We start from the raw sequence: 51755 nt of genomic DNA on the forward strand, positions 1-51755 counted from the left end.
AAGTTGGTCACGTTGGTCACCACGCCTTCGAGGATCATGCCCGGTTGCAGGTCCTTGAGGTCCTCGACGCCGTCCTGGAACTCGGCGGTCTTGAACTCGGGACGCGGGTCTCGTCCGGGTTTTTCCAGCTCTTGCAGGATGTCGGTGATGGTCGGCACGCCGAAGGTTTCGTCGGTGTATTTCTTCGGGTCCAGGCGCTTGAGGAACGCGGCGTCGCCAATCAGCGAGCGAATATCGCGATCGGTTTCGGCGGCGATGCGTTGCACCAGTGGGTAGGCTTCCGGGTGGACGGCGGACGAATCCAGCGGGTTGTCGCCATTCATCACGCGCAGGAAACCGGCGGCCTGTTCGAAGGTTTTTTCACCCAGGCGTGCGACTTTTTTCAGCGCGGCGCGGGTCTTGAACGCGCCGTTTTCGTCGCGGTGAGTCACGATATTTTGTGCCAGGGTGGTGTTCAGGCCGGAGATACGCGCCAACAGCGCGACCGAGGCAGTGTTCACATCCACGCCGACCTTGTTCACACAGTCTTCCACCACCGCATCCAGGCCACGCGCCAGTTTCAGCTGCGACACGTCGTGCTGGTACTGGCCGACACCGATGGATTTGGGGTCGATCTTCACCAGTTCGGCCAGCGGATCCTGCAGGCGACGGGCGATGGACACTGCGCCTCGGATCGACACGTCGAGGTCCGGGAATTCCCTGGACGCCAGTTCCGACGCCGAGTACACCGAAGCGCCGGCCTCGGAGACCATGACCTTGGTCATCTTCATCGCTGGGTATTTTTTGATCAGTTCGGCGGCCAGCTTGTCGGTCTCACGGCTGGCGGTACCGTTGCCGATGGCGATCAGGTCCACCGAGTGCTTGGCGCACAGGGCGGCCAGGATTGCGAGGGTCTGGTCCCACTTGTTATGCGGAACGTGGGGGTACACGGTGGCGTGGTCCAGCAGCTTGCCGGTGGCGTCGACGACCGCGACCTTGCAACCGGTGCGCAGGCCGGGGTCCAGGCCCAGGGTGGCGCGCGGGCCGGCGGGGGCGGCCAGCAGCAGGTCGTGCAGGTTGTGGGCGAACACGTTGATCGCTTCGGTTTCGGCGCCGTCACGCAGTTCGCCCAGCAGGTCGGTTTCCAGGTGGGTGTAGAGCTTGACCTTCCAGGTCCAGCGCACGACTTCACCGAGCCACTTGTCCGCAGGACGGTTCTGATTCTGGATGCCGAATTGTTGCCCGATCATGCCTTCGCACGGGTGCATGGTGCCCGGCAGTTCGTCGCCGACTTTGAGCGCCGAGCTGAGAATGCCTTCGTTGCGCCCGCGGAAAATCGCCAGCGCACGGTGGGACGGCATGCTCTTGAGCGGTTCGTCGTGCTCGAAGTAATCGCGGAACTTGGCGCCTTCTTCCTCTTTGCCGGCGATGACGCGCGCGCTGAGCACGGCTTCCTGCTTGAGGTAATTGCGCAGTTTTTCCAGCAGGTTGGCGTTTTCGGCGAAGCGCTCCATGAGGATGTATTTGGCGCCTTCGAGGGCGGCCTTGACGTCGGCGACGCCCTTGTCGGCATCGATGAAGCGTGCGGCTTCGGTTTCCGGGCTTAGCGACGGGTCGTTGAACAGACCATCGGCCAGCTCGCCAAGGCCGGCTTCCAGGGCGATCTGGCCCTTGGTGCGGCGCTTTTGCTTGTAGGGCAGGTAGAGGTCTTCGAGGCGGGTCTTGGTGTCGGCGAGCTTGATGTCGCGTTCGAGTTGCGGGGTGAGCTTGCCCTGTTCCTCGATGCTGGCGAGGATGCTGATGCGCCGTTCGTCGAGTTCTCGCAGGTAGCGCAGGCGTTCTTCCAGGTGCCGAAGCTGGATATCGTCGAGGCTGCCGGTCACTTCCTTACGGTAGCGGGCGATGAAAGGCACCGTGGAGCCTTCATCCAGTAGAGCGACGGCCGCTTCGACCTGTTGGGGGCGTACGCCGAGTTCTTCGGCGATGCGGCTGTTGATGCTGTCCATAAAACCACCTGAAATTCTGAAAAGCAGCTCGCGGGCCCGCAGAACAAGGCCCGGAAAGACTGGTTGAGCGGCCCGACCGGCACCGCTGCCTGGGTCAAGAGGCAGCCAATTGACCCTCGAAATCGAAAAAGTCGCGTCAAGCGGGTAAAAAAAGCCGGCAGTAAACGGAAACGATCTGACGTTGCCCTGCAAGACGGCGCCGCATTATAACCAGCGTTCTGTCCTTGAGGGGTACTGCGCCAGTGGTTGTAGGACGCAGGTCTGCTGGTGGTCGAGGAAAAATCTGCTAACAATGCACACGGTGCGTATAACGGCAGCTAGGCCATAATGCGCGCCGAGATAAGAGGAGCATCCAATGAGCAGCACTGCACAAACTGCTGAAGGCGAAAAAATTCTCATCGTTGACGACGATCCGGGGCTGAGCAGCCTGCTGGAGCGCTTCTTCAACTCCAAGGGCTACCGTGCCCGCGCGGTGCCGAACACCGAGCAGATGGACCGTCTGCTGGGGCGCGAAGTATTCAACCTGGTCGTACTTGACCTGATGCTGCCCGGCGAAGACGGCCTCACCGCCTGCAAACGCCTGCGTGGCGCGAACAACCAGATTCCGATCATCATGCTTACCGCCAAGGGCGATGAGCTGAGTCGCATCAAGGGCCTTGAACTGGGCGCTGATGATTACCTGGCCAAGCCGTTCAACCCTGACGAACTGATGGCCCGGGTCAAGGCCGTATTGCGTCGCCAGGCAGCCCCGGTACCGGGCGCGCCAGGCAGCGAAGACGAAAGCGTTACCTTTGGCGACTACGAGCTGTCGCTGGCGACCCGTGAACTCAAGCGTGGCGACGAAGTACACATGCTCACCACCGGCGAGTTCGCGGTACTCAAGGCCCTGGTGATGAACGCACGCCAGCCGCTGACCCGCGACAAGCTGATGAACCTGGCCCGTGGTCGGGAATGGGACGCGCTGGAGCGCTCCATCGACGTGCAGATATCCCGTCTGCGCCGGATGATCGAGCCGGACCCGTCCAAGCCTCGCTATATCCAGACAGTCTGGGGTGTGGGTTACGTGTTTGTGCCGGATGGCACAGCGACCAAGTGACCGATGACTTGCAGGTACGGGTATCCCGGCGTTTGACCCCTTGAGGGTCGACGGGATGCTCGGCGTCTGCAATTCTGCGAGCGCTGCTTTTTCCTGCCAGGTGTCCAGCTGTCTTTTATGAAAACCCCATTGTGGTTCCCACAAAGTTTCTTCTCGCGCACCCTTTGGCTGGTGTTGATCGTCGTTCTGTTTTCCAAGGCACTCACACTGGTTTATCTGCTGATGAACGAGGACGTGCTGGTGGACCGGCAATACAGCCACGGCGTCGCGCTGACGCTGCGTGCCTATTGGGCGGCCGACCCCGAAAACCGCGAGAAGATCGCCAAGGCCGCCACGCTGGTGCGTGTTGCCGGTGCAGGCGTGCCGGAGGGTGAGCAGCATTGGCCCTACAGCGAAATCTATCAGCGCCAGATGCAGGCCGAGCTCGGTGAAGACACCGAGGTGCGCTTGCGCATGCATGTGTCGCCTGCCTTGTGGGTGCGTGCGCCGAGTCTGGGTGAAGACTGGCTGAAAGTGCCGCTGTATCCGCACCCGTTGCGCGGCCAGAAGATCTGGAACGTGCTTGGCTGGTTTCTGGCGATCGGTTTGCTCTCCACCGCCTCCGCGTGGATTTTTGTGCGTCAGCTCAACCAGCCGCTTAAGCGCCTGGTATTCGCCGCCCGCCAACTCGGCCAGGGACGCAGTGTGCGGCTACCGGTGAGTGACACACCCAGCGAAATGACCGAGGTGTACGGTGCGTTCAACCAGATGGCGGAAGACGTCGAACAGGCCGGGCGCGAGCGGGAGCTGATGCTGGCGGGGGTGTCCCATGACCTGCGAACGCCGCTGACGCGCTTGCGGCTGTCGCTGGAATTGATGGGCAATCACAGCGACCTGACGGACGACATGGTTCGCGACATCGAGGACATGGATGCGATTCTGGATCAGTTTCTGGCGTTTATCCGCGACGGCCGTGATGAACTGGTTGAAGAAGTCGACCTGACGGACCTGGTACGTGAAGTCGTGGCGCCCTACAACCAGAACGGCGAACAGGTGCGCACGCGCCTGGAGCCGATCCAGCCGTTTGCTTTGCGCAGGGTTTCGATGAAGCGCCTGCTGAACAATCTGATCGGCAACGCCTTGCACCATGCCGGTTCCGATGTGGAGGTGGCAGCCTATGTGTCCGGGGAAAGTACGGCACCCTATGTGGTGCTGAGCGTGATGGACCGCGGCGCCGGTATCGATCCCGCCGAACTGGAAGGCATTTTCAACCCGTTCACCCGTGGTGACCGTGCCCGTGGCGGCAAAGGCACGGGGCTGGGACTGGCGATTGTGCGGCGGATTGCGTCGATGCATGGCGGCAATGTTGAACTGCGCAACCGTGAGGACGGTGGGTTGGAGGCGCGGGTGCGCTTGCCGTTGGGGCTAATGTTGCCAAGAGACGCTGTTTGACGAGCAGCACAGGGTAATAAATGTGGGAGGGGGCTTGCTCCCGATAGCGATGTCTCAGTCAAAAATGTTTGACTGACACTCTGCTGTCGGGAGCAAGCCCCCTCCCACATTTGGTTTTATGGTGTGTCAGAGGAGGAAGGGTTTCAGCCCTTGCCCTTGGTCCTGGTCATGTTCGGGCCACCATTCTTTTCCAGGTGCTGAATGATGATCCCCGCCACGTCCTTGCCTGTGGTGGTCTCGATCCCCTCCAGCCCTGGCGATGAGTTCACCTCCATCACCAGCGGGCCATGGTTGGAGCGCAGGATATCCACACCCGCCACGGCCAGCCCCATCACCTTGGCTGCGCGTAATGCGGTCATGCGTTCTTCCGGGGTGATCTTGATCAGGCTGGCGCTGCCACCACGGTGCAGATTGGAGCGGAATTCGCCCGGTTTGGCCTGGCGCTTCATTGCGGCAATCACCTTGTCACCCACCACGAAGCAGCGAATATCCGCGCCGCCGGCCTCCTTGATGTATTCCTGCACCATGATGTTTTGCTTGAGGCCCATAAACGCCTCGATCACCGACTCGGCGGCAGTCGCCGTTTCACACAGCACCACGCCGATGCCCTGGGTCCCCTCCAGCACCTTGATCACCAGCGGTGCGCCGTTGACCATTTCGATCAGGTCCGGGATGTCGTCGGGTGAGTGGGCAAAACCGGTGACCGGCAGGCCGATGCCACGGCGCGACAGCAGTTGCAGCGAGCGTAACTTGTCCCGCGAGCGGGCAATGGCCACGGACTCATTGAGGGGGAACACCCCCATCATTTCAAACTGGCGCAGCACCGCGCAGCCGTAGAAGGTCACCGATGCGCCGATGCGCGGGATCACTGCATCAAACCCTTCCAGCGGCTTGCCCCGGTAGTGGATCTGCGGCTTGTGGCTGGCAATGTTCATATAGGCACGCAACGTGTCGATCACCACCATTTCGTGGCCACGTTCGGTGCCGGCCTCAACCAGGCGGCGGGTGGAATACAGACGCGGGTTTCGCGACAGCACAGCAATCTTCATGCAGCACCTGGGGCAGAAATAGTAGAGACCGGGAACACCGGCTTGTCTTGAACGTACTTGACGCCGGGACTGACCACCAATTGGCCGTCAATCAGCGCCTTGGAGCCTAGCAACAGGCGGTAACGCATGGCTTTGCGGCAAGCCAGGGTGAACTCCACGCGCCACACCCGATCACCCAACGCCAGCGTGGTGCTGATCACATAGCGCACCTGCGCGTGACCGTTGGAGCTCTTGATGGTCTTCATGGTCACCAGCGGCGCCTCGCAGCGGCGATGACGCAGTTGCACGACGGTGCCCAGGTGTGCGGTAAAGCGTACCCACTGCGCACCATCGCGCTCAAACGGCTCGATATCGGTGGCGTGCAGGCTCGAGGTACTGGCCCCGGTGTCGATCTTCGCGCGCAGGCCCGCCACCCCCAGATCGGGAAGGGCCACCCATTCACGCAGACCCACAACGGTCAAATGGTCAAATGTCTTCAATATAGATAACCGGTCAATTCGCCCAGGCTTGAGGAGCAACCTTGGCCAGGGCGTTGAATGCGGGCCTGGCGAACCAGTAGCCCTGCATCAGAAATATTCCACAGTCGGACAGGAAATCGCGCTCGCCGGCACTCTCGATGCCCTCGGCGATGACAGTAACCCCCAACTGCTCACAGATTGTGACAATCCCCCGGACGATCACCTGACGGACACGGTCCTTGTCGATATCGCGGATCAGCGCCATGTCGAGTTTGATCAGGTCAGGTTGGAAATCGGCCAGCAGATTCAGCCCCGAATAGCCCGCGCCGAAATCGTCGATGGCGGTCTTGAAGCCGAATTCGCGGTATTCACGCAGAATATTGGTCAAATGGCGATAGTTATCGACGTACTCGCTTTCCAGCGTCTCGAAAATCAGCCGGTTCAGCGGAAAATTGTGTGCCCGCGCCGCCTCCAGGGTACTGCGGATACACAGCTCCGGCCGATACACCGCGTTGGGCATGAAGTTGATTGAAAGATGGCTCTGCATGTCCAGCGCCGCCGCGCGGGCGATGGCCTGGGTGCGGCAGCGCTGGTCGAAGCGGTAGCGGTTGCCGTCATTGACCTGGTTCAGCACCGAGAGCGCGCCTTCACCGTGAGGGCCTCGCACCAGCGCCTCGTGGGCAAAAATGGAATGATCGCGCAGGTCTACGATAGGCTGGTAGGCGAAGGCAAAGTCGAAGCTCAGCGGCTCGCTTTGCTGGCAACCCACGCAACGCTGATTGGGCGAGGTGAGTGAAGTGGGGAAGTCGGTCACAGCGTATCCTCGCGAAAACAGGGTGCTACCCGGCGTATCTTAGGTGAGCCTTGGGGTTTATGCGTCGAAGGGTTTCGACGGTAAGGTTGCGACATTTTTCAGAGCGAGGAATTCAAGTGGCTCAGAAGCAGGAAGAGGAAGAAAAGGTCCGTTTGGACAAGTGGCTGTGGGCGGCGCGGTTCTATAAAACCCGTGCCCTGGCCAAGGCTGCCATCGAGAGCGGCAAGGTGCACCATCGCGGCGAACGCTGCAAGCCGGGCAAGGAACCGCGTGTCGGTGACGAGTTTCAGATTCGTACAGGGTTTGATGAAAAAACCATCGTGGTGCAGGCGCTTTCTATCGTGCGCCGTGGCGCTCCCGAGGCGCAGGCACTGTACGCCGAGACCGAGGCGAGCATCGCCAAACGTGAAAACGCTGCGGCCATGCGCAAGGCCGGGGCGTCAGGCCTGACCACGGATGGCAAGCCGAGCAAGAAGCAGCGTCGCGATCTGTTCAAGTTTCGCGGCAGCGGCAATGACGACTGATCTCGCGGTTCAAATGTGGGAGGGGGCTTGCTCCCGACTGCGGTGTATCAGTCACCTTTGCATGCCCTGACACTCCCTCATCGGGAGCAAGCCCCTCCCACATTACAGGCTCGGCGTTACGCAGTTTGTCGTATGACACTCAATCGCCCAATCACCGGCAGCTTACCCAGCAACCCGAAGACCGGCGCCGTCACGCGCAGCAACGCCCCCGACACCTTCGCCGCAAAAGGTGTGTAATACCCCCATCCCAATGCGAGCAATGCCAGCAAAACGCCACCGATATAATCGTCCTGCCCCCAATGTGCGCCCGCCACCAGGCGCGGCATCATGAACAGCAGCGCCAGGCCCCAGATCACCAGCACCTGGCCGATGTTACGGGCAAACACCGTCATGAACATGCCCCAGATCAGCAGCACCGAAGCATGATCCCCTGGGAAACTCTGGCTCGAACGGTCCTTCAGCTCCCAGGTCTTCTCAAGCCCGGGGAAGTAGTCGCTCATCTGCACGGCACCGCCGATCACCATCGACGGGCTGCTGTGTTGCCAGCCCATGTGCGCGGCGAGTTTGGAAAACAGCATGCGGATAAACAGCAGCAACAGCAGAATACCGAGAAAGCCAAAGAAAGCCTGGCGTACCTGTACCGTCTTGAACACCCAGTCACCGCGAACCAGCAGCGCCAGCAAAATCACGCCAACCACCGCATCAAAAGGGCGCAGACTGGCCACGGCCCACATGTGCAGCCAGGTTGCGCTGGTCGCCAGTGGGTCATTGAGCAGGTGAAACAGCCATTCGTCGAAAATCACACACAGCATCTGGCCCGTGGGCCACAGCCAAAAACACAGCAGTCCGATAGCGAGTAGATTGCAAAGAGCCCATCGCCGGAGGTTCCACTTGGCTTGGAACAAACCCGGATTGTTCATAAACTGTCCCTCTTCGCTCTAGTAAGTTCTCTGTTTCCAGGAGAAAACCGCACCAAGATGGTGCTAAAGCGTTTAATTTTATAAACGTTGTAATCATTTTGTCATCAATTCAGATACCCAGACCTATGACTGATCTACCGGATACCGACTTCACCCAACGCTTCATCTTCGACGAGAACGACGCCCGCGGCGAACTGGTCTCGCTGGAGCGCAGCTATGCCGAAGTCCTCGCCAAGCACGCCTATCCGGAGCCGGTCGCGCAATTGCTCGGTGAGTTGATGGCGGCTGCGGCGCTGCTGGTGGGCACCATGAAGTTCGATGGTTTGCTGATTTTGCAGGCCCGCTCCGAAGGCCCGATTCCCTTGCTGATGATCGAGTGTTCCAGCGAGCGCGACATCCGTGGCCTGGCCCGTTACGACGCCGACCTGATCGCCCCTGACGCCACGTTGAGCGACTTGATGCCCAACGGCGTGCTGGCGCTGACCGTCGATCCCACGGTCGGCCAGCGCTATCAAGGCATTGTCGACCTCGATGGCGACACCCTGTCGGACTGCTTCACCAACTATTTCGTGATGTCCCAGCAGGTCGGCACCAGGTTCTGGCTCAACGCCGACGGCAAGCGCGCCCGTGGCCTGCTGCTGCAACAACTGCCGGCGGACCGCATCAAGGACGACGATGACCGCGCCGAAAGCTGGCGCAACCTCACCGCCCTGGCCGGCACTCTCACGGCGGAAGAGCTGCTGGGCCTGGATAACCCGACCATCCTGCACCGCCTTTACCACGAAGAAGCCGTGCGCCTGTTCGACCCGCAAACCCTGCGTTTCCACTGCAGCTGCTCGCGCGAGCGTTCCGGCAACGCGCTGGTCAGCCTGGGACTGGAAGATGCACAGAATCTGGTAGTCGAACACGGCGGCCATATCGAGATCGATTGCCAGTTCTGCAACCAGCGCTACCTGTTCGATGCGGCCGATGTTGCTCAATTATTCGCCGGCGCAGGCATCGATACCCCTTCCGACACCCGCCACTAAAACGTTTAAGCACAGGTAAATCACCTGAGAAATGCCGAGATAGCGCTGTTCTGACGGGAGGGCCCTACTCTTTTTGGGCTTTTCTGGCATAATCCGGCCCACTTTTTTCGCGGTAGTAGTGCGCAACTTTCTACTACAAAACGTTTGGAGCACTCGGCCATAGGCCGACGGGGAACCTCATGACGCAAGCCAACAACGCCGTATACACCGATCTGAGTGTTGACGATCTGGTTAAAGAAGCCCTGCAGCGCGGTGAAGGCGTGCTTGCCGATACTGGCGCACTGGTCGTTGAAACCGGTCACCGTACCGGCCGTTCGCCGGTCGACCGTTTCATCGTTGAAGAGCCTTCCACTCAGGCTTCCATCGCCTGGGGCCCGATCAACCGCAAGTTCCCGGCCGACAAGTTCGATGCCCTGTGGGCTCGCGTCGAGGCATTCAACAACGCGCAAGAGCACTTCGTTTCCCACGTTCACGTAGGGGCCGCAGAAGACCACTACCTGGCCGTGAAAATGACCACCCAGACGGCCTGGCAGAACCTGTTCGGTCGCTGCCTGTTCATCAACCCGGCCCAGTACAACCCGGCCGGCCGTGAAGAGTGGCAAGTGCTCAACGTGGCCAACTTCGAGTGCGTGCCTGAGCGTGACGGCACCAACTCCGACGGTTGCGTGATCCTCAATTTCGCACAGAAAAAAGTACTGATCGCCGGCATGCGCTACGCCGGTGAAATGAAGAAAGCCATGTTCTCGGTGCAGAACTTCCTGCTGCCGGCCTCCGACGTGCTGCCGATGCACTGCGCCGCCAACATTGGCGAAGCAGGCGACGTGACGCTGTTCTTCGGCCTGTCGGGCACCGGCAAGACCACCCTGTCCGCCGACGAAAGCCGTTACCTGATCGGTGACGACGAACACGGTTGGGGCGAGGGCGTGGTGTTCAACATCGAAGGCGGTTGCTATGCCAAGTGCATCGACCTCTCCGAGAAGAACGAGCCGGTGATCTGGAAAGCCATCAAGCACGGCGCCGTGCTGGAAAACGTCGTCATCGACGAGGCCGGGCACGCCGACTACACCAACGTCAGCCTGACCCAGAACAGCCGCGCAGCCTACCCACTGGAGCACGTAGCCAAGCGTTCCGAAAAGAACCTGGGCGGCGAGCCAAACGCGGTGATCTTCCTGACCTGCGACCTGACCGGCGTACTGCCGCCCGTGTCGATCCTCAGCGAAGAACAAGCGGCCTACCACTTCCTGTCCGGCTACACCGCTCTGGTGGGCTCGACCGAAATGGGCTCCGGCGGCGGCATCAAGTCGACCTTCTCCACCTGCTTCGGCGCGCCGTTCTTCCCACGCCCGGCCGGCGAATACGCGGAGCTGCTGATCAAGCGCATCCGCGGCTTCGGCTCCAAGGTCTACCTGGTCAACACCGGCTGGACCGGCGGCGGCTACGGCGTCGGCAAACGCTTCAACATCCCGACCACTCGCGGCGTGATCGCCGCCATCCAGAGCGGCGCGTTGATCGGTGCCGAGACCGAGCACCTGGACACCATCAACCTGGACGTGCCGTTGGCGGTGCCGGGTGTCGAGACCGGTTTGCTGAACCCGCGTAATACCTGGGCCGACAAGGCTGCTTATGACGAAGCGGCGAAGGCGCTGGCCGGGTTGTTTGTCGAGAACTTCAAGAAGTTTGAAGTGAGTGATGCGATCAAGGCGGCGGGTCCCAAGTTGTAAGACTCGATCGTTATGAAAAAGCCGCCCTCATTGGGCGGCTTTTTTGTGCCTGCTCGCCAGGTCAATATGGATTCAGTGGCAGGAGGGAGCACGCCCCCTCCCACAGTTTTCATCTGTGATGCACTTAACTCAGGTTTTCCAGTGTCTGCGTGTCCCAGCTGTGGGTCTTGATGGCCAGGTAGAGCATGCCGATGGTCAGCGGGATCTTTTCACCACGGCCTTTGGCGCGGTGTTTGAGGAAGACGTCAAACACCGGCGGCTGGAAGTAACGGTAGGCATCGTAGTCGCCCAGGTCGACGGCGAAATCCTGCTCCAGCGCCTCCATCAATTGCCTGGCGTCGCCGCCGTCGCAGCCCAGGTCGAGATTGATCGCGGTTTGCAGGCGAAGGGTTTTATGTTGCGGCAATCCAATTTCTTCGTGCAGCAGTTGCAGGAGTTGCTGCATGTCGGAGTCTTCGGGGAAGTTGGGAGCCAGGTTCATGGTGTGGGTTCGCAGCAGTGGATGAGCATTACGTCGTTGGCGGTATCTGTTTCGGGTGATCAGGGCAGAAATAACCAGGAAGAGAGTCAGACTGATCCAGAAGATATATTCAGTCATTGAAGTGACCGCCCTGGCGTTGTCGGATTGTTCTTGAAGGGCGAATCACGGCAAATTTGAAACCGCAACGGTCGCTGTGTTGAGTCCTTTCGATGTTCACGGGCTTTACCGAGAAAGTGGAGAGAACGTTAGTTTCGGTCAGTAAGAGGGATATTCAATAGAGGGGTAAGCAGGTGTTTTTTGCAATTTGGGAAGCGGATTGCGCGGTATTTCGTCTTTTCCTACAGTGATTATCGGCATCTTCAGCTTGGCGTCGATCTTTCGGCCGCAACTGCCCAACTATGGGAGCGATCAGGATCTTGCAGGTGTGCTTATGCAGCGCTTGAAAATCGTTTCCAGCCCCCTGTAATCACACGCCACCGCGTCGATGTTCGCAGGTATCCACGCTACGTCTTTTACCAGCCACCAGTTCACCGAGAACCCCGCATTTACGATGATTTGTTCAAACAGGATCCGTTGTGCCCGGCCATTGCCTTCGCGAAAAGGGTGGATGACGTTGAGGTCGCCATAAACTTCAGCGATTCGAGTCACCAGTTCAGCCTGGGGGGCGCCGACAAACCAGTTCGCCTCTTCCATATGCCGAATAATCTTCTCCGCTTCCGGAAGGATACGCTCGGGCGTGCAGAACAGCGTGTCGCCTTTCTGGATATTGACGCTGCGCAGTTCGCCGGCCCAGTCGTAAATATCGCCAAATAAAGTGCGGTGAATGTTTTGCAGGCGATCAAGGTCGTAGGGCGGCGGGAAGAGGGGAAGATTGCCTATGGCGATTTCGGACAGTTCCCGCTCGGCTTCATGCAAGCGTGCTTCATCGAGCAAATCGAGGCGGTTGCGCAGGACGCTGCTACCGGGATAGCAGTAAGGATCCTGGCCCACCCCGTATTTGTCGAGCATCAGCGCGGGGTATTGCGGTACTTGGCAAGGACGGCTTCGCGAGTGGGCAGCGGTTTGTCGACGTCCGCCGGCTGGGTGTCGAACCCCTCCAGGCGCAAGCTGGCCAAGTAATTGGAACGGCGGATCTTGTGGTAATGATCCTGTTTTTGCTCAAACGTCAGTTCGCTCATCGCAGCGTACTCCTAGGTAGCAAGGCTTGATTGTAGCGCAATGCGTCTGCGCGAAGGCAGTCTTTGGATAGGCAAGATATGGTAGTTGTTCCTACAAGCTTGCGCGAATAGTCCTGCTTTCCACCCCGCTGTGTATCATCCTGTCTCTTTTTTCCACGCGACCTTTCTCGATTCGCTGACCCGGGTGAGCTACGTTTCTAAGCCACCCTCAGCGGTCAATGGAGTGACAGCCTATGCACGACACCCTCCAGCAGGTCTTTGGTTATCCACAGTTTCGTTCGGGCCAGGAAGAAGTGGTCAGCGCCGTGCTGGCCGGGCGCTCGGCGGCTGCTATTTTCCCCACCGGCTCCGGTAAATCCCTGTGCTATCAGCTGTCGGCGGTTTTGCTCCCGCACCTGACGCTGGTGGTTTCACCGCTGCTGGCGTTGATGCAGGATCAGTTGGGCTTTCTGCAGCGCCACGGGATTTCAGCCGGCAGCATCGATTCGGCGCAAAGTCGCGAGGACGCCAATGAGGTGATGGCGCGTGCGCGCTCCGGTGAGCTGAAGATCCTGATGATTTCCGTGGAGCGTCTGAAGAACGAGCGCTTTCGTAACTTCCTGCAAAGCGTGCCGATTTCATTGTTGGTGGTGGACGAAGCCCACTGTATTTCCGAGTGGGGCCACAACTTTCGTCCGGACTACCTGAAGCTGCCGGACTACCAACGCCAGTTCAATATCCCGCAAGCCCTTCTGCTGACGGCTACGGCAACGCCCAAGGTGATTGCCGACATGCAGGCCAAGTTCGCCATTGCGCCCGGCGATGTGATCACCACAGGCTTCTATCGGCCCAACCTCAACCTGTTGGTGGAGCCGGTGAGCGGCGCGAACAAACGCCGGCGCCTGGTGCAGTGGATGAGCGAGCGGCCCAACCAGCCGAGCATCGTCTATGTCACCCTGCAAAAAACCGCCGAGCAGATCGCCGAGCACCTGAACCGCAACGGCATCCAGGCCGAGGCGTATCACGCCGGCTTGCCGCACGATAAACGCGAGGGCATCCAGCAGCGATTCATGGGCGGGCGCTCCAATTGCATCGTTGCGACCATCGCGTTCGGCATGGGTATCGACAAGAGTGATATCCGCAACGTGGTGCACTTCGACCTGCCCAAGTCCATCGAGAACTACAGCCAGGAAATCGGCCGCGCAGGACGTGACGGGCAGCCATCGGACTGCCTGGTGCTGGCCAACCGTGACAGCCTCAACGTGCTGGAAAATTTCGTGTACGGCGACACGCCAGAGCAGGAAGGCATCCGCCGTGTGCTGGACGAGTTGCAGGCGTCACGCAGCGAGGGGCAGTGGGAGTTTTTGCTGCGCTCGCTGTCGGACCACAGCAATATCCGCGAGTTGCCGCTCAAGACCTTGCTGGTACAACTCGAACTCAAGGGCGTGATCGCGCCGCGCTATGCGTTTTATGCCGAGTACCGTTTCAAATACCTGATTGAGCCCGAGGCCTTGCTGGCGCGTTTTTCCGGCGAGCGGCAGCAGTTTGTCGCGGCAATCATCCAGGTGTGCAAGCGCGCCAAAACCTGGGCGACGGTGGATTTCGATGTGCTTTATCAACAGCATGGCGCTGAGCGCAATCGGGTCGTGAAGGCCCTGGATTACTTCCAGGAGCAGGGGCTGATCGAGCTGGAGAGCAAGCAGATGACCGAGGTCTACAGTTTGCTGAATACGGATTTCGACCCGCAGGTATTGAGCACCGAGTTATACACAGGCTTCAAGCAACACGAGGTGACGGAAGTGGCGCGTATTCACGCCATGCTTGATCTGTTCGCCACCGAACACTGCCTGGGGCAACGTCTGGCACAGTATTTCGGCGATGACCAGGCGCCGCACCGTTGTGGACATTGCTCGGTGTGCCACGGCCATATCGCGCACCTTCCACCGCCGCCTGGCCTGGCGCCGCTTGTGGATAAAAACTTCATGGGCCTGAGCGGTGATTTTATCCACAGGCATCATGAACACACCGGCGATTTGCCGGGCGCCGAACGGCTTACGCGTTTTCTCGGCGGCATCAGCGTGCCATTGTTTACCCGGTTGAAGGCGCGCAGCATTCCCGGGTTTGCCGCGCTGGAGGAGTATCCCTACGCAGAGGTTCGCGAGTGGGCCGATGCCCATTTGCAGGACCTGTAAACAGCCACCTTGAAGAGATTTGCCAATGCCTGACTCAGTGCCGAAACGCGCCGACTACGCTCATTTCCAGCCGATCATCACACGCTGGCACGACAATGATGTGTATGGCCATGTGAACAACGTCACCTACTACAGCTTTTTCGATACGGCGGTGAATACCTACCTGATCGAGCAAGGCGGGTTGGACATTCATGACGGCGAGGTGGTGGGCTTTGTGGTGAGTTCGGCGTGTGATTATTTTGCGTCGATTGCCTTTCCCGAGCGCATCGACGTCGGCCTGCGCGTGGGCAAGTTGGGCAACAGTTCGGTGCAGTATGAGGTGGCGGTGTTCAAGGCCGGCGAGGAAGAGGCCTGTGCGGCGGGGCGGTTTGTGCATGTATTCGTGGATCGGGCTTCGAACCGACCTGTGACGATCGCGCAGAAGTTGCGCGATGCGCTGCAGCGATTGGTTATTTAGCCGCAACACCACCGATCCAAATGTGGGAGGGAGCAAGCCCCTCCCACCCTGGATGTGCTGTGGTCTTCAGACCTCAGCGGTGACGATGGTGATGCTTGCGATGCCCATAGGCATGGCCACGGCCGCGATGGTCATCACGGTCATAACGGCGATTGTCGCGCCCACGGTAGCGGCGATCATCGTCATCACTCTTGTTGCCCATGTAGTTGCCCAGCGCGCCGCCAGCGCCGCCGCCGGCGGCTGCGCCAACCAGGCTGCCGGTGTTGCCGCCAACGCTGCGACCTACCACGTTGCCACCGGCCGCGCCCAACGCACCGCCGATGGCGGCTTCGCCACGGCTGCGTTTGTCGGCGCCCACCGCGCTGCCGCCCGCGCCACCCAGGGCTGCGCCGATGGCCGAACCTGTGTTGCCGCCGATCTGCTGGCCTACAACCGAACCCAGAACCCCACCCAATGCGCCGCCCACACCGGCTTCGGTGGTGCCACCTGCCATGGCTGCGCCGCTGGCGAGGCTAAAGGACAGCAAAAGAATCGAGGAGAACTTCATAGGGAGACCTCAAGAGGATGACGCCGCGATCCTGAGGTCGTGGGAGAGTGCTGACAATCGAAATCCGACCAGTGGCTATAGTTGTATACAATTCGCTAACTTGCTGTTTTGTATAGGGAACTTAAGTCGTTTTAGCCAGTCTCTATTGACTTCGGAACGGCCGCTTTTATACAAAAGCGGCCTTTTTTGTGCCTATGATTTATGCGGTGCGGGCCATGATCAAGCCGTTGTCACTCGCCGCTTCCAGGCGGATCGCCACGAACTTCGAGGTCGGCGTATGGCTGCCATCCCCGGTGCTTTCCAGCGGCACCAGCGGGTTCACTTCCGGGTAGTACGCGGCGGCCTGGCCGGCCGGAATATCAAAGGCCAGCAGGGTGAAGCCCTTTACGCGGCGCTCACGGCCGTCTTCCCACAGCGACACGATGTCGGCCTTCTGCCCCGGCTTGAAGCCCAGGCGGATGATGTCCGCTTCGTTGACGAACAGCACGTCACGTTGGCCTTTCACTCCACGATAACGGTCGTCCAGGCCATAAATGGTGGTGTTGTACTGATCGTGGGAGCGCATCGATTGCATGATCAGGTCTGGCACCCGGCCCGTGGCGTGGGTGCGTTCGTGGATCAGGTCCTTGGGCAGGATGTTCGCACGGAAGTTGGCGCGGCCCAGCGGGGTGTTCCAGCGACGCGCGCCGGCCGAGTTGCCGAGGTAGAAACCGCCGGGGTGCTTGATGCGTTCGTTGAAGTCCTTGAAGCCTGGGATGGTGTCGGCGATCAGGTCGCGAATGCGCCCGTAGTCGGCCACCAGCCAGTTCCAGTCCACCGGCTTGCTGCCCAGAGTGGCGGCGGCGATGCCGGCGATAATCGCTGGCTCCGATTTCATCAGCTTCGACAGCGGTTGCAGCTGGCCATTGGAGCCGTGAACCATGCTGAACGAATCCTCTACCGTTACCGCCTGCGGGCCGTCGGCCTGGATGTCGATGTCGGTACGGCCCAGGCACGGCAAAATCAGGGCGTCCTTACCATGCATCAGGTGGCTGCGGTTGAGCTTGGTGCTGATCTGCACGGTCAGGTCGCAATTGCGCAGCGCTTCGAAGGTGCGCGAACTGTCCGGCGTGGCCTGGGCGAAGTTACCGCCCAGGGCGATGAAGACTTTGGAGCGGCCTTCGAGCATGGCGTGAATCGCTTCCACCACGTTGTGGCCGTTGGTGCGTGGCACCTGGAACTGGAAGCGCCGCTCCAGGGAATCCAGAAACGCCACCGGTGGGCGCTCGTTGATGCCCATGGTGCGGTCGCCCTGCACGTTGCTGTGGCCACGCACCGGGCACAAGCCAGCGCCGGGGCGGCCAATGTTGCCGCGTAGCAGCATCAGGTTGGCGATTTCCTGGATGGTCGGCACCGAATGGCGATGCTGGGTGATGCCCATCGCCCAGCACATGATCACGTTCTTGCCCTTGGCGTACATGCGCGCGGCCTGCTCGATCTCGACCAGGGGGAGGCCGGACTGTTCGACGATTTCATCCCACGAGGTGTCGTCGATCCTGGCCAGGTAATCGAGCACGTTGGCGGTGTGTTCGTTGAGGAAGTCGTGGTCGAACACCGCTTCCTTGCCTTCGGCCTGGGCCTGGCGTTCCCACAGCAGCAGGAACTTGGCCATGCCGCGCAGGATGGCCATGTCGCCGCCCAGCGCGGGACGGAAGTAGGCGGTGTTGGTAGGTTTGTCACCGTTGGTAAGCATTTCCAGCGGATGCTGCGGGTGCTGGAAGCGTTCCAGACCGCGCTCTTTGAGCGGGTTGATGCACACCACCTGGGCGCCGCGTTTAACCGCTTCACGCAGCGGTTCGAGCATGCGCGGGTGGTTGGTGCCGGGGTTCTGGCCCCACACGAAGATCGCATCGGCATGTTCGAAGTCATCAAAGGTCACGGTGCCTTTGCCGACGCCCACGCTTTGCGCCAGGGCTACGCCACTGGCCTCGTGGCACATGTTCGAGCAATCCGGAAAGTTGTTGGTACCGTAGGCGCGCACGAACAGCTGATACAGGTACGCCGCTTCGTTGCTGGCGCGGCCCGAGGTGTAGAACTCGGCCATGTCCGGGCTGGGCAAAGCATTGAGATGCTTGCCAATCAGGTCGAATGCCGCTTCCCAGCTGACCGGCTGATAGCGGTCGGTTTCGGCGTTATAACGCATCGGCTCAGTCAGGCGGCCCTGGTACTCGAGCCAGTAGTCGCTCTGTTCCAGCAGCGCGGTGACGCTGTGCTTGGCAAAGAATGCCGCATCGACCCGGCGCTTGGTGGCCTCCCAGTTGACCGCCTTGGCGCCGTTTTCGCAGAACTTGACCATGCCGCTTTCCGGCGAGTCACCCCAGGCGCAGCCCGGGCAGTCGAATCCGCCGTTCTGGTTGGTCTTGAGCATCATGCGCAGGTTTTTCAGCGCATTGTCGCTGGTCAACCACGCCTGGGCCACGCTGATCAGTGCGCCCCAGCCGCCGGCCGGGCCTTTGTAGGGCTTGTAGCGTGGGGTCGGGGTTTGGTCGGCTTGATGATGATTGCTCACGGCTGGTTCTCCATCGCGGGGCTGTAGACCCGCGGCGCACTTTTCTGCGGCAGGTGGATGAGATTGAGGTTGTGCCGGCGCGCCCATTGCAGGGCCAGGCCGGTGGGCGACGACAGGCTGACCAGAGTCTGGATGCCCGCGCGCAGGACTTTCTGAATCAATTCGAGGCTGCAACGGCTGGTGACAATCGCCAGGCCGCCGTCGGTAGGGATCTTTTGGCGAATCAATGCACCGATCAACTTGTCGAGGGCGTTATGCCGGCCGATGTCTTCGCGGCCCAGCAGCAACTCGCCCTGGCCGTTCATGAACACCGCTGCGTGCACGGCGCCGCTGTGCTGGCCCAACGGCTGAAATGCGCTGATGCGTTGACGCAGACCGTTCAGCCAGTCAGCAGGCGGCAACGGCGCGCCGGGCAGTACGTTGAGGTCCGGCAAGGCTTGTTCCACCGCTTCGACGCCGCACAACCCACAGCCGCTGGTGCCTGCCAGTTGGCGGCGCTGCTGCTTGAGGTTCCAGAACGCACGGCTGGAAATCTGCACCTGAGCGTACTGCGCCGAACCGGAACCACTGAGTTTGAGGTCATAAATGTCGCTGACGTCGGCAATGATGCCGCTGCCCAGGCTGAAGCCGACGATAAAGTCTTCCAGGTCCGTTGGCGTCACCAGCATGACGGCCTGGCTGATGTCGTTGTAGGCAATCGCCAACGCCACTTCTTCGGCCAGCGCGGTGCTGGCGACTTCAGTGTGTTCAAGATTGCAGAACTGGTAGCTCTGGCTGGCCGCGGGCGCAGGTGTGTCGAGAGCGGGCGCCGCGCAGACCGGGTGCTTGGCGTTCATGGGGCAGTACCATCGGCGGATTGGTCAGTGCTTAGACTAGGCGCGACAAAGCGTCGCGTCTAATCGCCAGTACTGATCTGCCGATAGATGACGTCGATCAAGAAGCTGTCGGCGATTTCTGAAGCAGTGCGAAGCAGGCCTCCGCCAGGGCCGAGCGTGGTGCGCTGCGGCGCATGATCAACCCCAGGCGCGCGAGGGTGTGGGCATCTTCGATGGGTTGCAGGCGCAGATGCTCGGTGAGCGCATCCAGGCCGCCCTCCAGTGGCATCACTGCACAACACAGCCCGCCGTGCACCGCTTGAAGCAACTGATGAACGGCGTCGGTCTGTAACAACGGCTGTGGGTTGAGGCCACGGCTGTGGAAGTTGTGGTCGATGGACTGGCGAAAGTGCATGCCGCTGGTGAGCATGCCCAGGGGCAGCTCAATCAGCGACTCCCAGCTCAACGGCGTATCGCCGAAGCTGAAGAAGCGTTGATCGTAGAGCAGACCCATGCGCGTTTCGCCAAGGACCAGGGAGTCGAAGCGTTCGTTGTCCAGGCGCTCCAGGTACGAAACGCCAAGGTCCAGCCGGTTGCTCGACAGTTGTTCCAGAATCTGTTCGGAGCTGAGGGCCGACAATTCAAAGCGAAGGCTGGGGTGCTCCTTGTGCAGTTGCTGCATCAGCGCCAACGGGTCAAAGCTCGACAGCGGTACCACGCCCAGGCGCAGCGTACCCACCAGATTGCCGCGACAGGCGGCCGCCTCGGCCTGTAAGCCGTCATACGCCGCCAGCACGGTACGGGCCCAGGCCAGCACGCGTTCGCCGGGGGCGGTGAAGCCTTCGAAACGTTGGCCGCGATTGACCAGCGGCAGGTCCAACTCGTCTTCCAGGCTGCGCAGGCGCATCGACAGCGTCGGCTGGGTGATGTGGCAACGCGCCGCCGCCTGGCCGAAGTGACGGGTTTCGTCGAGGGCGATGAGGAATTTCAACTGTTTGATGTCCATCTTCGCTCCGGGGCTTATTCCAATGGCGGGGGATTCTAGCGCGTTTGGGTCTGTGCTCGGGCCGGAACCCATCCAGGTGTGGACGGGTCTAGTCTTGAGCAATCTGGAACACAACTACCAAGGAGAGCGCACCATGAGTCTTTTGAGTTTTGTCAAGGAAGCAGGCGAGAAGCTGATCGACCTGCTCACACCGGGTAATGCCAATGCCAGCGATGATTTGAAAAAACACATCGAGAAGGTCGGGTTGGGCAATCCGGACGTGCACGCCACTGTCGAGGGGGACAAGGTCACGCTGACGGGAACCGTTGCCAGTCAGGAAGAGAAGGAGAAAGTCCTTCTGGCTGCCGGCAATATTGCAGGCGTTGCGAGCGTCGATGATCAGATCACCGTATCCGGCCCGGCCGTGGCTGCCGCCCGTTTCGTGGTGGTGAAAAAAGGCGACACCCTCAGCGCGATTTCCCTGGCGGTGTACGGTAACGCCAACCAGTACAACAAGATCTTCGAGGCCAACAAGCCGCTGTTGTCGCATCCGGACAAAATCTATCCGGGCCAGACACTGCGTATTCCCGAGTAATACGCAAATCAAAAATGTGGGAGGGGGCTTGCTCCCGATAGCACAGTGTCAGTCACCGAGGTGATTCTGATGCACCGCTATCGGGAGCAAGCCCCCTCCCGCAGTGGTCAGAGCCCGGCAATGAGATCGCGGTAGTCGTCGACCGCGGTAAATTCAGCGGTGTCCTTGGGTCCCTTCCTGCTGTCCGGCTCTTTCACCGCCAGCAAATGCCCCACGCCGAAATCCCGCGCACTGCGCAGAATCGGCAAGGTGTCATCGATAAACAGACTGCGTGCGGGGTCGAAGCCGATATCGGCCTGCAGGGCATCCCAGAACTGTGGGTTTTCCTTGGCGAAACCATAGTCGTGGGAACTGATCAATCGCTCGAAATACGGCGCCAGTTCAATGCGCTCCAGCTTCAGCGACAACGAGTCACGATGGGCGTTGGTGATCATGATCACCCGCTTGCCGGCCTGTTTGATCGCCGCCAGAAACGTGTCGGCATCCGGTCGCAGGGCGATCAGGTCGGCGGTTTCCAGCTTGAGTTCGCGCACCGGGAGTTTCAGTTCGGTGCTCCAGAAGTCCAGGCAATACCATTGCAATTGTCCGGCGTTACGCTCGAACAGCGGCTGCAGCTCCATCGCGGCCATGGCCCGACTCACCCCGTGCAGGTCAGCGTAGCGTTGGGGCAGGTGCTCCATCCAGAAGTGGTTGTCGTAATGCAGGTCGAGCAGGGTACCGTCCATGTCCAGCAGGACGGTGTCGATGGCGTGCCAGGGCAAAGCGGGCATGGGGCGGTCTCATGTAAGTAAAGATATCCGACACAGACAATCGGAAAAGCCACGGTATAGTAACCCGATCACGCCAAGGAGCCTCTCATGCGCCAGAAACCCACCGTCCTCGCCCGCGAAATCGTCGCCAGTAGCCGTTTGTTCCGCGTGGAGGAAGTGCAACTGCGCTTTTCCAATGGCGTTGAACGGACCTACGAGCGTCTGGTTGGACGCGGCGCCGGTTATGGCGCGGTGATGATCGTGGCGATGATCGATGCGGACCACGCGCTGCTGATCGAGGAATACTGTGGCGGGATCGACGAGTATGAGCTTTCCTTGCCAAAGGGGTTGATCGAGCCTGGCGAGGACGTACTGGCGGCGGCAAACCGCGAGCTCAAGGAGGAAGCGGGCTTCGGCGCGCGGCAGTTGGAGCACATTACCGAGCTGTCGTTGTCGCCTGGCTACATGAGCCAGAAAATCCAGGTGGTACTGGCCACCGAGCTGTACGAAGAACGCCTGGAAGGCGATGAACCCGAGCCGATGCGTGTAGACAGGGTCAACCTGCGCGAGCTGTCGCAACTGGCGCAAAACGAGCAGTTCAGCGAAGGCCGTGCATTGGCTGCGCTGTACCTGGTACGAGACCTGTTGACCCAGCGAGGAGCGTTCAGCGCATGAGCGAACTGTTTTTAGGCCACCCGTTGATCGCCCCCGTGATTGAGTTGGCACGCCAGGCCGGTGAAGTGATCCTGCCGTATTGGCGCGCCGATGTGGCGGTCACCGCCAAGGCAGATGATTCGCCGGTGACGGCGGCGGACCTGGCCGCTCACCACCTTATCCTCGCCGGCCTGACTGCACTGGACCCGAGTATTCCCGTGTTGTCCGAAGAGGACGCCGATATCGACCAGAGCGTGCGCGCCGGTTGGCAGCGCTGGTGGCTGGTGGACCCGCTGGATGGCACCAAGGAGTTCATCAGCGGCAGTGAAGAATTTACCGTCAACGTGGCGTTGATCGAACAGGGCCGCGTGGTGTTTGGCGTGGTGTCGATGCCCACCAGCGGTCGTTGCTACTTCGGTGGTGCAGGCCTGGGCGCGTGGCGTTCGGATGTAAACGAAGCGCCCCGGCAGATCCAGGTGCGCAAGACTCCGGCTGCAGGCGAAGCGTTTACCGTCGTCGCCAGCCGCCGCCACAGCAGTCCCGAGCAGGAGCGCTTGCTGGACGGCTTGAGCCAGGGCCTGGGTGAGTTGAAGCTGGCGAATATCGGCAGCTCACTGAAGTTCTGCCTATTGGCTGAAGGCAGTGCCGATTGTTACCCACGCCTGGCGCCCACGTCGCAGTGGGATACGGCGGCGGCCCAGGGTGTACTGGAAGGCGCGGGCGGTGAGGTGTTGGAGTTGAACGGCGAGCGGTTCAGTTATCCGGCGCGGGAATCGTTGCTCAACCCTTTCTTTCTGGCGTTACCGGCGAAGGCGGCGTGGCGCGATCGCCTGTTGAGCCTGGCCAGGTCTTAAGACCTGCGCAAATTAAAAATGTGGGAGGGGGCAAGCCTCCTCCCACATTTGCTTTGTGTAATAGCGACTAGCGGTGCAGGACGTATTGGCCGGTAAAAGTCACTGCGCGGTCTTCGCTGCCCTCATTCACAATCCATGTGTCCAGCGTCAACCGCGCCCGGCCATGGCGTTTGTAGGTCGCCACGAAACGCTTCCACACCTTCTCCTCCGGCGCCGCGCAAATCACCGTGGCATCCTGCGTCACCGGCAACGGATAACTGATCTGCCCTTCCTGAATCACGATGTGCCCGTCTTCAATGCCGTGTTCGCGCAGTCTCAGGTGCAACCAACCCCAGCCTGCCAGGACGGCGCCGCAGTAGAGGCTGCCGCCAAACATGGTGCTCTTGTGGTTGATATTGGCTTGCAAGGGAAGATGCAGTTGCAGCTGGTGGTGTTGCCAGTCGAGCACCTTGAGCCCCATTTCCCGAGTGAGGGGGATGTCGTGATGAAGGATGGATTCCAGGTAACGGCTGTCGCGGCTCATGGCAGTCTCTTGGCGGGTGGACGGGGTCATTCGTCGTCAGTGCTGTGGCTGGCGCTGTCGGCGAAGTTCAGGCCGTGCTTGCGCAGTTTGTCGTGCAAGGTCTTGCGCGGTACGCCCAGCGCTTCGGCAAGGCTGCGCAGGGAACTGTGAGGGCGGGTAAGTTCGGCGGCGATCAGGCTTTTTTCGAACTGCTCGACCTGTTCGCTCAAGCCGCCCGATGTGGACGTCAGCACGCTGGCGCCAGGATTGCCCGGCGTGCTGTCCAGCGCCAGTTCCAGGCCCAGGGCGAAGCGCTCGGCGGCGTTCTGCAGTTCGCGCACGTTGCCTGGCCAGCTATGGCGCAACAGCAACGCGCGTTGGCCCGGTTGCAGTTCGTGCAGCGGCAGGCCATGGCGGCTGCTGGCCTCGTCGGCAAAGTGCTGGAACAGCATCAACGCATCCTCACCGCGCTCGCGCAGCGGCGGAATGCGCAGCGGCGCGACGTTGAGGCGGTAATACAAGTCGGCCCGAAAGCGCCCCTGGTCGGCAGCCTGGCGCAGGTCTTCCTTGGTGGCCGCGATGATGCGGATGTCCAGCGGGATCAACTGGTTGCCGCCCAGGCGCTCGACCACGCGCTCCTGCAACAGGCGCAGCAGCTTGACCTGCACATCCAGGCTCATGCTTTCGATTTCATCCAGAAACAGCGTGCCGCCGTTGGCGAACTCGAACTTGCCGATCCGACGTTTCTGCGCGCCAGTGAACGCGCCCGGTTCGTGGCCGAACAGTTCGCTTTCGACCACCGATTCGGCCAGTGCCCCGGCGTTGATCGCCACGAACGGCCCGCTGCGCCGGCTCGACAGATCATGCAGCGCACGCGCCACAACCTCCTTGCCGGCGCCGGTTTCGCCGAGGATCAACACGTCGGCACGGGTCGCGGCCAGGGCACCGATCTGTTCGCGCAGGCGCAGCATCTGTGGCGAATGGCCGACCAGGCGCGTGCTCAACTGCTGACGGTCACTGAGGGCCAGGCGCAGGCTGCGGTTGTCCAGCACCAGCCGGCGCAGGGCCAGGGCGCGGCGCACACTGTCGAGCAGGGCGTCGCTGGCGAAGGGTTTTTCGAGGAAGTCATAGGCGCCCGCGCGCATGGCCTGCACCGCCAGCGGCACGTCGCCGTGGCCGGTGATTAGCAGCACCGGCAGGTCCGGGTCCTGGCCGTGCAATTCGGCGAGCAGCTCCAGGCCATCCATGCCGGGCATGCGGATATCGCTGACCACCACGCCTGGCCAATCGCGGGACAGGCGCGCGGTGAGGCCATTGGCTTCGCCCAGGGGCAGGACGTTCAACCCGGCCAGGTCCAGGGTCTGGCACAGGGCCTGACGCAAGTGTGGATCGTCGTCGATCAACACCACCTGGATCTGGTTATCGATACTCATACACTGCGGTCCTCGGACGGTTGCAGACTCACGCCCGGCGAGCCAGCGCGCAATTTCAGGGTTAACAGCGCGCCGCCTTCCCTGTGGTTGGCGAACAGCAGTTCGCCGCCAAAGGCACGCATCAGGGTTTCGCAGATCGCCAGGCCCAGGCCGAGCCCTTGAGTACGCGTCTTGGTGGTATAGAACGGCTCACTGGCGCGGCCCAGGGCTTCCATGCAAAAGCCCGGGCCGTTGTCGCGGATGTACAGGTTGACGCCTTGCGCAGTGGTTTCGGCACTCAGCCACAGTTTGCGCGGCGGGCCTTTTTCGGTGAGGGCGTCGAGGGCATTGGCCAGCAGGTTGCCCAGCACCTGGCGCAAGCGGGTTTCGCCGGCCTGCACCCACAAGGTGGCTTCCGGCAAGTCGCGGATCAGCTCCACCTCCATCGACCGACGCCGCTTGGCCAGCAACGCCAACGCGTCGTCGAGCGCCGGCTGCAGCGCCACGCTCTCCGGCGCGTGACGGTCGCGACGAGCGAACGCGCGCAAGTGGGCGATGATCGAGGCCATGCGCCCGGTCAGTTCGCTGATCAGCTTGAGGTTGCCACGGGCATCGCTGGTGCGTTCATGATCAAGCAGGATTTCGGCGTTTTCCGCGTAGCTGCGAATCGCCGCCAGGGGCTGATTGAGTTCATGGCTGATACTCGCCGACATGGTGCCCAGTGCCGAGAGCTTGCCGGCCTGCACCAGGTCATCCTGGGCGCGCACAAGTTCCTGCTGGGCGTGTTCGCGTTCCAGCACCTCCTGTTTGAGGCGCCGGTTGAGACCTTCAAGGTCGCTGGTACGCTCGACCACGCGCATTTCCAGCTCGCGGCGCGCCTTCGCTTCGAAGGCGATGCGCTCCAGATAATGGCGACGGCGCTGCATCAGCAGCCCAAGCAGCAGCATCAGCACCAGCAGCGTGGCACCGCCGACTGCCACCACGGTGCGTACCGGGCGGTTGATCAAGGATTGTGGCGCGAGGATTTCCACGTTCCAGCCGGTCTCGGCGATGGCCGTGGACTGACGCAGCCAGGCCGTATTGCTGAGGCTCAGCGGCTGCGGGTCGCGAGTGGGGTAGGGCTGAATGGCACTGATGGCCTGGCGCTCTTCGGCGCTCAGGGGCCGCGTGGCGCGAAAGCGCCATTGCGGGCGCGACGTGAGGATCACCACGCCATTGTGGTCGGTCACCAGCAGTTGTTCCGGGGTGTTGCCCCACAGGCTTTCGGTGTGGTCCAGGTCGACCTTGACCACCAGCACGCCAATGATTTTGTCGTGGTCGCGCACGGCGGCGGCGAAGAAGTAGCCGCGCTTGGCCGAGGTGGTGCCCAGGCCGAAGAAGCGTCCCAGGTGCCCGGCCATGGCCTCACTGAAATACGGGCGGAACGAGAAGTTGCGTCCGACGAAACTGTCCTGTTTGTCCCAGTTGGACGCGGCGAGCGTCTTGCCGGACGTGTCCATCAGGTACATCACTTCCGCCCCGGCCTGGGCGGCGACGTCCTTGAGCAGCAGGTTGGCGCCGACCAGGTTGGTGCTGACCTGCGGCGCCTCCAACGCGGTACGCAAGGCTGGCAAGTCGCCGAGGATCTGCGGCAGCACCTCGTAGCGATGCAGCGTACCGAGCAGGTTGGCGACGTAGAGGTCGAGGGTCTGACGGTTCTGCCCGGCCAGTTCGTTGCGGTAATAACGCTCGGCGAGGTGCTCCAGCGGCCACAATAGCGGTGCCAGGCACAACGCAAGCAGCGCCAGGCTGCGCCAGCGGGGTCTTCGCGGAAGGGGTGGAGTCATGGGGACCGTGCGCCTGTGGGTACAGGCGCATTATGCCTAGTGCTGACCGGCAAGACACTCGCGCAATGCATCCTGCCACTGCGGTTGGCTGACGTGCCACTGTTGCTGCAGACGGCTGCAATCCAGGCGCGAGTTCAACGGGCGCCTGGCGGGCGTCGGGTAGGCGCTGGAGGGAATCCCTTCCAGTTCGGCGCAGGGTTTGCCGGCGGCCTGCAACTGCTCGCCAATGGCCTGGGCAAAGCCGAACCACGATGTTTCGCCCTGTGCCGTCAGGTGATACACGCCCCAATCGCCCGCCTGGCCGGCCTGCCAGCGCTCGACTAGCATGCGGGTGCTGCTGGCGATGGTCCCGGCCCAGGTCGGCGCGCCGATCTGGTCGGCGACGATGCGCATGTGCGGTTTCTCTTGCAGCAGCCGCTGCATGGTCAGCAGGAAGTTTTTACCGGTGGTGGAATAAACCCAGCTGGTACGCAGCACCAGGTACTCACCGCCCACGGCCGCGATTGCCTGCTCTCCAGCCAATTTGCTCTGGCCGTAGACACCCAGCGGGTTGGTCGCGTCCGCCTCGGTGTAGGGCGCAGGCTTGCTGCCGTCGAACACGTAGTCAGTGGAGTAGTGAATCAGCGGGATGCCCAGCGCCTTGGCTTCCTCGGCAAGCACACCGGGCGCGATGGCATTGATGGCAAAGGCCGCATCCGGCTCGCTTTCAGCCTGATCGACGGCCGTGTGTGCGGCTGCGTTGATAATCAGGTTGGGGCGGTGGGCGCGGACTTGCTGGCGGATCTGGTCAGCGTTAGCCAGGTCCAACTGATCGCGGCCCAACACGATGAGTTCGCCCAGGCCCCCCAACTGCTGTTGCAGCGCCTGGGTAACCTGGCCATGCTGGCCGGTGATCAGAATTTTGAGAGCGCCGCTCATGGGAACACGTCAGCGTCTTTCAGACTTTTGCCGTTCTGGTCTTTGGCGGACAAGGTCGGTGCACCGCTCATTTGCCAGTCGATGCCCAGCTCGGCGTCGTCCCAGCGAATGCAGCGTTCTGCCGACGGAGTGTAGTAGTCCGTAGTTTTGTACAGAAACTCCGCGTAGTCGCTGAGAACCACAAAGCCATGGGCGAACCCTGGTGGAATCCACAGTTGTCGGCTGTTGTCGGCTGATAACCGCACACTGGCCCACTTGCCGAAATTGGGCGAGCTGCGACGGATATCCACTGCCACATCCAGCACTTCGCCCGCCGTCACGCGCACCAGTTTCCCCTGGGCATGTTCGATCTGATAGTGCAGACCGCGCAACACGCCTTTTTGCGAGCGCGAGTGGTTGTCCTGCACAAATTGCTGTTCCAGTCCTGCGACTTGAGCGAAGTCGCGCGCATTGAAACTTTCGTAAAAGAAACCGCGCTCATCGCCAAAAACCTTGGGCTCGATGATCAATACACCCGGCAGCTCAGTAGCGGTCACATTCATTCATTGTCCCCGGCGAGTTTGTACAAGTATTGACCATAGCCGGTTTTGCCAAAGTATTTTGCGCGCTCAAGCAAATAATCACGACTGATCCAGCCGTTGTCGTATGCGATTTCTTCGAGGCACGCCACTTTTAGGCCCTGACGGTGCTCGATGGTCTGCACGTATGTCGAAGCCTCAAGCAGGCTGTCGTGGGTGCCGGTGTCCAGCCAGGCAAAGCCACGGCCAAAGCGCTCAACATGCAGATCGCCACGCTTGAGGTAAGCGTTGTTGACGTCGGTAATTTCCAGCTCTCCACGTGGAGAAAGCTCGACAGCCTTGGCGATCTCGATCACGTCGTTGTCATAGAAATACAGGCCAGTCACCGCGTAAGACGACTTGGGTTTGGCCGGTTTCTCTTCGATGGACAGGGCGCGGCCTTCCTTGTCGAAGTCAATCACGCCGAAACGCTCCGGGTCCTTGACCCAATAGCCGAACACGGTAGCGCCGGACGGACGCTCGGCAGCCGCACGCAGTTGCTCACCGAAATGCTGGCCGTGGAAGATGTTGTCGCCCAGGATCAGGCAAACCGGGTCTTTGCCGATGAATTCTTCGCCGATGATGAACGCCTGGGCCAAACCGTCCGGTTTGGGCTGTTCGGCGTAGGTGAAGCGCACGCCAAACTGGCTGCCATCGCCCAGCAGGTTGCGGTATTGCGGCAAATCGACCGGCGTTGAGATGATCAGAATGTCCTTGATCCCCGCCAGCATCAGCACCGAGATCGGGTAGTAGATCATCGGCTTGTCATACACCGGCAGCAGTTGCTTGGACACGCCAAGCGTGATCGGGTGCAAACGGGTGCCGGAGCCGCCGGCCAATACGATTCCCTTCATCATGCGATCAAATCCTTCACGTCGGTGTTGCCCAATCGTTCACCCTGATAACTGCCGTCCTGGACCCTGCGGCACCATTGCAGATTATCGAGGTACCACTGCACGGTTTTGCGCAGCCCTGTTTCAAAGGTTTCTTCCGGGGTCCAGCCCAGTTCACGTTCGATCTTGCCGGCGTCGATGGCATAGCGCTGGTCGTGGCCGGGGCGATCCTTGACGAAGGTGATCAGGTCGGTGAATTGCTCTACGCCGGCCGGGCGCTGTGGCGCCAGTTCTTCGAGCAGGCCGCAGATGCCGCGAACCACGTCGATGTTCTTTTGCTCGTTGTGTCCGCCGATGTTGTAGGTCTCGCCTACCACGCCTTCGGTCACCACTTTGAGCAGCGCGCGGGCGTGATCTTCAACGAACAGCCAGTCGCGAACCTGCAACCCGTCGCCATACACCGGCAATGGCTTGCCTGCGAGGGCGTTGAGAATCACCAGCGGGATCAGTTTTTCGGGGAAGTGGAACGGCCCGTAGTTGTTCGAGCAGTTGGTCAGCAGCACCGGCAGGCCGTAGGTGCGCTGCCAGGCGCGAACCAGGTGGTCGGACGCGGCCTTGCTGGCCGAATAGGGCGAGCTTGGGGCGTAGGGCGTGGTTTCGGTGAACAGGTCGTCCACGCCGTGCAGGTCGCCATACACTTCATCGGTGGAAATGTGATGGAAACGGAATGCGCTCCTGGCAGGCTCCGCCAGCTTCTGCCAGTAGGCGCGGGTGGCTTCCAGCAGACTGTAGGTGCCGACGATGTTGGTCTGGATGAAATCCGACGGGCCGTCAATCGAGCGGTCGACATGGGACTCGGCCGCCAGGTGCATGATGGCCTGCGGCTCGAAACGCGCCAGCACCGCGCTGACGGCGTCCTGATCGACGATATCGGCCTGCACGAACTCATAGCGGCTGTTGGAGGCGATGCTGGTCAGCGACTCCAGGTTGCCGGCGTAGGTGAGTTTGTCCAGGTTGAGCACTTCGTGCTCGGTGTGTTGAATCAGGTGACGAATCAGGGCGGAGCCAATAAAACCGGCGCCGCCGGTAACGAGAATGCGCATGTCGGGGGCCTTTTCCTTAGACGGACATTAAGCGGATGAAGCATAGCTTGAGTGGTGGCGTCAGGTGGCGCAAGCGCGACGTGCGCACAGGGGTTGCCTTACCCCCCTCAACAATGGCGATATACATGCCTGAAAATGCCGGGGTCGTCAAAGTACTGCTTGCCACGTTGATCCCGATTGTTATCGGTTATTTTCCGTCATATTTTTCGTCTACCCTCTTTGATTTCTGTTAAAGCCGATTTTTATCCGTTATAAAGTCGCCCTTCACCCCATTCGGAGCCATGATCGCCATGACCACCCTGCACAGCACACCTCGCGCCGATGGCTTCCATATGCCCGCCGAATGGGCGCCACAGACCCAGACCTGGATGATCTGGCCCGAACGCCCGGACAACTGGCGCCTGGGTGGCAAGCCGGTGCAGGCGGCTCACGTGGCCGTGGCCAAGGCTATCGCACGGTTTGAGCCGGTGACGGTGGCCGTGTCTGCCGGCCAGTACGAAAACGCCCGCGCCCGCCTGGATGTGCCGAATATTCGTGTGGTGGAAATGTCCAGCGACGACGCCTGGGTTCGCGACACCGGCCCTACATTTGTCATTAATGACAGTGGCGAAGTGCGCGGCGTGAACTGGGATTTCAATGCCTGGGGCGGGTTTGACGGCGGTCTGTATGCGCCGTGGAACCGCGACGCGCAGGTGGGCGGCAAGATTCTCGAGATCGAGCGCACGTCCCGTTACCGCACCGAAGGCTTCGTGCTGGAAGGCGGCTCCATTCACGTCGACGGCGAAGGCACGCTGGTTACCACCGAAGAATGCCTGCTGAACCGCAATCGCAATCCGCACCTCGACCGCGCGGCGATCGAGGCGGTGCTCAGCGATCACCTGGCTGTGGACAAGATCATCTGGCTGCCGGACGGCCTGTTCAACGACGAAACCGACGGCCATGTGGATAACTTTTGCTGCTACGTACGCCCAGGTGAAGTGTTGCTGGCCTGGACCGATGACCCGCAAGACCCCAACTACGCACGCTGCCATGCCGCCATGGATGTGCTGCAAAGCAGCACTGACGCCAAGGGCCGCGCGTTTATCGTGCACAAAATGCCGATTCCGGGGCCGCTGTATGCCACCGAGGAAGAGTGCGCCGGTGTGGATCCGGTGGATGGCAGCCAGGAACGCAACCCGAGCGTGCGGTTGGCCGGCTCCTACGTGAACTTCCTGATCGTCAACGGCGGCATCATCGCCCCCAGCTTCGACGACCCGCTGGACAGCCAGGCCAGGGACATTCTTCAGGGCCTGTTCCCGCAGCACGAAGTGGTGATGGTACCGGGGCGTGAACTGTTACTGGGCGGCGGTAATATCCACTGTCTGACCCAACAGCAACCGGCTCCGCACAAAAACTGAGTGCAGTTGTAACAGCGTTGCGAGTAGTGGCTTGAAGCCATGTTTTCGCAGCGTTTCAGCAAGCCCGCGACCTGGCAGGGTCTCGGGCTTTTTTGTGTCTGGATGCCTGTGCGCCGGGGACATTGGCATAGCTCTTGTATCGCGGTTGTAACGGTGGCTCAAGGTGGATGACGGTGCTGTTCTGTCATAAACCTTGAGTAAGTTAGCCGCTCACGCAGTAGGGAGAGCGTAGAAATGAATGCCGAGAGCAATTCGATCAAGACGTTTACGCATCACCCGGCGCGGGTGAATAGCGATGCAATTCATGCGCTGGCACAGTGGTTGAAGGCAAACGACTCGCGCCAGCCCGACCTGCGTAGCCTGATGAATGACCGCTACCCGGCGGGGCTATTCAGCGAGGACGAGATGAAGGCGCTGTGCGAGCTGGCACGTAACTGAAGAAACACCAGGATCAAAAAAATGTGGGAGGGGGCTTGCTCCCGATTGCGGTGGCTCAGTTGGCTTGTTTGTAACTGACGCCCCGCTATCGGGAGCAAGCCCCCTCTCAGATTTGAAGGGTGGTGGCTCAAAGTCCGCGATTTAGAATCTTTTCGTCTGAACTCAGAACATTCACGAAATTGACACAAAGTTCAACGCGCGACTAGGATTGCGCCCAACGCCTGTGGCTAACCGCCATGACTCATCCAATAAAAAAAGGCCCGCGGCAGTTCAGTCGTCCGCGGGCCTTCTTTTTTTGGAACAAAGTCGACACCAGAAAAAGCGATACGGGGCCTGGTGTCACAGCGCGTACTCAAACGGTAATAAGGAATATAAAAAATGTTGAAGCAACGGATGAGTCTGATCGCTCTGGGGATTTTGAGCGCATCGGCAGCCATGGCAAACGACCAGGAGCAATCCAAGGGTTTTGTCGAAGACAGCCACCTGAACATCGCCGCACGTAACGCCTACATCAGCCGTGACTATAAAAACGGCAAGCAGGACAAAGCCGAATGGGGCCAGGGCTTTATCGGCAAGCTGGAATCGGGCTTCACCCAAGGCACCGTGGGTGTGGGGGTGGACGTGATCGGCCAGTACGCCATTCGTCTGGATGGCGGTAAAGGTCGCGCCGGCGCCGGCGGTATCGACTTCTTCAAACAGGGTAACGGCACCACCGATAACCCGGGCTCCGCACCCCACGACCTGGCCAAGGGCGGCGCGGCGGTGAAATTCCGTGTGTCCAACACCGTGCTTAAGTACGGGGACCAGTTCCCGGCCGTGCCGGTATTGCAGTACGACAATTCGCGCCTGTTGTCGGAAACCTACACCGGTACCTCGATCGTTTCCAAAGAAATTGCCGGCCTGCAACTGGACGCCGGTCACTTCACCAAGGAAGCGCGCAAGAGTGCCGAAGGCACCGACAGTGGCCGCCTCAAGAACATCGACTATATCGGTGGCAGCTACAAATTCACCGAAAGCCTGTCGGCCGCGCTGTATGCGTCCCACATGCAGGACGTGCTGAAGAAGCAATACGTCAACGTCAACTACGTGCTGGCCCTGCCAGAGAAGCAGTCGCTGACCTTTGACTTCAACGGCTACAAAACCAAGCTGGACCGCAGCTTCGCCCTGGAAAACCAGAAAGACGCTGACGCCCGCGACAACAAGATCTGGAGCCTGGGCGCGACCTGGGCCGTTGGCGCGCACAGCTTCACCGTCGCTCACCAGCGCAGCACCGGCGACACCGGCTACCTGTACGGCGGTTATCGCAACGCAGGCGGCATCGGCGATGGCGGCAACACCATCCTGCTGGCCAACTCCTACTGGTCAGACTTCAACGGCAAGGACGAGCGCTCGTGGCAAGTCGGCTACGGTATCGACTTCACCACCTTTGGTGTGCCGGGCCTGACCTACAACGTTGCCTACGTGCGCGGTACCAACATCGACGACGGCACTGGCCGTGGCGATGGCACCGAGCGCGAGATCTGGAACCAGTTCAAGTACGTGGTCCAGAGCGGCCCGGCCAAAGACCTCAGCCTGCGTGCGCGTGCGTCCTGGTTGCGGGTGTCGAACAACGCCGATCAGTACAACGTGGGCGGTAATGAAATCCGGTTGTTTGCTGATTACCCGATCAATGTTTTCTGATTGATTGGGCGTAGTGCTTGATTCAAGGCGATAAAAACCCCCGACTGGTTCGGGGTTTTTTATGGCTGTTGTCTGCACGCTGGGGCGGTTTGCTGATTACCCGGTGTGAAAGCGTAATTTCTGGCTCGTGCCCCGACGTGGGGTTATGCGGACATCTTCGAAACATGCTTAAGCGCGAAGAAGATGACTATCGCTGGGCTCACTATGGTCATGACCGTCCATATTCCCATCGCAATCATCACTGTCTGATTGAGTAGAAAAAAACCTGTGTAGGTATAGACGGCCCACTTTTTCATTTTCCATAGGCCAATAAAACACGCAAGTCCAACGACAGAGCAGAAGCCCAGGTAGGGTGCAAACCATGGGCCGATCTGTTGGGTAACGTTCGAAAAAATAAGAGCGATTGAGATAAGTACGCTCAGCATTCCCAGTACGCAGATAATCGTAATGGATATTGGACGCTTTGCGTTTTCGGGGGTTTGGTTCATGGTTTGGTTTGCCTGAGTTAATGGTGTGCCGATTGTGTTAAGGGTGCGCGGTGTTTAATGAGTACTCTGTTGAGTATAAGAGGCGTGAGTTTAGTTCAACGTGGCGTCTTTGTGCTTATGTTGGAGTCTCGGTGATCATTTAATTTATTAGGCGTAATCGTTCTGAAATGACCGGGTTTAAAAAATGGATGCTAAAAGTGATGCCATTATCCTTGCGCCGCCGATTTAACGACCAGCCACTTCACCACCTACCGGGCTGAACGTCTTGCTGGGAAGTTCTGCGGAGTCTCCATCGGTAGTGGTCGCAAGAAGGGCGAGGACGCCAAGCCAGTCAGCGCAAACACCGTGAATCATGAACTGGCCTATCTACGAGCGCTGTTCAACGAGTTGGAACGCTTGGGCGAGTGGGAGGGGGACAATCCCGTCGGCAAGGTGCGGGCTCTGAAGTTTGATGAAACGGAGATGGCCTACCTTGAGGCGGAGCAGATCGGGCCTTTATTGGCCGACTTGGATGCGCGAGATGCTGCGACGGGTGTTGTTGCCCGAATTTGTCTGGCCACTGGCGCTCGGTGGTCTGAGGCCGAAGGGCTGACGAGCCGCCAGGTGCGGGGTGGGCGTATTCATTTTGCGAGAACCAAGTCGTCGAAGAATCGCACGGTGCCGATTTCTGAGGACCTGCAAAAGCAGATCAAGACGGAGCTGCCTTTCGGGGATTGCTACAAGAAGTTTGAGGCGTCGGTGGATGCGGTGAAGTTGGATCTGCCGGCAGGGCAGTTGACGCATGTGCTACGGCATACGTTTGCCAGCCATTACATGATGAATGGGGGCGACATTCTGACGTTGCAGCGGGTTCTGGGGCATGGGTCATTGGCTATGACGATGAAGTATGCGCATTTTAGTCCGGGGCATTTGGCGGAGGTGGTCAGCTTGAACCCATTATCGAAAGTCGAGACTAGCGGGGTGAAGCGCGATGTTTGAGGGAACCAACTGGACCACTGTATTTGTAGCACTTGTTACAGGCGGCACAGCGGCGTGTGGGCCGCTGCTGCTTTGGTACAAGCAGGGGAAGCGGGAGAGGGAGAGTGTTAGAGCTTCACTTCTAGCTGAGGTCGCAGCTTTGCTTGAGATGGTGGAACGTCGCAACTATGTCAGGGATCTCAGAGCGAAAGAGGCGTATCTGATGTCGCTCACTCAGGATCAATTGAAATTGATCAACACCGAGCAGTACGGGTTTGAGCTTCCAGCGGCAGGAAATTACAACCGCGTTTATCAGGCGAATCTTGCTCGGCTTGGTGCGCTCTCTACCGTTGAGGCTACTCAGATTGTACGTTTCCATCAGTTCGCAGATAGCGTTCGAGCAGACGTTACAACCGGTGGCGTCTTGGCCATAGGATGTGTCGATCACGAGTCGTATGGAGAAACCGCCGGAATTCTAGAGGCGGCGATTGAGATTGGAACGCAGCTTACCAAGCGGCCGTTGTCGGCCTGGCAACGCTTGAAGAGGTGGTCCAAGAATTGAGTGTGGACGTTTTGTGGACGTTTTGACGAAAGCAGCTAATCGGATTTCCAGCTTTTTCCAAACCCCAGAAACCACAAAGCCCCGCATTGCGGGGCTTTGAGATATGGTGCCGGCACCAGGAGTCGAACCCGGGACCTACTGATTACAAGTCAGTTGCTCTACCAACTGAGCTATACCGGCGTGTTAGGGCGACGATTATAGCGATTGGCGAGATCCTGTAAACCCCTGAAAACTGACTATTTTTGCGAAATCCTCAGTTTTCTCCAATTCCCTACGCACACCGCGTAAATCCAAAGCCATCAACGCTCGTGCAATGCCTCGGCCCGTGACTTGATGATCGGCTTGAGCAGGTAGCTCAGCACGCTTTTCTTGCCGGTAATGATGTCCACCGACGCCACCATGCCCGGGATGATCAGCAGCGGTTTCTCATCGGTGCCCAGGTGGCTGCGTTCGGTGCGCAGTTTGATGACGTAGAAGGTGTTTTTCTTCTCTTCATCCTGCACGGTGTCGGCGCCGATCTGTTCGAGTTTGCCTTTGAGGCCGCCGTAGATGGTGTAGTCGTAGGCGGTGAACTTGATCATGGCTTCCTGGCCCGGGTGCAGGAAGGCAATATCCTGCGGGCGGATGCGTGCTTCCACCAGCAGGGTGTCGTCCAGAGGCACCACTTCGGCGATGTCGCTGCCGGGCTGGATCACGCCGCCCACGGTGTTCACCAGCATCTGCTTGACGATGCCGCGCACCGGCGAGGTGACCATGGTGCGGCTCACGCGGTCTTCCAGGCCTTTGGAGGTGGCCTGGGCCTTGCTCAGGTTGGTGCGTGCTTCGTTGAGCTGGGCCAGGGCTTCGCTGCGGAATTTGCCGCGGGTTTCGTTGATCTTCTGCTGCACTTCGTTGATGGCTGCCTGGGCACGCGGGATGGCCAGGGTGGTGCCGTCGAGCATGCCACGGGTTTCAACTTCCGAACGTTTTAAGCGCAGCACTTCCACTGGCGAAATAGCACCCTGCTGCACCAGCGGTTCGGACATGCCGATCTCCTGGCGCAGCAGGCTCAGGCTGTTGCGGTACTGCTCCTGCTTGGAGCTGAATTCACGCAGCTCCTGCTGACGCTGCAGCAATTGCTGTTGCAGCCCGCCAATCTCGTCGGCCAGTTGCTGGCGCCGGCTCAGGTACAGCGACTCTTCGTTCGAGGCCTGGTTGGGCACGGCCTTGCGGGCATCTTCGGTGATGTTCAGTGGGCGGTTTTCCACTTCCGCGCTCAGGCGCTCCACGCGCAGCTCCATGGCCACGCGGTCGGCTTCGGTTTCGCCGACGTTGGAGGCAAAGCGCGTGTCGTCCAGGCGCACCAGCGGCGCGCCGGGTTCGACTATCTGGCCTTCGTGCACGTAGATCTGCGCGACGATGCCGCCTTCCAGGTTCTGGATTTTCTGGATGCGCGATGACGGGATGGCCTTGCCTTCGCCCTTGGTCACTTCATCGATGATCGCGAAGTGCGCCCACAGCACGAGGAATACGAAGAAGCCGATCACGCCCCAGATGGTCAGGCGCACGATGCGCGGTGCGTCGTCGACCAGGGCTTTTTCCACTTCGGGCAAGGGCTGGTCGTCGAGGGAGTCGGTGCCTCTGAAATAACCGACGATGACGTCTTTGAGGCGACGTGGTCCGGATTTAAGCGACACTGATCTGCCCCTTTTTCAGCGCTTCCATAACGGCCGCTTTCGGGCCGTCCGCGAGGATCTGCCCGCGGTCGATCACCAGCAGACGGTCGACCAGGCTCAGCAGCGAAGCACGGTGGGTGACGAGAATCACCGTCTTGTTTTCGATCACCGACTGCAGGCGCTGCTTGAGGCGCTCTTCGCCGGTGTTGTCCATGGCGCTGGTCGGCTCGTCCAGCAACAAAATCGGCGGGTTGAGCAGCAGCGCACGGGCCAGGGCAACGTTCTGGCGCTGGCCGCCGGACAGGTTTTGCCCGCGCTCGCCCACTTGCAGCTCGTAGCCTTGCGGATGCAGCCTGGCAAACTCATGCACGCCGGCCAGCTCGGCTGCCTGCAAGACCATTTCATCGTCGACGTAGCGCGCACCCGACACCAGGTTGTCGCGCAGCGTGCCGGCCAGCAACTGAATGTCCTGAGCCACGTAGCCGATGTTGTGGCGCAGTTCGCTGACGTCGATCTGGCGGATGTCCACGCCGTCCACCAGCAAGGAGCCGGCGTCCGGCTGATACAGGCCGACCAGCAGTTTGGCCAGCGAGCTTTTGCCCGAGCCGCTGCGGCCGATGATGCCGATCTTCTCGCCGGGGCGGATGTTCAGGTTGATACCGCGCAGCGCCAGGGTCTGCTGGTTCGGGTAGGTAAAGTCGACTTCACGGAACGCCATCGCGCCTTGCAGCGCTTTACGGCTGAGCGGGCGCTCGTCGTAATTGCGCTCCTGCGGCAGCTCCATCATCTCGTCCACCGACACCATCGTCACCTTGGCCTGCTGGTAACGGGTCAACAGACCGGACAGTTGGGCCAGCGGCCCCAGCGCGCGGCCGCTGAGCATGTAGCACGCCACCAGGCCGCCCATGCTGAGGTTGCCGTCGATGATCTGGTACACACCGAAAATGATCATCGCCACGCCCGCCACTTGCTGGATCAGCAAGGTGATGTTCATGGCCAGGCCCGACAGCACTTTCACTCGCAGTTCGAGCCGGCTGAGGGTGCCGATGGTCTGTTCCCACTGGTACTGGCGCTCGCTCTCGGCGTTGTTGACCTTCACCGCATCGAGCCCGGCGAGGGTTTCGATCAGGCTCGACTGGCGCTCGGCGCCCAGCGCCATGGTGCGTTGCAGGGTCGCCGTCAGCGGCTTCTGCAGCATATGGCCGATACCCAGCGCCAACGGGAAGGCGATGATCGGGATCCACACCAGGTGGCCGCCGAGCAGGGCGATCACCAGCAGGATGATCAGGGTAAACGGCAGGTCGATCAGGCTGGTGAGGGTCAGGGACGTGAGGAAGTCGCGCATCCCCTGAAACTCATGGATATTTTGCGCGTAACTGCCCACCCGTGCCGGACGCACTTTCATCGCCATGCCCACGATGCGCTCGAACAGCGTCGCGGAAATGATCAGGTCGGTTTTCTTGCCCGCCAGGTCCAGGCACAAACTGCGCAGGCTCTTGAGCAACAGGTCGAACAAGTAGGCGCCACAGATACCGATGGCCAGTACCCACAGGGTGGCGGTGGCCTGGTTCGGCACCACGCGGTCGTACACGTTCATCACGAACAGCGGCGCGGCCAGGGCGATCAGGTTGATCACCAGGCTCGCGGCGATGGCGTCGGCGTACAGCCAGCGTGAGCGTTTTAGCGTGTCACGAAACCACGAGCGCGCACGCGGGATCAGCGTGCCGTTGGTGACATCGAACTTGTGCTGTGGCTGAGCGAAGAACACCCGGCCGCTGTAGTCCTGGCTCAACAGCTCACGGCTGACATGAACCTCACCGCCGTCGCTTTCGCTCAGCAGCAGGCGCGCCGTGTCCCCGTCCCAGCCCAGCAGCACCGCACTGCGCCCCTCCTTGAGCAGCAGCATGGCCGGCAGGGCAATCGTCGGAATCTGTTCCAGCTTGCGTTGCAGCAACCGCCCCTGCAAACCTGCGCGGGCGGCTGCGCGTGGCAGCAGCTCGGCGCTCAGGCGTTGCGCGGCCAGGGGCAGGCCGGTGGTCAGCATGGCCCGGCTGGCGGGTTTGTAATGCAGGGAACAGAGGGTCAGCAGACCATCCAGTAAAGGATCGTCGTGCTGACTGCGCGGGTCATGGTTGAGCTGCGCCACATCGATATCAGAATTCAAGCTGACTCTCTCTTAATGCGTTGAGTGCTCCAACTCCGTAAAAAATCAGTTCATCCCTGGCAGGTTCACTTTCGTTTTGACTTCGTTTTGCACGACCGAGGCCAGCGGGGCGACGATGCCCTGGCTTCTCAGCAGTTGGCCCATGTCGGCCTTGATGCGGTATTGCGTGTACAACTGCAGGTTCTTGATCTGCGCCAGACGCTGCGACGCGGTGAACAGTTCGTTCTCGCTGTCGAGCAGGTCGAGCAGTGTACGCTCACCGAGGCTGAACTGCTGCTGGTAAGAGGTGCGCACGCGGGTGCTGCGGTCCACGTACTCCTGGGCGATCGGCACCTGCGCCGTGGCATTGTTGTAGGCGTTCCACGCCAGGCTCAATTCCTGGTTCAACTCGCGCAGGGCGTTGTTGCGGATATCCAGCGCCTGGGACGCCTGGGAGGCCTTGGACTGCAGGTCGGCCTTGTTGCTGCCGCCGGAGTACAGGTTGAACTGCATGCGCAGCATGGCGGAGTAGCCATTGTCATGGCCTTCTTCGCCGCCGACATTGTTGTTGGCCGAGCGCTGCAGTTCGGCATCAAAGCGCGGGTAGAAGGTCGACTTGGCGGCTTCGTACTGCTTTTCGGCGGCGGCGATGTCCGATTCGGCCGAGCGCAATACCGGGCTGCTCTCCACCATCTGGCGGCGCGCTTCTTCAAGGTTGGCCGGCATCAGGGCGACAAAGCCTTGCGGTCGTTCCAGTTGATCGGGCTCCTGGCCGACGGCGCTGATGTAGTTGGCCTTGGCGTCTTCCAGGTTGGTCTGCTCGGTCAGCAGGTTGTTACGCGCTTGAGCCAGTCGGGCTTCGGCCTGGTCCATGTCCGCCATTCTTCCGACGCCACGGCTGGTGCGCAGTTTGATCTGGTCAAAAATGCGTTCGTGGCTTTTCAGGTTGTCTTCTGCCAGTTGCACCATCTCGCGACGGGTCAGCACATCCAGATAAACCTGGGCGACCGTCAGGGCAGTGCGCTCGGTGGTGTTGAGCAACGCATAGCCACGGGAATTGGCGGTGGCTTGCTGGCGGCTGACTTCATTTTGCGTGCCGAAGCCCTGGAACAGGTTCTGTTGCAGGCGAATGCTCGACTCACCCCGGTTCAGGGTTTTCCAGTCATGGCTGTTGCTGGCGGCGCGGGTGTTGATGTTGTCGGAGCTTTCACGGCCATAACCGCCCAGCAAGTCCACTTTAGGCAGGTAGCCGCCCTGGGCCGCTCGCACTTGATAGTCGGCAGCGATGCGCGCGTTCACGCCAGCCTGGATCTCCGGGTGCACGTCCACTGCCTTTTGCATGGCCTCAGGGAGGGTTTGGGCCTGCACGAAACTGGCGGCGAGAGCGAACGGCACGGCGATGAAAAAGTGCAAACGCATTCTGATGTTTCCCCGGAGATCTGGTTGCCTGCAAAGCTGCAACAAAATTGGAATATTGCATGGGAGTGGCAACTCGAAATGCCCGTTTTTATTGGGCGCCGGAGGGCGCAAACAGAAAGTCGCGAGGCCGCTTAAATATCAATGTGACATTACGGGGCGGATTGTTTAGGATGGCGCCCAATAGGTCAATACCTTGACGGAAAAGTAATTTTTCCGGAAAAACATCAAAATATTGACGCCAAAATTTTTACGCAGAAATTCAAGTACTCCAGCTATTGAATCGGCACCAGCGGTAGGGCCGGTCTCCTTGATGGATGCCCCCTGAATGGTATTTCGGAGATTTTTTATGAGCAGCGTTGCGGTCGTCAAAAGCATTGTCGGTCAAGTGTTTGCGGTATCCCCGGAAGGGATTCGTCGCCTGCTTGTAGAAGGTGATCGCCTGTTCGCCGGGGAGCAGGTCGATACCGGCCCCGCTGGCGCCGTGTCGCTGGAGCTTACCGATGGCCGCGTGATCGACCTGGGCCGCGACAGCCAGTGGAGCGCCGACGCGCCTGACTCGTCCACTGACCTGAGCGCCGCCACTGCCCAGGCCGCACCGTCCGTTGCCGAGTTGCAGCAAGCCATCGCCGCCGGCGCCGACCCGACCCAGGACCTCGAAGCCACCGCCGCCGGCCCGAGCGCGGCCGGTGCAGACGGCGCTGTCGGGGGCGGGCACAGCTTCGTGGTGCTGGACGCGACCGCAGGCGTGGTCGACCCTACCATCGGCTATCCGACCAACGGCCTGAACGCTGCGGATGCCGGCGCTGCGCCGCTTACCGCCGGCAACACTAACAACGGCGCCACTGCGCAAAACGTCACCGTCACCCTGACCGCCACGCCGACCATCACCGAAGCCGGCGGCGTGGTGGTTTACACCGCATTCGCCACCCAGGCGCCGACCAGCGACCTCACCGTTACCTTGTCCAACGGCTTGGCCGTAGTGATCGCGGCCGGCCAGACCTCCGGCGCGCTGAACGTCACCTTCGCCGGCAATGACACGCCGTACCTGGATGCCTCGTCGATCTCCGCCACCATCGCCGGCACTTCCGGCGGCGGCAACGTGGTCGTCACCACGGATCCGACGCCTGCGGTGACGCAAGTCAACGACACCATCGACACCACCACCGTGACCCTCACCTCCGCCGCCTCGGTGGATGAGGGCGGCAAGATCGTCTACACCGCCACGGTGACCAACGCCGCGCAGACCGACGTCACCGTCACGCTGTCCAACAACACCACCATCACCATTGAAGCCGGCAAAACCACCGGCACCGTCAGCGTCGACACCCCGGCGAACCTGGCCGATGGCAAGGACCTGACCGTCAGCGCGAGCATCACGGCCGCCAGCGGTGGCAACTACGAGAACCTCGCGATCAACCCGCAAGCGGCGACCACCACAGTGATCGCTGTGGATAACCCGAGCGTGCTGGTGGCCGACACCGCCACCCTCGCCGAAGACGGCGTTGCGACCGGTAATGTGCTGAGCAACGACAGCGATATCGACAATGTGCTGTCGGTTGCCACCTTCAACGTCGGCGGCACCACCTTCAATGCCGGCCAGACCGCGACCATTGCCGGCGTGGGCAGCATCACCATCGGCGCCGATGGCGCGTACACCTTCACCCCGGTCAAGGACTTCAACGGTGATGTGCCGCAGATCGGCTACACCACCAACACCGGTTCGACCAGCACGCTGAATGTGAACGTGGTGGCGGTCGACGACGCGAGCGTGTTGAAGGCGGACACCAGCACGGTGCAGGAAGATAACGTTGCCACTGGCAATGTGCTTTCGAATGATGTCGACGTCGACAACGTATTGAGCGTCGCGACTTTCAGCGTCAACGGCACCACTTACAACGCCGGCCAGACCGCGACTATTGTTGGCGTCGGCTCGATTACTATCGGCGCTGACGGCGCGTACGCCTTCACGCCGGTCAAAGACTTCAACGGTGATGTGCCGCAAATCGGTTACACCACCAACACGGGTTCGAGCAGCACGCTGGACGTGAAGATCGATGCGGTTGATGACGCGAGCGTCCTCAAGGCAGACACCGGCAGCGCCCTGGAAGACAACGTTGCCACCGGCAATGTACTGAGCAACGACGTCGATGTGGACAACACACTGACTGTTGCTACGTTCAATGTCGGTGGAACCACTTACAACGCAGGCCAGATCGCGACCATTGTTGGCGTCGGCTCGATTACTATCGGCGCTGACGGCGCGTACGCCTTCACGCCGGTCAAAGACTTCAACGGCGATGTGCCGCAAATCGGTTACACCACCAACACGGGTTCCAGCAGCACGCTTGATGTGAAAATCGACGCTGTAGATGACGCGAGCGTCCTCAAGGCCGACACCGGTAGTGCGCTGGAAGATAACGTTGCCACCGGCAACGTGCTCTCAAATGACGTCGATGTGGATAACGTCTTAAGCGTTGCGACCTTCAACGTCGGCGGCACCACATATACCGCAGGTCAAACCGCGACCATCGCGGGCGTTGGTTCAATCACCATCGGCGCCGACGGCGCCTACGCCTTCACCCCGGTTAAAGACTTCAACGGTGACGTGCCGCAAATCGGCTACACCACCAACACGGGTTCGAGCAGCACGCTGGACGTGAAGATCGATGCTGTTGATGACGCAAGCGTTCTCAAATCAGATATCGGTAGCGCCCTGGAAGACAATGTCGCCACTGGCAATGTCCTTTCGAATGACGTTGACGTAGATAGCGTACTGACCGTTGCGACCTTCAACGTCGGTGGTACCACTTATACCGCAGGCCAAACCGCCGTTATCGCAGGCGTAGGTAGCATCACTATCGGTACTGATGGCGCGTATGCCTTCACTCCAGTCAAAGACTTCAACGGCGACGTACCGCAAATCGGCTACACGACCAACACAGGTTCGAGCAGCACGCTGGACGTGAAAGTCGATGCGGTTGATGACGCGAGCGTGTTGAAAGCCGATACCGGCAGCGCCCTGGAAGACAACGTTGCCACCGGCAACGTGCTCTCAAATGACGTCGATGTGGATAACGTCTTAAGCGTTGCGACCTTCAACGTCGGCGGCACCACATATACCGCAGGTCAAATCGCGACCATCGCGGGCGTTGGTTCAATCACCATCGGCGCCGACGGCGCCTACGCCTTCACGCCAGTCAAAGACTTCAACGGCGACGTACCGCAAATCGGCTACACCACCAACACGGGCTCCAGCAGCACCCTGGACGTGAAGATCGACGCGGTTGATGACGCGAGCGTCCTCAAAGCGGACACCGGCAGCGCCTTGGAAGACAACGTTGCCACCGGCAACGTCCTTTCGAATGACATCGATGTCGACAACGTACTGACTGTTGCCACGTTCAACGTCGGTGGCACCAGTTACGCCGCCGGCCAGACCGCAATCATCGCAGGCGTTGGCTCGATCACCATCGCTGCAGACGGTGCCTACGCCTTCACACCGGTCAAAGACTTCAACGGCGACGTACCGCAAATCGGCTACACCACCAACACAGGTTCCAGCAGCACCCTGGACGTAAAAATCGACGCTGTTGATGACGCGAGCGTCCTCAAGGCAGACACCGGTAGCGCCCTGGAAGATAACGTTGCCACCGGCAACGTCCTTTCGAATGACGTCGACGTAGACAACACACTGACTGTTGCGACCTTCAATGTGGGCGGCACCACCTATACCGCTGGCCAGACCGCAACCATCGCAGGTGTTGGAGCTATCACCATCGGTGCTGACGGCGCGTACAGCTTCACCCCGGTCAAAGATTTCAACGGTGACGTGCCGCAAATTGGCTACACCACCAACACAGGTTCCAGCAGCACGCTGGACGTGAAGATCGACGCGGTTGATGACGCTAGCGTCCTCAAAGCAGACACCGGTAGCGCGCTGGAAGACAACGTTGCCACCGGCAACGTCCTTTCGAATGACGTCGATGTAGACAACACACTGACTGTTGCCACCTTCAACGTAGGTGGCACCACTTACAACGCCGGCCAAACGGCCGTGATTGCAGGTGTGGGTAGCATCATTATCGGTGCTGACGGCGCCTACGCCTTCACCCCGGTCAAAGACTTCAACGGCGATGTGCCGCAAATTGGCTACACCACCAACACCGGTTCGAGCAGCACGCTGGACGTGAAAATCGATGCGGTCGATGACGCGAGCGTGTTGAAAGCGGACACAGGTAGTGCTCTGGAAGATAACGTTGCCACCGGCAACGTGCTTTCGAATGACGTTGACGTCGACAACGTACTGACTGTTGCCACGTTCAATGTTGGCGGCACCACATATACCGCAGGTCAAACCGCGACCATCGCGGGCGTTGGTTCAATCACCATCGGTACCGACGGCAACTACGCCTTTACGCCGGTCAAAGATTTCAACGGTGACGTGCCGCAAATCGGTTACACCACCAACACCGGTTCCAGCAGCACGCTGGATGTGAAGATCGACGCTGTAGATGACGCGAGCGTCCTCAAAGCAGACACCGGCAGCGCCCTGGAAGATAGCGTTGCCACCGGCAACGTGCTTTCGAATGACGTCGACGTAGACAACACACTGACTGTTGCCACCTTCAATGTGGGCGGCACCACCTATACCGCTGGCCAGACCGCAACCATTGCAGGCGTGGGTGCTGTCACCATCGGTGCTGACGGCGCGTACAGCTTCACCCCGGTCAAAGATTTCAACGGTGACGTGCCACAAATTGGCTACACAACCAACACCGGTTCCAGCAGCACCCTGGATGTAAAGATCGACGCAGTTGATGACGCGAGCGTCCTCAAGGCCGACACCGGTAGCGCGTTGGAAGACAACGTTGCCACTGGTAACGTGTTGAGCAACGACGTTGATGTGGACAACGTGTTGAGCGTTGCGACCTTCAACGTTAATGGCACCACTTACAACGCAGGCCAGACCGCGACCATTGCTGGCGTTGGCTCAATCACCATCGGCGCCGACGGCGCCTATGCCTTTACGCCGGTCAAAGACTTCAACGGTGACGTGCCGCAAATCGGTTACACCACCAACACCGGTTCCAGCAGCACGCTGGATGTGAAGATCGACGCTGTAGATGACGCAAGCGTCCTCAAAGCTGATACCGGCAGTGCGCTGGAAGACAACGTCGCTACCGGCAATGTGCTGAGCAACGATGTCGATGTGGATAACGTGTTGAGCGTTGCGTCCTTCAGCGTCAACGGCACCAGCTACAACGCCGGCCAGACCGCAATCATCGCAGGCGTTGGCTCGATCACCATCGCTGCAGACGGTGCCTATGCCTTCACACCGGTCAAAGACTTCAACGGCGATGTGCCGCAAATCGGCTACACCACCAACACCGGTTCGAGCAGCACGCTGGACGTGAAAATCGACGCGGTCGATGACGCGAGCGTGTTGAAAGCGGACACAGGTAGTGCTCTGGAAGATAACGTTGCCACCGGCAACGTGCTTTCGAATGACGTCGACGTCGACAACGTACTGACTGTTGCCACGTTCAATGTTGGTGGCACCACTTACAACGCCGGCCAAACCGCGACCATTGCTGGAGTTGGCTCAATCACCATCGGCGCAGACGGCGCCTACTCCTTCACGCCGGTCAAAGACTTCAACGGCGACGTGCCGCAAATCGGCTACACCACCAACACCGGTTCGAGCAGCACGCTGGACGTGAAGATCGACGCTGTTGATGACGCGAGTGTGTTGAAAGCCGACACCGGCAGCGCGCTTGAAGACAACGTTGCCACTGGCAATGTGCTGAGCAACGACGTTGACGTCGACAACGTGTTGAGCGTCGCGACCTTCAACGTAGGTGGCACCAGTTACGCCGCCGGCCAGACGGCGGTGATTGCAGGCGTCGGCAGCATTACTATCGCTGCCGACGGCGCCTATGCCTTTACGCCAGTCAAAGATTTCAACGGTGACGTGCCACAAATTGGCTACACAACCAACACAGGTTCGAGCAGCACGCTGGACGTGAAGATCGACGCGGTTGATGACGCGAGCGTCCTCAAAGCAGACAGCGGTAGTGCGCTGGAAGACAACGTTGCCACCGGCAACGTGCTAAGCAACGATGTCGACGTAGATAACACACTGACCGTCGCCACCTTCAATGTGGGCGGCACCAGCTATAACGCCGGCCAGACCGCTGTTATCGCGAACGTCGGCTCAATCACCATCGATGCCGACGGCGCCTACGCGTTCACGCCTGTTAAAGACTTCAATGGTGACGTGCCGCAAATCGGCTACACCACCAACACGGGTTCGAGCAGCACTCTGGACGTGAAGATCGACGCGGTTGATGACGCGAGCGTGTTGAAAGCCGATACCGGCAGCGCCCTCGAAGACAACGTTGCTACCGGCAACGTGCTGAGCAACGATGTCGATGTGGATAACGTGTTGAGCGTTGCGACCTTCAACGTCGGCGGCACCACGTATACCGCAGGTCAAACCGCGACCATCGCGGGCGTTGGTTCTATTACCATCGGCGCCGACGGCGCCTATGCCTTTACGCCAGTCAAAGATTTCAACGGTGACGTGCCACAAATTGGCTACACAACCAACACCGGTTCCAGCAGCACCCTGGATGTAAAGATCGACGCAGTTGATGACGCGAGCGTCCTCAAGGCCGACACCGGTAGCGCGTTGGAAGACAACGTTGCCACTGGTAACGTGTTGAGCAACGACGTTGATGTGGACAACGTGTTGAGCGTTGCGACCTTCAACGTTAATGGCACCACTTACAACGCAGGCCAGACCGCGACTATCGCAGGTGTTGGCTCTATCACCATCGCTGCAGACGGTGCCTACGCCTTTACGCCGGTCAAAGATTTCAACGGTGATGTGCCGCAAATCGGTTACACCACCAACACCGGTTCCAGCAGCACGCTGGATGTGAAGATCGACGCTGTAGATGACGCGAGCGTCCTCAAAGCAGACACCGGTAGTGCGCTGGAAGACAACGTTGCCACCGGCAACGTGCTAAGCAACGATGTCGACGTAGACAACACACTGACCGTCGCCACCTTCAATTTGGGCGGTACTACATATACCGCAGGTCAAACCGCTGTTATCGCGGGCGTCGGCTCAATCACCATCGGTACTGACGGCGCCTACGCCTTCACTCCGGTCAAAGACTTCAACGGCGACGTGCCGCAAATCGGTTACACCACCAACACCGGATCCAGCAGCACGCTGGACGTGAAGATCGACGCAGTTGATGACGCGAGCGTGTTGAAAGCCGATACCGGCAGCGCCCTGGAAGACAACGTTGCTACCGGCAACGTGTTGAGCAACGACGTCGATGTCGACAACGTGTTGAGCGTTGCAACCTTCAACGTTAATGGCACCACTTACAACGCAGGCCAGATCGCGACCATTGCTGGCGTTGGCTCAATCACCATCGGCTCCGACGGCGCCTATGCCTTTACGCCGGTCAAAGACTTCAACGGCGACGTGCCGCAAATCGGTTACACCACCAACACCGGTTCGAGCAGCACGCTGGATGTGAAAATCGATGCGGTCGATGACGCGAGCGTGTTGAAAGCGGACACAGGTAGTGCTCTGGAAGATAACGTTGCCACTGGCAATGTGTTGAGCAACGACGTGGATGTAGATAACACCCTGACTGTTGCCACGTTCAACGTGGGTGGAACCAGTTACACCGCCGGCCAGACGGCCGTTATTGCAGGCGTTGGCTCAATCACCATTGGCACCGACGGCGCCTACGCCTTCACCCCGGTCAAAGACTTCAACGGTGACGTGCCTCAAATTGGCTACACCACTAATACCGGTTCGAGCAGCACGCTGGACGTGAAGATCGACGCCGTAGATGACGCAAGCGTCCTCAAAGCCGACACCGGCAGCGCGCTGGAAGACAGCGTTGCTACCGGTAACGTGCTGAGCAACGATGTCGATGTGGATAATGTGTTGAGCGTTGCGACCTTTAACGTCGGCGGCACCACGTATACCGCAGGTCAAACCGCGACCATCGTTGGTGTTGGTTCGATCACCATCGGCGCCGATGGCGCGTACGCCTTCACCCCAGTCAAAGACTTCAACGGCGACGTGCCGCAAATCGGCTACACCACCAACACCGGTTCGAGCAGCACGCTGGATGTGAAGATCGATGCGGTTGATGACGCGAGCGTCCTCAAGGCCGATACCGGCAGTGCGCTGGAAGACAACGTTGCCACCGGCAATGTCCTTTCGAATGACGTTGACGTAGACAACGTACTGACTGTTGCCACGTTCAACGTGGGTGGAACCAGTTACACCGCCGGCCAGACGGCCGTTATTGCGGGCGTTGGCTCAATCACCATTGGCACCGACGGCGCCTACGCCTTCACACCGGTCAAAGACTTCAACGGCGACGTGCCGCAAATCGGCTACACCACCAACACCGGCTCCAGCAGCACGCTGGACGTAAAAATCGACGCAGTTGATGACGCGAGCGTCCTCAAAGCGGACACCGGCAGCGCCTTGGAAGATCACGTTGCCACTGGCAACGTGCTGAGCAACGACGTCGATGTGGACAACGTGTTGAGCGTCGCGACTTTCAGCGTCAACGGCACCAGTTACAACGCCGGCCAGACCGCGGCTATCGCAGGTGTTGGCTCAATCACCATCGGTACTGACGGCGCCTACGCCTTCACCCCGGTCAAAGACTTCAACGGTGACGTTCCTCAAATCGGTTACACCACCAACACCGGTTCCAGCAGCACCCTGGATGTGAAGATCGACGCGGTTGATGACGCAAGCGTCCTCAAGGCAGATACCGGCAGTGCCTTGGAAGATAACGTTGCCACCGGCAACGTGCTTTCGAATGACGTCGACGTCGACAACGTACTGACTGTCGCCACGTTCAACGTCGGTGGCACCAGTTACACCGCCGGCCAGACGGCCGTTATTGCGGGCGTTGGCTCAATCACCATCGGCGCAGACGGTGCCTACGCCTTCACACCGGTCAAAGACTTCAACGGTGATGTACCGCAAATCGGCTACACCACCAACACCGGCTCCAGCAGCACGCTGAACGTGAATATCGTGGCGGTCAACGACGCACCCATTGCCACCAATGGCAACATTGCCAGCAACGAAGACACCTCGGTCGAACTGACCTGGTCGACCTTCGGCGTCAAGGATGTGGATTCGGCCAGCCCAGGGGTGGTGTTCACCAGCCTGCCTGCCGGTGCCATCGAGTACAAAGTCAACGGCGTGTGGACGCAACTGACCACCGCTGACCTGAAAACCGATACCTCGGCCGGCAAGGCGTTCAGCCAGGCCGACTTCGACAACCACAATGTGCGCTATACCCCGGCGGCCAACGAGTCAGGCGACAACAGCTTTGGCGGCAGCGGTGTGGGCAACAAGCAAAGCGATTACACCGAGCTGAAGTTCCAGGCCACCGACGGCAGCGCTTACAGCGACACTAAAACCATCACCGTGGATATCCACCCGGTGACGGACGTGCCGGTTGTGAGCCTTGGCCAATACAGCGCGGTGCCGACCGGTTTGACCCTGCAGACCTGGACCGGCGGCACGCTGGCCAAGGACCTGGGCACCAGCGGTAACGGCGTTGCGCAGTCCAGCGACCTGATCCGGGTGATCAACGCCAAGACCGCTGACAGCGCAGCCTTCACCGGTGTGGTCAGCAACGTCAGCAACACTAACGTGGTGGATGGCACGGCGACCAAAGTGTCCGGCCTGATTTACCTGGAAGCCGGCAAGAGCTACAGCTTCACCGGCACTGCCGATGACAGCCTGGCGGTAACGGTGGGCGGTCAGGTCGTGTCGACCGAGACCTGGAGCAAGGGCAGCGCGATTACTGCGACGCCTTTCACGCCGACCGAGTCGGGTTACTACACGCTCGACGTCTATCACTACAACCAGAACGGCCCGGGCAATTACGACATCAATGTGTCGATCAACAACGGCCCGTCCATGGCGCTGGGCAGCAGCGGCGTGCAGACCTACACCAGCGTGGACGCCTTGAAAGCCTCCGGCGCAGTGCTGGGCGACAGCCATGTGGTCAATGGTGAAGGCTATTACACCGGCTATGTCTACAACCATGGCCTGGAAGACGGCAGCATCAAGGTCAGCCCGATCACTACCACGTTTGTCGATAACGATGGCTCGGAATCCCACAAGGTAGAAGTCAGCGGCCTGCCGGCAGGCACCGTGATCACCGACGGCACCAACGGCCACAGTTTCACCTCGACCGGCGCGAACACGCTTTACGACGTCAGCACCTGGAACCTGAAAACCCTGACGGTCACCCCGTTCAAGGACTCGACGGCCAGTTTCGACCTGACCGTGAAAGCCACGGCCACCGAGCTGAGTACAGGCGTTGCAGAAGTCACCACCGGCAAAGTGAGCATTGTGGTCACTGCGGTCAACGACGCGCCGGTTGCCATTGCAACCACTGCGACCGGTGCCGAAGACCCAACCAGCGGCATCGCGGTCAAGCTGAGCGCGACCGACGTAGACGGTCTAGCCAACGTGAAATCGTTCTCCGTTGGCACGCCAAGCAACGGCACCTTCTACACCGACGCGGCCATGACCACCAAAGTGACCGGCCCGATCACCGCCAGCAATGGCGAGGCCACCGTCTACTTCAAACCGGCTACCGACTTCAACGGCACGGTGAACTTCACCTACACCGCCACCGACAGCGGCAACGCTGACGGCAGCAACGTGCTGACCTCACCGGCTGTCAACGGCACCATCACCGTGACTCCGGTCAACGATGCGCCGGTCG

General features: G+C 60.2%; 40 protein-coding genes, 1 tRNA gene and 1 pseudogene (2 of these 42 running past the window's edge). 17 read left to right on the forward strand and 25 right to left on the reverse strand.

Features of this window, described 5'->3' with window-relative positions:
- Nucleotides 1–1985 carry the 5' portion of a Tex family protein gene (locus LUB09_RS12035; RefSeq protein ID WP_209987276.1) on the reverse strand. 352 nt of this gene lie to the left of the window's left edge, so only the first 1985 of its 2337 coding nucleotides appear in the window; the start codon lies at nt 1983–1985; the stop codon falls past the left edge of the window.
- 355 nt (nt 1986–2340) lie between these two features.
- On the opposite strand from LUB09_RS12035, the gene ompR reads away from it, so the two are divergent.
- Nucleotides 2341–3081 carry an osmolarity response regulator transcription factor OmpR gene (gene ompR / locus LUB09_RS12040; RefSeq protein WP_003213175.1) on the forward strand — a complete coding sequence of 247 codons (741 nt, stop codon included), beginning with the start codon at nt 2341–2343 and terminating at the stop codon, nt 3079–3081.
- Between the two features lie 117 nt (nt 3082–3198).
- Complete coding sequence (locus LUB09_RS12045; protein WP_231422670.1) at nt 3199–4512, forward strand: ATP-binding protein; 1314 nt, start codon at nt 3199–3201, stop codon at nt 4510–4512.
- A 143-nt stretch (nt 4513–4655) separates the two neighbouring features.
- Here LUB09_RS12045 and rimK read toward each other — a convergent pair whose 3' ends face one another.
- The 3 genes from rimK to rimA are packed head-to-tail and all read right to left on the reverse strand — an operon-like array spanning nt 4656 to nt 6833.
- Nucleotides 4656–5561 (reverse strand): 30S ribosomal protein S6--L-glutamate ligase, encoded by a 906-nt coding sequence (rimK, locus tag LUB09_RS12050; RefSeq protein ID WP_003171022.1) that lies wholly within the window; start codon nt 5559–5561, stop codon nt 4656–4658.
- Nucleotides 5558–6040, reverse strand: a complete 483-nt coding sequence (gene rimB, locus LUB09_RS12055; RefSeq protein WP_057009853.1) for a retropepsin-like aspartic endopeptidase RimB — start codon at nt 6038–6040, stop codon at nt 5558–5560. Before rimB ends, rimK begins: the two co-directional genes overlap by 4 nt.
- 13 nt (nt 6041–6053) lie before the next feature.
- Nucleotides 6054–6833 (reverse strand): S6 modification regulatory phosphodiesterase RimA, encoded by a 780-nt coding sequence (rimA, locus tag LUB09_RS12060; protein WP_209987279.1) that lies wholly within the window; start codon nt 6831–6833, stop codon nt 6054–6056.
- Nucleotides 6834–6949: 116 nt separating this feature from the next.
- On the opposite strand from rimA, the gene LUB09_RS12065 reads away from it, so the two are divergent.
- Nucleotides 6950–7357, forward strand: coding sequence for an RNA-binding S4 domain-containing protein (locus LUB09_RS12065; RefSeq protein WP_003236026.1), 408 nt, complete (start codon nt 6950–6952; stop codon nt 7355–7357).
- Nucleotides 7358–7473: 116 nt separating this feature from the next.
- Here LUB09_RS12065 and LUB09_RS12070 read toward each other — a convergent pair whose 3' ends face one another.
- Complete coding sequence (locus tag LUB09_RS12070) at nt 7474–8277, reverse strand: phosphatase PAP2 family protein (RefSeq protein WP_231422671.1); 804 nt, start codon at nt 8275–8277, stop codon at nt 7474–7476.
- 125 nt (nt 8278–8402) lie between these two features.
- Between LUB09_RS12070 and hslO the strand changes: the two genes are divergently transcribed.
- Complete coding sequence (gene hslO, locus LUB09_RS12075) at nt 8403–9305, forward strand: Hsp33 family molecular chaperone HslO (protein WP_209987286.1); 903 nt, start codon at nt 8403–8405, stop codon at nt 9303–9305.
- 179 nt (nt 9306–9484) lie between these two features.
- On the forward strand, nt 9485–11026 hold the full coding sequence (locus tag LUB09_RS12080; protein WP_209987288.1) for a phosphoenolpyruvate carboxykinase: 1542 nt from the start codon (nt 9485–9487) through the stop codon (nt 11024–11026).
- A gap of 124 nt (nt 11027–11150) precedes the next feature.
- Here the strand turns inward: LUB09_RS12080 and LUB09_RS12085 are convergent, their stop codons facing one another.
- The 3 genes from LUB09_RS12085 to LUB09_RS12095 all read right to left on the reverse strand — a co-directional run bounded on the left by LUB09_RS12085 (nt 11151) and on the right by LUB09_RS12095 (nt 12685).
- On the reverse strand, nt 11151–11507 hold the full coding sequence (locus LUB09_RS12085; RefSeq protein WP_209990613.1) for a DUF1493 family protein: 357 nt from the start codon (nt 11505–11507) through the stop codon (nt 11151–11153).
- Nucleotides 11508–11915: 408 nt separating this feature from the next.
- Nucleotides 11916–12515: a putative adenosine monophosphate-protein transferase Fic gene (locus LUB09_RS12090; protein ID WP_231422672.1), complete on the reverse strand. Its 600-nt coding sequence runs from the start codon at nt 12513–12515 to the stop codon at nt 11916–11918.
- Nucleotides 12515–12685: a YhfG family protein gene (locus tag LUB09_RS12095; protein WP_003236014.1), complete on the reverse strand. Its 171-nt coding sequence runs from the start codon at nt 12683–12685 to the stop codon at nt 12515–12517. Before LUB09_RS12095 ends, LUB09_RS12090 begins: the two co-directional genes overlap by 1 nt.
- A 233-nt stretch (nt 12686–12918) precedes the next feature.
- Here LUB09_RS12095 and LUB09_RS12100 point away from each other — a divergent pair, with 233 nt between their 5' ends.
- Complete coding sequence (locus LUB09_RS12100) at nt 12919–14856, forward strand: RecQ family ATP-dependent DNA helicase (protein ID WP_231422673.1); 1938 nt, start codon at nt 12919–12921, stop codon at nt 14854–14856.
- Between the two features lie 25 nt (nt 14857–14881).
- Nucleotides 14882–15313 (forward strand): acyl-CoA thioesterase, encoded by a 432-nt coding sequence (locus LUB09_RS12105; RefSeq protein WP_231422674.1) that lies wholly within the window; start codon nt 14882–14884, stop codon nt 15311–15313.
- Nucleotides 15314–15386: 73 nt separating this feature from the next.
- Here the strand turns inward: LUB09_RS12105 and LUB09_RS12110 are convergent, their stop codons facing one another.
- The 4 genes from LUB09_RS12110 to LUB09_RS12125 all read right to left on the reverse strand — a co-directional run bounded on the left by LUB09_RS12110 (nt 15387) and on the right by LUB09_RS12125 (nt 20229).
- Nucleotides 15387–15860, reverse strand: coding sequence for a glycine zipper domain-containing protein (locus LUB09_RS12110; RefSeq protein WP_209987301.1), 474 nt, complete (start codon nt 15858–15860; stop codon nt 15387–15389).
- A gap of 199 nt (nt 15861–16059) precedes the next feature.
- Nucleotides 16060–18408 carry an FdhF/YdeP family oxidoreductase gene (locus LUB09_RS12115; RefSeq protein WP_231422675.1) on the reverse strand — a complete coding sequence of 783 codons (2349 nt, stop codon included), beginning with the start codon at nt 18406–18408 and terminating at the stop codon, nt 16060–16062.
- Nucleotides 18405–19244: a formate dehydrogenase accessory sulfurtransferase FdhD gene (fdhD, locus tag LUB09_RS12120; protein WP_209987306.1), complete on the reverse strand. Its 840-nt coding sequence runs from the start codon at nt 19242–19244 to the stop codon at nt 18405–18407. Before fdhD ends, LUB09_RS12115 begins: the two co-directional genes overlap by 4 nt.
- A gap of 97 nt (nt 19245–19341) precedes the next feature.
- On the reverse strand, nt 19342–20229 hold the full coding sequence (locus LUB09_RS12125) for a LysR family transcriptional regulator (RefSeq protein ID WP_231422676.1): 888 nt from the start codon (nt 20227–20229) through the stop codon (nt 19342–19344).
- Between the two features lie 133 nt (nt 20230–20362).
- Here LUB09_RS12125 and lysM point away from each other — a divergent pair, with 133 nt between their 5' ends.
- Complete coding sequence (gene lysM / locus LUB09_RS12130; protein ID WP_231422677.1) at nt 20363–20803, forward strand: peptidoglycan-binding protein LysM; 441 nt, start codon at nt 20363–20365, stop codon at nt 20801–20803.
- Between the two features lie 107 nt (nt 20804–20910).
- Here lysM and yrfG read toward each other — a convergent pair whose 3' ends face one another.
- Nucleotides 20911–21573 carry a GMP/IMP nucleotidase gene (gene yrfG / locus LUB09_RS12135; RefSeq protein ID WP_209987315.1) on the reverse strand — a complete coding sequence of 221 codons (663 nt, stop codon included), beginning with the start codon at nt 21571–21573 and terminating at the stop codon, nt 20911–20913.
- An 87-nt stretch (nt 21574–21660) separates the two neighbouring features.
- On the opposite strand from yrfG, the gene nudE reads away from it, so the two are divergent.
- Both nudE and cysQ read left to right on the forward strand, forming a co-directional pair.
- Complete coding sequence (gene nudE, locus LUB09_RS12140; RefSeq protein WP_209987319.1) at nt 21661–22227, forward strand: ADP compounds hydrolase NudE; 567 nt, start codon at nt 21661–21663, stop codon at nt 22225–22227.
- Nucleotides 22224–23060: a 3'(2'),5'-bisphosphate nucleotidase CysQ gene (gene cysQ, locus LUB09_RS12145; RefSeq protein WP_209987323.1), complete on the forward strand. Its 837-nt coding sequence runs from the start codon at nt 22224–22226 to the stop codon at nt 23058–23060. Before nudE ends, cysQ begins: the two co-directional genes overlap by 4 nt.
- Before the next feature lie 67 nt (nt 23061–23127).
- Here cysQ and LUB09_RS12150 read toward each other — a convergent pair whose 3' ends face one another.
- Genes LUB09_RS12150 through rfbB form a run of 7 tightly spaced genes read right to left on the reverse strand, consistent with a single transcriptional unit; the run spans nt 23128 to nt 30211 of the window.
- On the reverse strand, nt 23128–23583 hold the full coding sequence (locus LUB09_RS12150; RefSeq protein ID WP_231422678.1) for a thioesterase domain-containing protein: 456 nt from the start codon (nt 23581–23583) through the stop codon (nt 23128–23130).
- Nucleotides 23584–23609: 26 nt separating this feature from the next.
- Entirely contained in the window at nt 23610–24995 is a 1386-nt protein-coding gene (locus LUB09_RS12155) for a sigma-54-dependent transcriptional regulator (protein ID WP_209987328.1), read from the reverse strand.
- Nucleotides 24992–26800 (reverse strand): sensor histidine kinase, encoded by a 1809-nt coding sequence (locus LUB09_RS12160; protein WP_231422679.1) that lies wholly within the window; start codon nt 26798–26800, stop codon nt 24992–24994. The genes LUB09_RS12155 and LUB09_RS12160 overlap by 4 nt, the downstream gene beginning before the upstream one ends.
- Nucleotides 26801–26836: 36 nt before the next feature.
- The gene (gene rfbD / locus LUB09_RS12165; protein ID WP_231422680.1) at nt 26837–27718 is read right to left on the reverse strand and encodes a dTDP-4-dehydrorhamnose reductase; all 882 of its coding nucleotides are present in this window, start codon (nt 27716–27718) and stop codon (nt 26837–26839) included.
- A complete protein-coding gene (gene rfbC / locus LUB09_RS12170) occupies nt 27715–28260 on the reverse strand; it encodes a dTDP-4-dehydrorhamnose 3,5-epimerase (RefSeq protein WP_231422681.1) in 546 nt (181 codons plus the stop codon). The genes rfbD and rfbC overlap by 4 nt, the downstream gene beginning before the upstream one ends.
- Nucleotides 28257–29132, reverse strand: coding sequence for a glucose-1-phosphate thymidylyltransferase RfbA (gene rfbA / locus LUB09_RS12175; protein WP_231422682.1), 876 nt, complete (start codon nt 29130–29132; stop codon nt 28257–28259). Before rfbA ends, rfbC begins: the two co-directional genes overlap by 4 nt.
- Nucleotides 29129–30211, reverse strand: a complete 1083-nt coding sequence (rfbB, locus tag LUB09_RS12180) for a dTDP-glucose 4,6-dehydratase (RefSeq protein ID WP_209987342.1) — start codon at nt 30209–30211, stop codon at nt 29129–29131. The genes rfbA and rfbB overlap by 4 nt, the downstream gene beginning before the upstream one ends.
- Nucleotides 30212–30501: 290 nt before the next feature.
- Between rfbB and aguA the strand changes: the two genes are divergently transcribed.
- From aguA to LUB09_RS12195, 3 genes are all read left to right on the forward strand, one after another.
- Nucleotides 30502–31608, forward strand: coding sequence for an agmatine deiminase (aguA, locus tag LUB09_RS12185; RefSeq protein ID WP_231422683.1), 1107 nt, complete (start codon nt 30502–30504; stop codon nt 31606–31608).
- A gap of 234 nt (nt 31609–31842) precedes the next feature.
- Complete coding sequence (locus tag LUB09_RS12190) at nt 31843–32046, forward strand: hypothetical protein (protein ID WP_209987349.1); 204 nt, start codon at nt 31843–31845, stop codon at nt 32044–32046.
- A gap of 378 nt (nt 32047–32424) precedes the next feature.
- Entirely contained in the window at nt 32425–33726 is a 1302-nt protein-coding gene (locus LUB09_RS12195) for an OprD family porin (RefSeq protein ID WP_209987352.1), read from the forward strand.
- Between the two features lie 143 nt (nt 33727–33869).
- Here the strand turns inward: LUB09_RS12195 and LUB09_RS12200 are convergent, their stop codons facing one another.
- Nucleotides 33870–34214, reverse strand: a complete 345-nt coding sequence (locus tag LUB09_RS12200; protein ID WP_231422684.1) for a hypothetical protein — start codon at nt 34212–34214, stop codon at nt 33870–33872.
- A gap of 222 nt (nt 34215–34436) precedes the next feature.
- Here LUB09_RS12200 and LUB09_RS24060 point away from each other — a divergent pair.
- The 3 genes and pseudogenes from LUB09_RS24060 to LUB09_RS12210 form a co-directional block, all read left to right on the forward strand.
- Nucleotides 34437–34649 (forward strand): annotated as a pseudogene (locus LUB09_RS24060) (phage integrase); the annotation flags it as partial.
- A complete protein-coding gene (locus LUB09_RS12205; protein WP_442964097.1) occupies nt 34647–35192 on the forward strand; it encodes a tyrosine-type recombinase/integrase in 546 nt (181 codons plus the stop codon). The pseudogene LUB09_RS24060 and the gene LUB09_RS12205, both read left to right, overlap by 3 nt.
- Complete coding sequence (locus tag LUB09_RS12210; RefSeq protein ID WP_231422686.1) at nt 35185–35733, forward strand: hypothetical protein; 549 nt, start codon at nt 35185–35187, stop codon at nt 35731–35733. Before LUB09_RS12205 ends, LUB09_RS12210 begins: the two co-directional genes overlap by 8 nt.
- Before the next feature lie 104 nt (nt 35734–35837).
- Here the strand turns inward: LUB09_RS12210 and LUB09_RS12215 are convergent.
- From LUB09_RS12215 to LUB09_RS12230, 4 genes are all read right to left on the reverse strand, one after another.
- Nucleotides 35838–35913: transfer RNA gene (locus LUB09_RS12215), tRNA-Thr, on the reverse strand.
- 119 nt (nt 35914–36032) lie between these two features.
- A complete protein-coding gene (locus tag LUB09_RS12220; protein ID WP_231422687.1) occupies nt 36033–37409 on the reverse strand; it encodes an HlyD family type I secretion periplasmic adaptor subunit in 1377 nt (458 codons plus the stop codon).
- Nucleotides 37399–39552, reverse strand: coding sequence for a type I secretion system permease/ATPase (locus tag LUB09_RS12225; RefSeq protein WP_209987390.1), 2154 nt, complete (start codon nt 39550–39552; stop codon nt 37399–37401). Before LUB09_RS12225 ends, LUB09_RS12220 begins: the two co-directional genes overlap by 11 nt.
- Before the next feature lie 45 nt (nt 39553–39597).
- Nucleotides 39598–40950 carry a TolC family outer membrane protein gene (locus LUB09_RS12230; protein ID WP_209987392.1) on the reverse strand — a complete coding sequence of 451 codons (1353 nt, stop codon included), beginning with the start codon at nt 40948–40950 and terminating at the stop codon, nt 39598–39600.
- 346 nt (nt 40951–41296) lie between these two features.
- Here LUB09_RS12230 and LUB09_RS12235 point away from each other — a divergent pair, with 346 nt between their 5' ends.
- Nucleotides 41297–51755, forward strand: the 5' portion of a protein-coding gene (locus LUB09_RS12235; protein ID WP_231422688.1) for a retention module-containing protein. Its footprint extends 26 nt past the window's final position; 10459 of the gene's 10485 nt are visible here — the first part of the coding sequence; it begins with the start codon at nt 41297–41299; its stop codon lies beyond the right edge, outside the window.

The sequence above is a fragment of the Pseudomonas sp. Leaf59 genome (assembly GCF_920984685.1).
Taxonomy (GTDB): Bacteria; Pseudomonadota; Gammaproteobacteria; order Pseudomonadales; family Pseudomonadaceae; genus Aquipseudomonas.

Bases quoted from the DNA above. Each gene is read 5' to 3' on its own strand.
- ompR (WP_003213175.1), top strand. From the start codon at position 2,341: ATGAGCAGCACTGCACAAACTGCTGAAGGCGAAAAAATTCTCATCGTT.
- LUB09_RS12045 (WP_231422670.1), top strand. From the start codon at position 3,199: ATGAAAACCCCATTGTGGTTCCCACAAAGTTTCTTCTCGCGCACCCTT.
- rimK (WP_003171022.1), bottom strand. From the start codon at position 5,561: ATGAAGATTGCTGTGCTGTCGCGAAACCCGCGTCTGTATTCCACCCGC.
- LUB09_RS12070 (WP_231422671.1), bottom strand. From the start codon at position 8,277: ATGAACAATCCGGGTTTGTTCCAAGCCAAGTGGAACCTCCGGCGATGG.
- hslO (WP_209987286.1), top strand. From the start codon at position 8,403: ATGACTGATCTACCGGATACCGACTTCACCCAACGCTTCATCTTCGAC.
- LUB09_RS12080 (WP_209987288.1), top strand. From the start codon at position 9,485: ATGACGCAAGCCAACAACGCCGTATACACCGATCTGAGTGTTGACGAT.
- LUB09_RS12085 (WP_209990613.1), bottom strand. From the start codon at position 11,507: ATGAACCTGGCTCCCAACTTCCCCGAAGACTCCGACATGCAGCAACTC.
- LUB09_RS12090 (WP_231422672.1), bottom strand. From the start codon at position 12,515: ATGCTCGACAAATACGGGGTGGGCCAGGATCCTTACTGCTATCCCGGT.
- LUB09_RS12095 (WP_003236014.1), bottom strand. From the start codon at position 12,685: ATGAGCGAACTGACGTTTGAGCAAAAACAGGATCATTACCACAAGATC.
- LUB09_RS12100 (WP_231422673.1), top strand. From the start codon at position 12,919: ATGCACGACACCCTCCAGCAGGTCTTTGGTTATCCACAGTTTCGTTCG.
- LUB09_RS12105 (WP_231422674.1), top strand. From the start codon at position 14,882: ATGCCTGACTCAGTGCCGAAACGCGCCGACTACGCTCATTTCCAGCCG.
- LUB09_RS12110 (WP_209987301.1), bottom strand. From the start codon at position 15,860: ATGAAGTTCTCCTCGATTCTTTTGCTGTCCTTTAGCCTCGCCAGCGGC.
- fdhD (WP_209987306.1), bottom strand. From the start codon at position 19,244: ATGAACGCCAAGCACCCGGTCTGCGCGGCGCCCGCTCTCGACACACCT.
- LUB09_RS12125 (WP_231422676.1), bottom strand. From the start codon at position 20,229: ATGGACATCAAACAGTTGAAATTCCTCATCGCCCTCGACGAAACCCGT.
- lysM (WP_231422677.1), top strand. From the start codon at position 20,363: ATGAGTCTTTTGAGTTTTGTCAAGGAAGCAGGCGAGAAGCTGATCGAC.
- yrfG (WP_209987315.1), bottom strand. From the start codon at position 21,573: ATGCCCGCTTTGCCCTGGCACGCCATCGACACCGTCCTGCTGGACATG.
- nudE (WP_209987319.1), top strand. From the start codon at position 21,661: ATGCGCCAGAAACCCACCGTCCTCGCCCGCGAAATCGTCGCCAGTAGC.
- cysQ (WP_209987323.1), top strand. From the start codon at position 22,224: ATGAGCGAACTGTTTTTAGGCCACCCGTTGATCGCCCCCGTGATTGAG.
- LUB09_RS12150 (WP_231422678.1), bottom strand. From the start codon at position 23,583: ATGAGCCGCGACAGCCGTTACCTGGAATCCATCCTTCATCACGACATC.
- LUB09_RS12155 (WP_209987328.1), bottom strand. From the start codon at position 24,995: ATGAGTATCGATAACCAGATCCAGGTGGTGTTGATCGACGACGATCCA.
- LUB09_RS12160 (WP_231422679.1), bottom strand. From the start codon at position 26,800: ATGACTCCACCCCTTCCGCGAAGACCCCGCTGGCGCAGCCTGGCGCTG.
- rfbD (WP_231422680.1), bottom strand. From the start codon at position 27,718: ATGAGCGGCGCTCTCAAAATTCTGATCACCGGCCAGCATGGCCAGGTT.
- rfbC (WP_231422681.1), bottom strand. From the start codon at position 28,260: ATGAATGTGACCGCTACTGAGCTGCCGGGTGTATTGATCATCGAGCCC.
- rfbA (WP_231422682.1), bottom strand. From the start codon at position 29,132: ATGATGAAGGGAATCGTATTGGCCGGCGGCTCCGGCACCCGTTTGCAC.
- rfbB (WP_209987342.1), bottom strand. From the start codon at position 30,211: ATGCGCATTCTCGTTACCGGCGGCGCCGGTTTTATTGGCTCCGCCCTG.
- aguA (WP_231422683.1), top strand. From the start codon at position 30,502: ATGACCACCCTGCACAGCACACCTCGCGCCGATGGCTTCCATATGCCC.
- LUB09_RS12190 (WP_209987349.1), top strand. From the start codon at position 31,843: ATGAATGCCGAGAGCAATTCGATCAAGACGTTTACGCATCACCCGGCG.
- LUB09_RS12195 (WP_209987352.1), top strand. From the start codon at position 32,425: ATGTTGAAGCAACGGATGAGTCTGATCGCTCTGGGGATTTTGAGCGCA.
- LUB09_RS12200 (WP_231422684.1), bottom strand. From the start codon at position 34,214: ATGAACCAAACCCCCGAAAACGCAAAGCGTCCAATATCCATTACGATT.
- LUB09_RS12210 (WP_231422686.1), top strand. From the start codon at position 35,185: ATGTTTGAGGGAACCAACTGGACCACTGTATTTGTAGCACTTGTTACA.
- LUB09_RS12230 (WP_209987392.1), bottom strand. From the start codon at position 40,950: ATGCGTTTGCACTTTTTCATCGCCGTGCCGTTCGCTCTCGCCGCCAGT.